Genomic DNA, 55,763 nt, shown 5'->3' on the forward strand with positions numbered 1-55,763 from the left:
GCAGCGCCGGTCGCATCCCGAGGCCAGCTTGAGCGGCGCCATCGGGCCCGCGGTCAGGCGACGGCGTACCGCCGCCCGCGGCCCGGAGGACGGCGCGATCCCGGACGGAAGATCCGGCCGGTCGCCGTGGCCGGGCGTGAAGCCACGGGCCGCCGGCCGGTCGATCGGTGTGATCGGCAGCAGGGTACGCCGGTCGCGCGGCACGTGCGGGGCGTGCCGCTCGCCGGCCAGGATCCCGCGCAGCCGGTCCGCGATGGACCCGTAGTCGTCGAAGCCGAGCACCGCATCGGCCTCGGGCAGCGCCTCGGCGAGCTCGTTGCCGTAGCGCTCGGCCATGCAGCCGACCGCCACGACGGCGCGCGCCGAGCCGGCATCCTTCAGGTCGGCGGCGGCCATGATCGTGTCGATCGAATCCTTCTTCGCCGCCTCGATGAAGCCGCAGGTGTTCACCATCACGGCCTCGGCGTCGTCGGCGGAGTCCACCAACCGGAAGCCGCCGGTCTCCAGCCGTGCCGCCAGTTCCTCGGAGTCGACCTCGTTGCGCGCGCAGCCCAGCGACACCAGGTGGACGGTCGTGGGTTCGGGCACGCGGGCGCTCCTCGCTGCGGGATCGGTTGCGGGGTCGGCGCCCAACTGTACGCCGATCCGCGCCGCGCCCGGGTCAGTTACTGGACATGCTCTCGATCAACCACTTGTCCCGGCCCGCGGGTTTGACCAGCTCGAACTCGACGGTCATCGACGAGCCCGGCCGGGTCGGCGCAGCCGCAGGCCGACGTCAGCCCTCGGCCAGAGTGGCCAGCACCTCGTCCAGTTCGTCGGGTTTGACCAGTACGTCGCGCGGCTTGGAGCCCTCCGACGGCCCGACGATGCCCCGGGTCTCCAGGATGTCCATCAGCCGGCCGGCCTTGGCGAACCCGACCCGCAGCTTGCGTTGCAGCATCGAGGTCGACCCGAGCTGCAGGGTGACCACCAGCTTGGTGGCCTCCAGCACGAGCTCCAGGTCGTCGCCGATGTCCTCGGCGACCTCCTTCTTCGCCTCGGTCGCGGCGGCCACGTCCTCCCGGTACTGCGGGCTGAGCTGCTCGCTGACGTGCTTCACCACCCCGCGTACCTCGGCCTCGCTGACCCAGGCGCCCTGCACGCGGATCGCCCGCGAGGCCCCCATCGGCACGAACAACGCGTCTCCCTGCCCGACCAGCTTCTCCGCGCCGGGCTGGTCCAGGATGACGCGCGAGTCGGTCATCGACGAGGTGGCGAAGGCCAGCCGGGACGGCACATTGGCCTTGATCAGGCCGGTCACCACGTCGGTCGACGGTCGCTGTGTCGCGAGCACCAGGTGGATACCGGCGGCGCGGGCGAGCTGGGTGATCCGGACGATCGAGTCCTCGACATCGCGCGGGGCGACCATCATCAGGTCGGCCAGCTCGTCGACCACGACGAGCAGGTACGGGTAGGGCTCCAGCCGTCGCTCGGAGCCCTCGGGCAGCTTGACCTGACCCGCGCGTACCGCCTTGTTGAAGTCGTCGACGTGCTTGAAGCCGAACGCGGCGAGATCGTCGTAGCGGGTGTCCATCTCCTTGACCACCCACTGCAGCGCCTCGGCGGCCTTCTTCGGATTGGTGATGATCGGCGTGACCAGGTGCGGGATCCCCTCATAGGCGGTGAGCTCCACCCGCTTCGGGTCGACCATCAGCATCCGCACCTCGTCGGGCGTGGCCCGCATCAGCAGCGAGGTGATCATGGAGTTGACGAAGCTCGACTTGCCCGAACCGGTCGCGCCGGCCACCAGCAGGTGCGGCATCTTCGCCAGGTTGGCGATCACGAAGCCGCCCTCGACGTCCTTGCCCAGGCCCATCGTCATCGGGTGATGATCATTGCGGGCCTTCGGCGAGCGGAGCACGTCACCGAGCGAGACGATCTCCTTGTCGGTGTTCGGGATCTCGATGCCGATCGCCGACTTCCCCGGGATCGGCGACAGGATCCGCACGTCGGCGCTGGCGACGGAGTAGGAGATGTTCTTGCTCAGCGCGGTGACCTTCTCGACCTTCACCGCGGGGCCGAGTTCCACCTCGTAGCGGGTCACGGTCGGCCCGCGGGTGTAGCCGGTGACCGTGGCGTCGATGTTGAACTGGTCCAGCACGCCGGTCAGCCGTTGCACCACGTCGTCGGATGCCTTGGTCCGCTCCTTGTGCACGCTGCCGGGCTTCAACCGGCCGGGGTCCGGCAGGACGTACTGCACATCGCCGGAGAGCACCTGTTGCTCGGCACGGGCCGGCGCCGGCGAGTGCTCCGGCGGGGCGGGCTCGGGCCGCGGCTCGCTGCGCGTGTCCGCGGGCCGGGCCCCGGGCTTCGGCCGCGGCGGCTCGTCCGGCTCCAGCTCGGCATAGTCGAACACCCGGTCGTGGTCCTCGACGGGCAGTACGTCCTCCGGCTCGTCCGTCGGCGGGTCGAGGTGCACGGTGGCGACCTGCGGCTGACGCGGACGGCTCGGTGCGGGCGGCAGGTCCGCGCTCTCGGCCTCGTCGTGGTCCTCCTGCTCGTCGCCCGCCACCTGTCGGCCGCCGACGATCGGGGTGTCATAGGCCTCGTCCACGCCGTATTCCGGCTCGTCCTCATCGGTCCCGGCCGGCCGGCGCTGCGGGATCGCCTCGCGCAAGGCCTGCAGCCGGGCGGGAATCTCTTGGATGGCGACGCCGACGACCACGACCAGACCGAAGACCGCCAGCAGCACCAGCAGCGGCGTCGCCACCCAGGTGGTCAGCAGGTCGGCCAGCATCGACGAGGAGATGTAGCCGAGCACGCCGCCCGCCTCGCGCATCGCGGCCGGCTCGCTGGGCGGCGGGATGTTGCGGGAGACGCTGATCAGCCCGAGCACGCCGAAGGCCAGCGCGCCCCAGCCGATCAGTTGCCGGCCGAGCGGCCCGTTGCGGTCGGGGTGGCGCAGGGTACGCCAGGCCATCACCGCGAACAGGACGGGCGCGGCGTAGGCCATGAACTGACCGATCACCGTGGTGGTGCCGGTCACGATGGCGGGCCCGACCGGCTCGGGCAGGCCGAACCACAGCGCGGCCGCCAGCACGATCGCGCAGCCGAGCAGGAACAGTCCGATCCCGTCGCGGCGCAGCTCCGGGTCGAGATCGCGGGCGCTGCCGCCGATCGCCCGGGCGCCGGATCCGGTGGCGAGCGCGATGCCGCGCCACACCTGCACGGTGGCGTACCCGATCGTGCCGAAGAACCCGCGGCCCTGCTTCTTCTTCGCCGGCCGCCGCTTGGCCGCGGCGCCGCTGCGCGCAGCCGGCCGGCGGGTCGGAGCGCCCTTGGCCGGCGTGCGGGTACGCGGACTGCTTCCACCGGTGCGGGTGGACGTGGACTTCTTGCTTCCGGACGACCGCGATCTGGCGCTGCTCGAGGCTGCCGACCGCGGTGGGGAAGACGCGCGGGTCGCCATGCGGGCGAGACTAGTCAACTCCTCGTCCGCTGGCGCGCCACCACGCCGGGCGGGCGAGCAGGATCCCGCTCCGGGCCGCTCAGTCGATCCGGCCGCGCAGCTCCCACAGGTGATCGACCGGCCCGATGCCCGACCCGAGCGCAAACCCGCCGGCGATCGCGCCGGTGACGTAGCGCTTGGCCGCCCCGACCGCCTCCGGCATCTCCTTGCCCAGCGCGAACTGGCAGGCCAGTGCCGATGCCAGCGTGCAGCCGGTGCCGTGGGTGTGCCGGTTGCTCAGGCGCGGGCCGGGGTAGCTGCGGACCGGTTCGGCACCGCGGTAGAGCCGGTCGATCGGCTCGCCCTCGGCGTGGCCGCCCTTGATCAGCGTCCAGGTCTGGCCGAATCCGGCCAGGGCCGCCGCGAGCTCGTCGGGCGGGGTCTGCACGGTCAGGCCGCTCAGCAGCGCCGCCTCACCCAGATTCGGGGTGATCACATCGGCCCGCGCGAACAGCCGCTCGCGCAGGGCGACCACCGCGTCGGGGGCGATCAGCGGGTCTCCGTGCTTCGATGCGCAGACGGGGTCGACGACGACCGGGACCGGCGCGGGCAGCGTACCCAGCAGGTCGGCGACCAGGCCGACCAGTTCGCCGTCGGCGAGCATGCCGGTCTTGATCGCGTCGACACCGATGTCGTCGACGACGCTGCGGAACTGCGCGGTGACCAGGTCCGCGGGCACCGGCCAGAAGTCCTGCACCCCGACGGAGTTCTGCGCGGTCAGCGCGGCCAGCACGCTCATCCCGTGTACGCCGTGCGCGAGCATCGTCTTCAGGTCGGCCTGGATGCCGGCTCCCCCGCCGGAGTCCGAGCCCGCGATCGTCAGCACCCGGGCCGTGGGCAGCTCACCGCCGGAAGTGCTCATAGCCGCTCGCCTCCTCCCACGGCGCGCCGTCCACGAGCACGCCGGGCCCGTCCGGCCCGGCGTCGCGGACCCGGCCGATGACGAGCCAGCCCTCCGGGACCCGACCCTCGTCGAAGGTGGCGGCCAGCGCATGGTCCTCGCCCCCGGTGAGCATCAGGGCCAGCGGATCGCTCCCGGTGGCGGCGGCCACGGCCCGCAGCGGGTCGGGAACCTCGAAGGCGCCGGTATCGACATCGCAGGTCACGTCCGATGCGTCGGCGATGTGACCGAGATCGGCCAGCAGGCCGTCCGAGACGTCGATCAGCGCACCCGCGCCGGCGGCGGCGGCCTCCGCGCCGGCGCCGTAGGGCACCTGCGGCACCTTCTGCGCCTCCACCACGGCGCCCGGCGATCGGAACCCGCGGCTGAGCACCACCAGCCCCGCGGCCGCCCAGCCGACCCGGCCGCGGAGGGCGATCACCTGACCGGGGCGGGCCCCGGAGCGCAACACGGGGCCGCCGGCGGCCGGCGTACCCAGCGCGGTGACGGCGATGGTGACCTCACCGGAGCGGGTCATGTCGCCGCCGACGAGTACCGCTCCCGCGGCCGCCGCCTCCTCGGCCAGGCCCTGGGAGCACTGCCGGGCCCAGCTCGCGGGCAGCTCGGGCGGCGCCGAGAATGCCACCAGCAGGGCGACCGGTCGCGCGCCCATCGCCTCGATGTCGGCCAGGTTCACGGCGGCCGCCTTGCGCCCGACCTCGTGCGCCCACGACCAGTCGCGGCGAAAGTGCACGCCCTCGACCATCGTGTCGGTGCTGCACACGACGGGTCCGGAGAAGTCGATCACCGCGCCGTCGTCGCCCGGGCCGACGCGCACCGCGTCTTCGTCGCCCGGTCCGACGCGCACTGCCTCTTGGGTCGGCAACCCGGCGAGCACCTGGTCGATCAGCCCGAATTCCCCGATCTCGGCGATGGTCGGTCCTGCGCTGTCGGAGCTCACCGGCCACACGGTAGCGTGGCGGCAGCCCGGCGGGTCCGGGCGCGTTGAGACATGGAGGTTCCGATGGTGGTGCAGGCCTACGTTCTGGTCCAGACGGCGGTTGGCAAGGCGGCCGAGGTCGCGGAGGCGATCCGGCAGATCTCCGGTGTCACCCAGGCCGACGACGTGACGGGCCCGTACGACGTGATCGTCCGCGTCGAGGCGCCCAATGTCGACGACCTCGGTTCGCTCGTGGTGGCCAAGGTCCAGGTGGTGCCCGGGATCACCCGCACGGTGACCTGCCCGGTCGTCAACATCTGACCCGCTACCGGTGCGGGACCGCACACCGATGAATCCACACGGGCGGCACCGCACGGGCGGTGGCGCCCTACCGACCGTGCTGTCGGCCCTGGCCGCGCTGCCGATCCTGGCCGGATGCGCCGGACCGGTGGACATCGCCGAGCCACAACCGAAAGCGGCCGCGGCGCAGGCCTGCGCGAAGATGATCGCGGACCTGCCGCCGACCGTCGGCGGCCAGGACCGTCGCGAGGCGCGGCCCGGCCGGACCGGTGCGGCCTGGGGAAACCCGGCGATCGTGCTGACCTGCGGTGGCGAACTGCCGGCCGGGGCCGGCCCCGACGCTCAGTGTTTCGAGGTGAACCAGGTCGGCTGGTACGCCGAGGAGTCCGAGCAGGGGTGGACGTTCACCACCCTCGGGCGGCTCACCCCGGTCCAGGTGACGGTGCCCCCGGAGTACGCGCCGGAGGCCAATGTGCTGGTCGATCTCGCCCGGCCGATCACCGACCATGTGCCCCAGGAGCGCCCCTGCGTCTGACGTCTCAGCGCAGGCCGGCCGGGCGCCCGAGCGCCTGGGACACCAAGGTGTCGATCTGCTCGGCGAAGTCGATGTCTCCGGCCTCGAACACCTTCGGGAACATCGAGGTGGGGGTGAAGCCGGGCAGCGTGTTGATCTCGTTGATCATCACCCGGCCCTCGCGGGTGAGGAACGAGTCCACGCGCGCCAGTCCCTCGCAACCGAGCAGTTCGAACACCCGCAGGGCCTGCTGTTGCAGACGTTCGGTGACGTCATCGGGCACCTCGGCCGGAACCTGGATGGAGACCTCGTCGCCCGGGGTGTACTTGGACTCGTAGTCGTAGAAGCCGTCCTTGCCGTGCATGATCACCTCGCCGACCACCGAGACCCGCGGCGGACCGTCGGGCCCCTGCAGCACCCCGCACTCGAGCTCGCGGGCGTCGACGAAACCCTCCTCGATGATCACCTTCGGATCGTGCCGCCGGGCCTCCTCGATCGCGGCCGGCAGCTCCCCGGCGGTCGCGACCCGGCTGATCCCCCGGCTCGAGCCGGCGCGAGCGGGCTTGACGAACACCGGAAGGGTGAGCGCGCCGACGGCATCCAGCGCCGCGGCCCGGTCGGTGGTCCATTCCTCGGGCGTGATCACCACGAACGGTCCCACGGGTACGCCGGCCGCCTTCAACATCAACTTCATCAGATGCTTGTCCATGCAGACGGCGCTCGCGGCGACTCCCGATCCGGTGTAGCGCAGCCCGGCGGTCTCGCAGACCCCCTGGACGGTCCCGTCCTCGCCGCCCGGCCCGTGCATGATGATCATCGCCACGTCCAGCGGCTCACTGCCCGAGCCGTCGGTCATCGCCAGCACCGGCCCGTTGGCTGTCGGCACCAGGGCAACCTCCGGCCCCGTGCCGTCGAGCTCGGGCAGCCTGCCGTCGACGATCCGCAGCCGCTCGATGTCGGCGGGAGCAACCCGGGTCCAACGGCCGTCGGTCGCGACCCCGATCCCGGTCACCTGGTAGCGGTCGGTGTCGATCGCCCGGACAACCCCGGCGGCGCCCAGGCAGGAGACGCCGTGCTCGCTGCTCGCGCCGCCGAAGATCAGCCCTACCCGGATCGGTCGGTCGGGTCGCTGCTGGTTCGTCACGAGGGCGACCCTAGCCGATGCCGAAGCCGCGTTCTGGCGTCATCGCTCGGGCTTGACGCTGCGCGCCATCAGCGCGTCGATGACCTCGTCCGCGGTCAGTTCGCCCTCGACGACGGGCGCCACCCGCGACACGATCGGCAGTTCGACACCGAGTTCATCGGCCAGCGCGGCCAGCGAACCCGAGGTGGGAATGCCCTCGATCACGCCGGAGCTGGCGGCGAGCGCGTCAGCCACCGACATGCCGCGGCCGAGCCGCTCGCCGAAGCTGCGGTTGCGCGACAGCGGCGAGTAACAGGTGGCGACCAGATCACCGACCCCGGCCAGGCCGGCGAAGGTGTGCGGATCCGCGCCGAGCGCCTCACCGAGCCGGGTGGCCTCGGCCAGTCCGCGCGTCATCGTCGTACCGACCAGGTTGTCGCCGAGGCCTCGGCCGATGATCATCCCGACCGCCATCGCGATCGGGTTCTTGGCGGCACCGGCCAGCTCGCAGCCGACCACATCGTTGTTGGTGTAAGGGCGGAACGACGGGCTGCGCAGGGCATGCTGCACCCGCAGCGTGATCTCGGGATCGAAACCGGCGACGACCGCCCCGGTGGGCAGGCGGGCCGCAATCTCCCGGGCCAGGTTCGGGCCGGCGATCACGGCGAGGCGTTCGGCCGCCACCCCGGACTCGATGATCACCTCGCTCATCCGGGCGCCGGTGCCGGCCTCCAGGCCCTTCGCCGCGGAGACGATGACCGCCTCGGTCGGCAGCGACCACCGGGCGAGGCTGGACCGCAGAGCCTGGGCCGGTACCGCGAGCACGACCAGGTCGGCGGACTCGCAGGCGTCGTCGGCGGAGGTGGTCGCCCGCACCCGGTCGGGCAGCGTGATGCCCGGCAGGTAACGCTCGTTGGTGTGCCGCTGGTTGATCTCGGCGACCTGGTCGGGCCGCCGCCCCTGCAGCACCACCGTGTGCCCGGCATCGCTGAGCACGATCGCGAGCGCGGTTCCGAAGGCGCCGGCACCGAGGACTGCGGCGCGGGTCATCTGCCGGCCGCCCTGGGGCCCACCCGCCGGCCGAGCCGCAGGTCCCACCGACCGGCCGGCGGCTCGGTCTCGCGCAACTGCGCCACCAGGCCGGTGATCGCGTCGGTGATCCGCTCGGTGGCGGTGATCAGGGTGCCGGCGTCCAACGGGCGTTCCCGAAGATCGTCGAGCGGGACCGGGTCGCCGGCGATCAGGCGCATCGTCCTGCGCGGCCACAGCCGCGGCCAGGTCAGGCGCTTGCCGGGCAGCACCTCCTGGGCTCCCCACTGGCCGACGGGAATCACGGGCGCCCCGGTCTCGAGCGCCAGGCGCGCCGCCCCGGTGCGGCCGGTCATCGGCCAGCCCTCCGGATCGGCGGTGATGGTGCCTTCGGGATAGATCGTCACCGACTTCCCCTCGCCGAGCGCGGCCGCCGCCTCCGCCAGCGCGGTGCCCCCGTCGGCGGCCCCCCGCTGCACGCGGATCTGGCCGCAGGCGCGGGCGATCGCGCCCAGCACCGGGGTCCGGAAGATCGCGTCCTTGGCGAGGAAGCGTGGCCAGCGACCGGACCACGCCAGGTAGTGGCCATAGGCGAGCGGATCGAAGTTGGAGATGTGGTTGACCACGAAGATCGCCGGCCCCGAGCGCGGGATCTTGTCCTGCGCACGCCAGTCGCGCCGGGTGATCCGGCGCAGCAGCGCGGCGAGAATGCCGACCGTCCGGCGCAGGCCTGGCTCGGCCGGCTCGGTGTTCACGCGATCCAGCGGGGCGGCGGCCGGGTCCGGCCCGACCGGTGAGCGATGCGGCATGTTCTCCTTCGGCTGCGGTCGGCTCCACTGTAGGAGATCCGGTTCTTCGCCACATGGCAAGATCGTCCGGTGCCCAGTGCGACCGACAATCACCCGTTCGGCGCGGTCGTCGCGTTGAAGGCCCTCGGCCGGGCGAAGACGAGGATCGGTGGCGATCCACGGCTGCGGGAACGGCTCGCGATGGCAATGTTGCTGGACACGGTCGGCGCCCTCCAGCGCGTCGCCGAACGGATCGTCGTCGTCGGGGTCGGCCTCGCACCGGTCACCGCCGAGGTACCCGTCGAAGTGGTCGAGGATCCGGGCCAGGATCTGAATGCCGCCCTGATCGTCGGCGCGGATCGCCTGCTCAGGCAGGGATCGGGCAATGTCCTGGCCTGTGTCGCCGACCTGCCGGCCCTGCGGCCGAGCAGCGTCGCCGCATTCGTCGGCGCCGCGCCGGACCGGTCCCGGACGTTCCTTCGCGATGCCGCGGGTACGGGCTCGACCATGCTGTTCGGGCGGGCGTTGCGTACCGGAAACGATCTTCAACCGGGCTTCGAGGGCGCCTCGGCGCTGCGGCATCTGCGATCCGGCGCGCTCGATCCGGGGGGTGCGTGGCCGGATGCGCGGCTGGATGTCGACACGATCGCCGACCTCCGCCGGGCCGCCGAGCTCGGACTGGGGCCGGCGACCCGCCCCCTGTTGGAGATGATCACCGGAACCGGCTGACGGCGTCGATCCGCCGGGCAGACGCCGGTCCGAGGATGATCGATGTCTCGGAGATGCCGGCGGCGGCCCGGATCATCCGGGCCGCCGCGGCGGAGATGGTGCTGCGATCAGGAACGACGCGCGCTCTTGCGCGCGGGCGCCTTCCGGGTCGCGGTGGCGCGCGTGGTCGCGCGGGCGGCGCTGGTCTTCTTGGCCGGAGTCGCCTTCTTCGCAGTCGCCTTCTTGGCGGTCGTCTTGCTCGCGGTCGTCTTCTTGGCGGTGGCGCGGGCCGTGGTCGCCTTCTTGGCGGTCGCCTTGCTGACGGTCTTCTTGGCCGGGGTGGCCTTCTTCGTCGCCGTCTTGCTCGCGCTCGCCTTGCTCGCGGTCGCCTTGCTCGCGGTCGTCTTGCTCGCGGTCGTCTTGCTCGCGGCCGTCTTGCTCGCGGTTGCCTTCGCCGTGGACCTGGTGGCGGTCGCCGTCTTCGCCGCGGTCGCGCGCGGGGCCTTCTTCTCCCCCGACACATAGGCCTTCAGCTCGGTGCCCGCCCGGAACCGCGGAACGTTGGTCGCCTTGGCGCGCTTGCGCTCGCCGGTCCGCGGGTTGCGCACCATCCGGGAGGGACGGCGCACCTTCTCGAACACGCCGAAGCCGGTGATCGATACGCGGCCATCCTTGGCCGTCGAGAAGATGATCGTCTCGACGACGGCATTGAGCGCGCGCCCCGCCTCGGCCTTGTTGCCGTCGAATTGCGGCGCCAGTGCTTCGATCAGTTCAGCCTTGTTCACGGTTTCCTCTTAGTCCTAAGGCACCCTGCTGGTCAGGGTTGCGGAGCATTCGGCCCGAATGCTGGCACTCACGCTAAACAGTGCAATCGCACATGACAAATACCGACATGCCGAGTCGCGATCATGTCGGCGGGGTCAGCGGTGATGATCGCCGGCGCCGCGGCCTCAGGAACCGCTGGCCACCGGCAGCGTGCTCGGCTTGAACGGCAGGCGTCTTCCTTCGTAGGCAGTGATGTCGGACTCGTTGCGCAGGGTCAGCGCGACATCGTCCAGTCCCTCCATCAGCCGCCACCGGGTGTAGTCGTCGATCTCGAAGTCGATCGTCCACCCGGCGACCGTGATCGTCCGGTGCTCAAGATCAACAGTGATCTCGAGCGACGGGTCGCCCGCCACCAGCTCCTGGAGCTTGTGCACATCGGATTCGTCGATCACCGCGATCACGAGCCCCGCCTTGCCCGAGTTGTTGCGGAAGATGTCGCCGAAGCGGGATCCGATCACCACCCGGAAGCCGTGGTCCATCAGGGCCCACACCGCGTGTTCGCGCGAGGAGCCCGTGCCGAAGTCCGGGCCCGGGATCAGGATCGTCGCACCTTCGTGGGCCGGGTCGTTCAGCACGAACGACGGGTCGTTGCGCCAGGCCGAGAACAGACCGTCGGCGAATCCGGTACGCGTGACCCGCTTGAGGTACACGGCCGGGATGATCTGGTCGGTGTCGACATTGCTGCGGCGCAGCGGCACAGCGGTCCCGGTGTGCGTGGTGATTGCTTCCATGATCAATTCCTCGCGATTCTTCAGACGAGCGACGGTTGGGCAAGATCGGCGGGCGAGGCGAGCCGGCCGACCACCGCGGTCGCCGCCGCAACGGCCGGCGAGACCAGATGGGTCCGGCCGCCCTTGCCCTGCCGGCCCTCGAAATTGCGATTCGAGGTGGAGGCGGCCCGCTCACCGGGCGCGAGCTGGTCCGGATTCATCCCCAGACACATGGAACATCCGGCAGCCCGCCACTCCGCACCGGCAGCGAGGAAGATCTTGTCCAGGCCCTCGGCCTCGGCCTGCAGCCGGACCCGGGCGGAGCCGGGAACGACCAGCATGCGCACCCCGTCGGCGACGCGGTGCCCGTCGATCACCTGCGCGGCCAGCCGCAGATCCTCCATCCGCCCGTTGGTGCACGAGCCGACGAAGACGGTGTCGACACCGATCTCGCGCATCGGCGTACCCGCGGCCAGGCCCATGTACTCCAGCGCACGCTCGGCGGCGTGGCGCTCCACCTCGTCGGTGAAGCTCGTGGGATCGGGCACGGCCTCGCCGAGTGCGACGCCCTGGCCGGGATTGGTGCCCCAGGTGACGAACGGCGAGAGATCGCTGACGTCGAGATCGACCTCGACGTCGAAGGAGGCGTCATCATCGGTACGAAGCGTTCGCCAGTAGGCCTTTGCGGCCTCCCACTGCTTGCCCTCGGGGGCATGCGGGCGACCCTCGAGATAGGCGAAGGTCGTCTCGTCCGGGGCGATCATGCCGGCCTTCGCCCCCCATTCGATGCTCATGTTGCAGATCGTCATCCGGCCCTCCATCGAGAGCCGCTCGATCACCGGGCCGCGATACTCCACCACATAGCCCGCGCCGCCGCCGGTCCCGACCTTGGCGATCAACGCCAACACGACGTCCTTGGCGGTCACCCCTTCGGCCAGCTCCCCGGTGACGTTGACCGCCATCGTCTTCGGACGCGCCTGCGGCAGGGTCTGGGTGGCCAACACATGCTCGACCTCCGAGGTCCCGATACCGAACGCCAGCGCGCCGAACGCCCCGTGGGTGGAGGTGTGCGAATCACCGCAGACCACGGTCATCCCCGGCTGGGTCAGCCCGAGCCAGGGCCCGATGATGTGCACGACGCCCTGGTCGGGGTCGCCCAGGCTGTGGATCCGGACGCCGAACTCGGCGGCATTGCGGCGCAGGGTGTCGACCTGGGTACGCGAGGTCGGGTCGGCGATCGGCTTGTCGATGTCCAGCGTCGGAGTGTTGTGATCCTCCGTGGCCAGGGTGAGATCGGGTCGGCGTACCGTCCGGCCGGCCTGCCGCAGGCCGTCGAAGGCCTGCGGGCTGGTCACCTCGTGCACGAGATGGAGGTCGATGAAGAGCAGATCGGGCTCCCCCGGCGCGGACCGCACCACATGGTCCTCCCACAGCTTGTCGCTCAGCGTCTTGCCCATCGCTTCCTCTCCTCGTCCCCGATCCTGCGGCACCCGGTGCCGTTCCGGCTCATCGCAATCCTGCTCGTCCGTCGGTGCCGCCAGTTGCATTCCAGCATCCGAGACGGCAGTATCATCACATGGACAACACTAGCGGCGTCGGCGTTCTCGACAAAGCGGCCGTCGTCTTGACGGCTCTGGAGGGTGGGCCGACCACCCTCGCCGGGCTGGTCAGCGCGACAGGGCTGGCCCGCCCCACCGCGCACCGCCTCGCGGTGGCGCTGGAGCACCACCGGCTCGTCGGCCGCGACCTGCAGGGCCGGTTCGTCCTCGGGCCGCGGCTGGCCGAACTGGCCTCGGCGGCCGGTGAGGATCGTCTGCTGGCCACCGCCGGGCCGGTGCTCGCGCGATTGCGCGACATCACGGGCGAGTCGGCCCAATTGTTCCGCCGACAGAACGAGTTCCGGGTGTGCGTGGCCGCCGCCGAGCGAAGCTCCGGGCTGCGCGACACCGTGCCGATCGGTTCCCAGCTCACCATGCAGGCGGGCTCGGCCGCCCAGGTACTGCTTGCCTGGGAGGAGCCCGAGCGGATGCAGCGCGGGCTGCGCGATGCCCGCTTCTCCGCGGCCGCACTGTCCAATGTCCGGCGGCGCGGCTGGGCCCAGTCGGTTGCCGAGCGCGAGTCCGGGGTGGCCTCGGTCTCGGCGCCGGTACGCTCCCCCAGCGGCAAGGTGATCGCCGCGGTCAGCGTGTCGGGCCCGGTCGAGCGACTGACCCGTCAGCCCGGCCGGATGCACGCGCCGGCGGTGATCGCGGCCGCCGACCGGCTCAGCGAGGTGTTGCGCCGGTCCGGCGAATGATCATCCGCCGAGGAAGGCGAGCGGGATGAGCGCCATGCCGAGCAGCGTGATCACGACGATGCCGATCACGTTCAGCCACAGGCCGCCCTTCACCATCTGCCCCACGGTCACATAACCGGAGCCGTAGGCGATGGCATTCGGCGGCGTCGCGACCGGCAGCATGAATGCACAGGTGGCCGCGAGCGCGACCAGCACGGTGAGCATCAGCAGCGGCTGGTCGAGGCCGATGGCGAGCCCGGCCACCAACGGCAGCACCGAGGCCGCGGTCGCCGTGTTCGAGGTCAGCTCGGTCAGGAAGATGACACCGGCGACCAGGACGGCGACGAGCGCGATCGTCGGCAGGAAGCCGAGTCCCTGGGCACGCTCACCGACCCAGGCCGTGAGGCCGCTGTCGGTGAACTGGGACGACAGCGCCAGGCCCCCGCCGAAGAGCAGCAGCACGCCCCACGGCAACTGCACGGCGCTGTGCCAGTCCAGCAACCGGACCCCCTTCGCCGCACCGGCCGGGAGGATGAACAACAGCACGCCGACGGCCATCGCGATGCCGGCATCCGACAGCGGCGGGCTGTCGAAGAGCAGCGGCAATGCAACCCAGGCGATCACGGCGAGCACGAAGATCGCCAGGACCCGCTTCTCCCCCGACGCCATCGGACCGAGCTTGCGCAGTTCCTCACTCATCAGCTCCCGGCCGCCGGGGATCTCGGAGATCTCGGGCCGGAACAACACCTTGGTCAACAACAACCAGGTCACCACGAGCATGATCAGCGCGATCGGCAGGCCGACCAGCATCCACTGCCCGAAGCCGATCTGGATGTCGTAGTTGCTGGACAAGAAGCCGACCAGGAAGGCATTCGGCGGCGTGCCGATGATGGTCGCGAGGGAGCCGATCGACGCGGCGTAGGCGATACCGAGCATCAGCGCGGTGCCGAAATTGGAGCGGACGACCTCCTCCTTGACCGCCGGTGAGGTCGGATCCGGATCCTCGACGGCCGACGACCCCTGGCTTTCCTCCCGACCGGCACCCCGGTCGACCCGCCGCGCGAGCCCCGTCGCGAGCATCAGCACGGAGACCCCGATCGGCAGCATCATCACCGCGGTCGCGGTGTTCGACACCCACATGGACAAGAAGCCGGTGGCGAGCATGAAGCCGGCGACGACCATCGGCGGCCTGGTGCCCATCAGGCGCACGGTCGTCAGCGCGATCCGCCGGTGCAGGTTCCAGCGCTGCATGGCCAGGGCGAGCAGGAAACCGCCCATGAACAAGAAGATGATGTTGTTGCCGTAGGACGCGCCGACATCGTCGAACTTGACCTCGGTGAACGCGGGGAAGATCACCAGCGGCACCAGCGCGGTCGCCGGGATCGGGATCGCCTCGGTCATCCACCACACCGCCATCAGCGCGGCGGTCGCGGCCGTCAGCCGGCCGGCATGTCCGAGATCGGCCGGCAGCACGAAGTAGATCAACACGGCAACGCCCACGCCGATCCCGAGGCCGATCCAGCGGATGCGCCGACGCTGGTCGGCCGGCTCCTGCTCGCCCGGGGATCGCCCCTGCCGTTCGGTCTCGGTGAACTCGGTCTGTTCCCCGTAGCGGTCGGTGTGTTCGGACACGATGCGCTCCCCTCGGCGACGTCGGCGTGGGTGAGGCACCACCCTAGTGCCGTGCGCCGCGGCGCGAACCAGCAGGGATTGCGGGTGCGGGACGGAGCCGCGCGACCCCGAAGACGCCACCAGGGCCCCAGCGGTTCGCTGGGGCCCTGGTGATCTGGTAGCCCCGACGGGATTCGAACCCGCGCTACCGCCTTGAGAGGGCGGCGTGCTAGGCCGCTACACAACGGGGCCAGATGTCGCTCGAGGCGACCGACAGAGCGTACCGGACGCGGTCTCCCGCCGCCAATTCGCGCTGTTCGCTGGGGTACTAGGACTCGAACCTAGACTAACTGAACCAGAATCAGTCGGGCTGCCAATTACCCCATACCCCATCTGCCTGACATCACTGCCGAGGCAGGCGATCACCGGCCCCTGGGGGTCCGGCAACGACGGCTAACGTTACTCGATTCCGCGCGGAGCGGCCAAATCGCTGCGGACCGGTACGCCGAGTACCCGCGCGGCGAGCACCGCGAGCGCCGCGAAGACGGCATAGCCCACCAGACCGAGCAGCGCCTCGGCCGGCGCCATCGCGGTCATGGTTCGCGCGGCGGGCAGCGTGGCGGTGAGCGCGGCCAGCCCGAGCGCGGCGAGATTGTTCAGCACGTGGGCGGCGATCGCCGCCTCGAGCCCACCGGTCAGCCAGACCAGGATCCCCATCACGACACCGAAACCGAACCGGTTGGCGAACAGCCACGGGTCCTGGGCGCCGTGCAGGGCCGCGAAGATCAGCGCCGGGCCCACCACGCCCAGCCAGGGCCCGGACACCAACGCCCCGAGGGTCTGGGCGAGGAACCCGCGGAAGACGAGCTCCTCGGCGGCGGCCTGCAGCGGGGAGGTGGCGACGATGATCACCGCGAACCAGGCGAAGTCGGCCGGCGGTGCCGGCTGCGGGCGCGCCAGCAGGGTCACGGCCACGACCGGTGCGAGGACCACGGCGGCCAGGACGGTCGCGGCGACCAGCCAGCGCCCGCGTACCCGGCCGCGGACCGAGACCAGCCAGCCCGGCCGCACGCGCAGCACGGTGACGGCCAGCAGGACCGGGATCAGCGCGGTGGCCGCGATCGCGACATTGGTGGAGAACAGGCCGAGCGGCGTCTCGAAGGCGAGCCCGGCGGCCAGGGCCGCCGCAAGCTCCCCGGGGCGCCCGGCGGCCAGCCAGCCCAGCGCCAGGATCCCCTGTGCCAGCAGCGAGACCACCAGCACGAACCCGGCGACGGTGAACAGGGCACAGAAGATCAACAGCCGCGCCGGATGGGCGCCGGTGCGCAGCAGTTGGGGGTACGCCGCGGCGGGCGCCACCGGGCGGGCTACCGGCTCAGCCGGCGGATTCGGCATCGGCGGCGAGCCCGTCCAACGCCCGGTCGATCCGGGCCAGCGCCGAGTCACGACCGAGCAGCTCCAGCGACTCGAACAGCGGCGGGGAGATCCGGGAACCGGTGACGGCCGTGCGTACCGGCCCGAAGGCGTGCCGCGGCTTGAGCCCCAGACCGTCGACGAGCGCGGTGCGCAGCGCCTCCTCGATCGACGCATGATCGAAATCGGGCAGCCCGGCCAGCGCGTCGCGCGCCGCCTGCAGGGTGTCGGCATCGCCGGGCTTGAGCACCGCGTCGGTGCCGCTGGTGATCTGATCGTCGGCGCGGAACAGGAAGCCCGCCATGCCGACGGCCTCGGACAGCGTGTTGATCCGCTCCGCGATCAGCGGCACGACGCCGGCCAGCAGTCGGGCCTGGTCGTCGGTCGGCGGGTCGGCGATCAGGCCGGCCTCGGCGAGGAAGGGCGTCACGGCGGCGGCAAGTTGATCATGGTCGAGCATCCGGATGTGCGCGGCATTGATCGCGAGCGCCTTCTTCGGGTCGAACCGGGCCGCATTGGCGTTGACCCGACGGATGTCGAAGGCCTCGATCATCTCGCGCATGGTGAACACATCGCGGTCGTCGGCGATCGCCCAACCGAGCAACGCCAGATAGTTGAGCAGCCCCTCGGGCAGATAGCCCGCCTCCCGATAGTCGGCCAGGCCGCCGCCAGGATCGCGCTTGGACAGCTTCTTGTTGCCCTCCCCCATCACGAACGGCAGATGCCCGAAGCGCGGCACCGCGCCGTCGGTCACGCCGACCTCGCCCAGCGCGCGATACATCACCAACTGGCGCGGGGTGGAGGACAACAGGTCCTCCCCGCGCAGCACATGGGTGATCTTCATCAGCGCGTCGTCGACCGGATTGACCAGCGTGTAGAGCGGGTGGCCGTTGGCCCGGACGATCGCATAGTCCGGCACGTGCTCGGAGGAGAACGACACGGGCCCGCGGACCAGATCGTCGAAGCCGAGCTCGCCGTCGGGCACCCGCATCCGGATCACCGGCGAGCGGCCCTCGGCCCGGTACGCGGCGCGCTGGTCCTCGGTCAGGTCGCGGCAGTGCCCGTCGTAGCCGGACGGCGCGCCCTTGGGTCGCGCCTTCGCGCGCTCCTCGATCTCGGCCGGGGTGCAGAAACATTCGTACGCCTGTCCGCCCGCGAGCAGTTTCGCGACGACATCGCGATAGATCTCGCCGCGCTCGGACTGCAGATAGGGCGCGTAGGGGCCGTCGACCTCGGGCCCCTCGTCCCAGTCGATGCCGAGCCAGCGCAGCGCCTCGATGGTGCCACGCATCGACTCCGCGGTGGAACGCTCGGTGTCGGTGTCCTCGATCCGCAGCACCAGCGTGCCGCCGTGGTGGCGCGCGAAGGCCCAGTTGAACAGTGCGCTGCGGACGTTGCCCACGTGCAGGTTGCCGGTCGGCGAGGGCGGGAAGCGGACGCGCACCTGCTGCGGGGCGAGGTCGCCGAGGACCGGATCGCTCATTTCGCTTCCTTCTCCTGCTCGTCCGGCTGTTCGGTCTTCTTCTGCCCGCTGCTGATCGCGCTCTCGCCGGGTTCGCCGACCGTATTGGTCAGGGTGCCGATCCCCTCGATGTGGACGCTGACGGTCTGTCCCGGGCGCATCTCGCCGACCCCGGCGGGCGTACCGGTCAGGATCACATCGCCGGGCAACAAGGTGGTGTAAGAGGAGATGTAGGCAACCAGGTCGGCGATCGGGTGGACCAGGTCGCGGGTGTTGCCGGCCTGGCGCTGCTCGCCGTCGATCGAGGTCGAGAGCTCCAGCTCGCCCGCCTCCTCGATCGTCAGGTGGGTGACGATCCACGGGCCGAGCGGGCAGGAGGTGTCGAAGCCCTTGGCCCGGGCCCACTGCCCGTCGGTGCGTTGCAGGTCGCGCAGCGTGGCGTCGTTGGCGACGGTGTAGCCGAAGATCAGGTCCTGGGCGCGATCGGCCGGCACCTGCGAGCCGATCCGGCCGATCACCACGGCCAGCTCGCCCTCGAAGTGCAGTTCCTTCGCCGCCGCCGGGGCGATGATCCGGTCGTCCGGGCCGATCACGGCGGTGTTCGGCTTGAAGAAGGTCAACGGGGTGGCGGGCACCTCGTTGCCCATCTCCTTGGCGTGGTCGGCGTAGTTGCGGCCGACGCCGATCACCTTCGAGCGCGGGATCACGGGGGCGAGCAGGCGTACCGCGTCGAGCGCCAGCCGCTCGCCGGTCAACTGGACCGGCATGGCCAGCGGATCGCCGTTCAGGACGGCCACGGTGTCGGGGTGTTCGCCGTTGTCGCGGGCCAGTTCGACCAGCCCGTAGCGTGGCTCACCGCCGGTGGAGAATCGTGCAACGCGCATTTCCTCAGCCTAGCCAGCCGTGCCGCCGCGCCGCGAACGCAGAGCCCGCCGGGCATACTGCCCGGGTGAGCACCGAGCAGTCGTCCTTCGCCGTCGTCGACCTGATCCGGGCCAAGCGCGACGGTACGCCACTGAACGATGACCAGATCCGCTGGCTGATCCGCGCCTACACCGACGGCGCGGTCGCCGAGGAACAGATGTCGGCACTGGCGATGGCGATCTTCTTCAACGGCCTGACCCCGGCCGAACTCGCCACCTGGACCCGGGCCATGATCGACACCGGCGAGCGGATGGACTTCTCCGGGCTGTCCCGGCCGACGGCGGACAAGCACTCCACCGGCGGCGTCGGCGACAAGATCACTTTGCCACTCGCGCCACTGGTGGCCGCCTGCGGCGTCGCCGTTCCGCAGTTGTCGGGTCGCGGGCTCGGTCACACGGGCGGCACCCTGGACAAGCTGGAGGCGATCGGGGGCTGGCGGGCGTCGCTGTCGAATGCGGAGCTGTTCGCCCAGCTCGAGGACGTCGGTGCGGTGATCAGCGCCGCGGGCGCGGGCCTGGCACCCGCGGACAAGAAGCTGTACGCGCTGCGCGATGTCACCGGCACCGTCGAGTCGATCCCGCTGATCGCGAGTTCGATCATGAGCAAGAAGATCGCCGAGGGCACGGGCGCGCTGGTGCTGGACGTCAAGGTCGGCTCGGGCGCGTTCATGAAGGACGAGGCGAGCGCGCGTGAGCTGGCGTCCACGATGGTCGAGTTGGGCCGCGCAGCCGACGTGAACACCGTCGCCCTGCTGACGGACATGGCCACCCCGCTGGGACGTTCCGTGGGCAATGCGCTGGAGGTCGCCGAATCGGTCGAGGTGCTGGCCGGGGGCGGCCCGGCGGACGTGGTCGAGCTGACGCTCGCGCTGGCTCGGGAGATGCTGGCGGCGGCCGGCGTGGCGGCCGATCCGGAGCACGCCCTCGCCTCCGGCGCGGCGATGGATGTCTGGCGGTCCATGATCAGCGCACAGGGCGGCGACCCGGATGCGGCGCTGCCGCGGGCGCGCGAGACCGAGCAGGTACGCGCGGACCGCGACGGCGTCGTCACCGGCCTGGACGCTCTCGGCGTCGGCGTGGCGGCCTGGCGGCTCGGCGCCGGGCGTACCCGCAAGGAGGACCCGGTCCAGGCCGGCGCGGGGATCGAGATCCACGCCCGGCCCGGCGACCGCGTCGCCGCGGGCGATCCCGTGCTCACCCTGCACACCGACACCCCGGAACGATTCGCGCCCGCGTTGGCCGACCTTTCCGGCGCGATCGCGATCGGCGACGCCGCACCGCACCCGCGGCCGGTGGTGATCGACCGGATCGGCTGACCAGGCGTAGGAGGGTGAACGTTGGTGACGACGTCGCGAAGGCGCGACGCCGGTGGTCGACCTCCTGCCCCGCTGTGTGGGCGGTGGTAGGTGTGGTGGATGTGGCAGGCTCCGCGCGGGTCAGGAACGCCGCAGCCGTGGCGCCCTTCTCGTCGGCGAGTGGCTCGGTGCGGGCGAGCCGGGAGAACCCATCGACGACCGTGGGTTCCGCCCGGGTCGGCGGCTCCCTCGCCAGGCACGGGCAGCCATGACCGTCATCAGCAGGCCGCACGTGGTCAGGCCCGCGGCTACCAGGTAGATGGGCCTGGGACCAGCGGTCGAGTCGGCGATCAGCCCGCCGATCAGACCGGCGCAGGCGGCTGCGACCTGGTATCCGGAGGCGTTGACGGCCATCGCCAGCGTCGGCGCGTCGCCGGCGGCCATCATCACGCGAGCCTGCATGCCGGGGATGATCGCGAAGCCGAGGAGGCCGATCACCACAACCGCCGCCACGGTGAGCGTCGTGGAGGTCGCGACGAACCAGGTGCCGACAAGGGTTGCGGCCAGCAGGCCGAGGAGAACGGGTTGGAACAGTCGCGGGTTGCGGTCGTAGAGCGCGCCGCCGACGAGGTTGCCGATCGTCGCGCCGACGCCATAGGCAAGGAGCAGGAGCGGCAGCCGGGTGCTGGGATGTCCGCCCAGATCCGTGAGCAGCGGGGCAAGGTAGCTGAACACCATGAGCACCCCGACGTTGCCGACCGCGGTGATGGCCAGCGCCGCCAGCACCGGGGCACGTCGAAGCACCCGCAGCTCCGAGACCGCCGAGGTCCGACCCTCCTCACCTGGCGACGTGAGCTGCCAGAACACCAGACCGAGCCCGAGCAGGCACGCCACGGCAATCGCAGCGAAGGTGGCGCGCCAGCCCCACTGACTGCCGATCTGGGTGCCGATGGGCGCCCCGAGGATCATGGCCAGGTTCATCCCGAACGCCAGCCGGGCAACCATGGTCCCGGCTCGCTCAGGTGGCGAGGAGGTCACCGCGATCACGATTGCCTGAGCGAAGAAGGTCGAGGTCACCAGCGCGGTGACCACCCGAGCCGCCAGCAGGAGGGAGAACTCGGGAGCCAGGGCGGAGGCCGCGTTCCCCACCCCGGCGACGGCCAGCAGGACCAGCATCAGCCGCTTCCGATCGACCCCGGCAGTCACCGCGGTGAGCAGCGGGCCACCGATGATCATGCCGACGGCGTACGCGGTGACCAACAACCCCGCGGTGCCGACGGTGACCCCGAGGTCGGAGGCGACCTCGGGCAGGATCCCGGCCACCACGAACTCCCCGGTGGTGATGCTGAAGACGCAAAACATGAGGATGACGAGCCGAAGCATGCCCCGCACGCTAAACTCTCACGTCGACGTGAGAGTCAAGTCGACACCGAAGGAATCCGGGTGAAGATCGGAGAGCTGGCAGACCGGACCGGGGTCAGCGTGCGAGCGTTGCGCTACTACGAGGAAAAGGGCGTACTGACCCCCGAACGCACTCCCAGCGGGTACCGGATCTTCGCCGAGGCAGACATCCGCACGGTGGCACACATCCAGACGCTCCTCGCCGCGGGTCTCGGCATGGATCTCATCGGCGAGATCCTGTCCTGCTTGTCCGGCGAGTCCCTGCTGCTGGACGGCTGCCGCGAACGACTCGAAGCAGAGCGCCGCCGGATCACCGGCGACATCGATCAACTCGCCCACACCCGGTCACTGCTCGACGACCTGCTCGCAACCACGCGAGCCCTGTCACGAACGCCCTGACCCGCAACAACTAGGCCGCGCCGGTGTGCCGGTCGAACCAGTTGGGTGTCCGGACGACCAGCGAGCCCATCCCGAGGCCGCCGTGGAAGAACAGCAGCGGCGAGCCCGGCGCCGGGGTAGTCGGAATCTTGGACTTCGCGCTCCCCCAGGACGAGGACAGCCGATCGAGGTTCGCGGCCCACCCCTCGGGCACGATGACCTTGATCGAACCGGCGCCGGGCAGCGATTCGATCATGATCACCTCGGCCAGCGGCCGGGCCTCCAGACAGTTCAGGATCACCGAGCCGAGGCCGCCGTCGATGCGCAGGAAGGGCGGCAACTCCCACGCGCCCTCACGGCGTACCGTCGACCAACCACCGTCGAGGCGCAACGGGTCCTGCTCGCTCATCCCCGGCGCGTGCGGCACGCCGTCCGGCAGGGTGGCGGCGCGAGGGGCGAGCGCGGTGCCGGCCCGACCCGCCCGCGACGGTGGTTCGACCGGCAGGTCGGCGACCAGCGGATCGAGGTCGCCGAAGGTCTTGGCGGCCAGTGCCGCCTCGATCCGCTCCTCCAGCTCGTCGAGATCGATCCGCCCCTCCGCGGCTGCGTCGCGCAGGATCGCCACGACTGCCTCACGTTCGGCGTGCCCGATCCGCATCCCACCGGCCCCACTCATGGGCGCAGCCTAGTCAACCTTGGCACCACCCGGCCGCCCGCTATCCGGTGCAGACGGTTCGAGCTGCGGCCGATGAGCCATGCGGCCTTCCGCAGGCTCAGCCGCGGCCCCGGATGAGCCCGAACCGGTAGGCATCGGTGAGCGCCTCCCAGGAGGCGTCGATGATGTTGGCGCCGACGCCGACCGTGGTCCACACGTGCTCGCCGTCGGTGGTGTCGATCAGCACGCGGGTGACCGCATCCGTGCCGTGCCCGGAATCGAGGATCCGGACCTTGTAGTCGATCAACTCATAGCCGGCGATCTGCGGGTACGCCTTGATCAGCGCGTCGCGCAGCGCCTGGTCGAGGGCGTTCACCGGGCCGTTGCCCTCCCCCACCACCAGGTGGGTCTCGCCCTCGGCGGACAGCTTCACCGTCGCCTCGGTGACGGTCGCATGATCAGAACTGGCCTGGGAGTGCACCCGCCAGTGCTCGATCGCGAACGGGTCGCCGGGCAGCGAGCCGGTGCCGCCGGTGTGATCGCGCAGCAGCAGCTCGAAGCTCGCATCCGCCGCCTCGTAGGAATAGCCGCGCGCCTCGCGCTCCTTCACCGCATCGGTCACCCGGGCGGCAAGATCACGATCGGACAGGTCGAAGCCCAGCTCCTCACCCTTGATCTGGATGTTCGCGCGGCCGGCCATGTCGGAGACCAGCATCCGCATGTCGTTGCCGACCAGCCCGGGATCGATGTGCTGGTAGAGATTCGGGTCGACCTTGATCGCGCTGGCGTGCAAACCGGCCTTGTGGGCGAAGGCCGAGGCGCCGACATAGGGCTGGCGGCCCGAGCCGGCGACATTGGTCACCGCCGCGATGGCGTGCGAGATCCGCGTCGCCTCGGCGAGCCGCCCCTCGGGCAGCAGGTCCCAGCCGTACTTCAGCTCCAGGTTCGCGATCACCGGGATCAGGTCGGCATTGCCGGTCCGCTCGCCGTAGCCGTTGATCGTGCCCTGCACGTGCATGGCGCCCGCGTCGACCGCGGCCAGGGTGTTGGCCACCGCGCAGCCGGTGTCGTTGTGGGCATGGATGCCGAGCGGTACGCCGAGCCCGGCCACCTGTTCCACGATCTCGCCCACCCAGGGCGGGAGCATCCCGCCGTTGGTGTCGCAGAGCACGACCACCTCGGCCCCGGCCCGGGCCGCGGTGCGTACCACCTCGGTGGCATAGCCCGGGTCGAGGCGGAAGCCGTCGAAGAAGTGCTCGCAGTCGAGGAAGACCCGGCGGCCCTCCTCGACCAGGTGGGAGACGGTGTCGGTGATCATCGCGAGGTTCTCCTCGCGGGTCGTGCGCAGCGCGCGCTCGACGTGACCGACGTGGCTCTTGGCGACCAGGCAGACCGTCGAGGCGAGCGAGTCGCGCAGCGCGGCGACCAGCGGGTCGTCGGCGGCCCGGCCGTTGGGGCGGCGGGTGGCGCCGAACGCGACCAGCGTCGCGTTCTTCAGTTTCAGGTCGTCGGCGGCGGCGGCGAAGAACGCGGTGTCGTTCGGATTCGCGCCGGGCCAGCCGCCCTCGATCCAGCCCACGCCCAGCTCGTCCAGGTAGCCCGCGATTCGCAGCTTGTCCGCGACGGTGAGGCGCATCGCCTCCTGCTGCGCGCCGTCGCGCAGGGTCGTGTCGTAGACGTGGAAGGTGCCGGGCTGACGCGGCGCCGTCGCCTGGCCGTTCAGGCTGGGGGCTGTGGTCATGATCGTCCTCGTTGCTGGGTGCACTCGCCGGGCAAAGAAAAAACCTCCCGTGGGAACGAGAGGTTGCGCGTCCGACGATCCGCTGGTCAGACGCGCTGCGCAATGATGATGCTCAGGCGATGCACCCCGCCATTGTGTGGCGCGGATTGCCGGACGCGGAACCCCTGTCTCGACATACGGTACGCAGGGCCCCGGCGAGCGGGCCGCGATCATCCCCGGCCCGTGCACCTGAGGGGGCGCATCGCGTACCGCTCGGAGCGGTCAGTCCCCGCCCGGTTCGGCGCGGCCGAGCGATTGGTAGAACTCCTCGTCCGCCGGATCGGCCCGCACGCCCAGCGCGCTCGCCCACAGGTAGGTCAGCGTGCGGTTGGCCTCGGTGAGGTCGTAGTCGCGGTCCTCGGTGACGTGCCAGGTGTAGAAGCTGTGCGTCGTCATCGCGATCAGCGCGCTCGCCACCACCTCCGGGTCGAGCGTGGGCTTCAGCGCGCCGCACGCCTGCTGCCGCTTGATCATGCCGAGCACGCGCCGCTCCGCGGTGTGCCGCAGGTGGATCCGCAGGGCGTGCACCTCATCGTCGAATGTCGTCACCTGCTCCAGCAGCCCGATCAGCCGGCGGTGTTCCTTGTAGACCCGGTAGAACCGCAGGTTGCCGCGCTCGATGCGCTGCACCCGGGTCAGCGATCTCTCCGCCGGCCCGTGCTCGTAGATGCCGGGCATCAGGTCCAGGCACAGCACGCGGAAGATGTCGGTCTTGGAGTCGAAGTAGGTGTAGAACGTGCCGTGGGCGACCCGGGCCTCCTCGGCGACATCCATCACCCGGGCGTTCAGGAAGCCGTCGCGCTCGAACACGATGCGGGCCGCGCGCAGCAGCCGCTCGCGGGTCCGCCGCGCCTTCGGGGTGAGCTGTTCGAGGCGCGCGGCCGCGTGACGACCGGCCGGGTCCTGTCCGATCCCCGACTCCTCGCTCACCGGCACCCCCTCCCTCTGCTGTGCGCTGCCGAGCCGAGCCGCTCCGAGCTGGTCCGATCCGAGCCGAGCGGGGCCGGCGACGGGCGATGGAACGGCAGTATTGACACGCACGTCAGTTCTAGCCGAGGTTGGCTGCGATGTCACTCAATGATGATGAACCGGCCTCGCTCTACCGCGCGCTGTTCCGCCCCGAATCGGTGGCGATCGTCGGGGCCTCGGGCCGCGGCGTCGGCGTCACCGCCCGCCCCCTGCGCTTCCTGCGCCAGCACCGGTTCGCCGGGCGCATCCACCCGGTGAATCCGCGCTACGACGAGATCGACGGCATCCCCTGCTTCCCCGACCTGGCCTCGATCCCCGACGGAGTCGACACCGTCTTGTCGCTCGTCCCCGCCGCGCAGACCGCGCAGATCGTGCAGGAGGCGGCCGCCGTCGGCGCGCGGGTCGTCGTCGTCTTCGCCTCGGGTTTCGCCGAGGTCGGCGAGGAGGGGCGGCGGATGCAGGCCGAGCTCGACGCGATCGCGCGGCGCACCGGCGTACGCATCGTGGGCCCGAACTGCCAGGGCCTGATCCACGTGCGCAACCAGTTCTTCGGCACCTTCACCAACGCGGCCGATCGCGAGATGCACGGCACCAGCGGCGTCGCCTATGTCGGCCAGAGCGGTGCCGTCGGCGGCTCGATGCTCGACCTCGCCGCCGAGATGGGGCTGAGCCTGACCGCCTGGGCCTCGACCGGGAACCAGGCGAACCTCGACCTGGTCGAGGTCGCGGAGGCGATGATCACCGACGACCAGATCAAGGTCGTGCTGATGTATGCCGAAGGGATCGCCGACGGGGCGCGCTTCGTCCGCCTCGCCCGCCGCGCCGCGCAGGCGGGCAAGCGGCTGGTGCTGTTGCGCTCGGGGCGATCCAGCACCGGCAAGTTGGCCGCCGCCTCGCACACCGGCGCGATGCTCGGCGACGACCTTGCGCTGGTCGCGGCGGCCGAACGCTACGGCGTGATCCTGGTCGGCGACGTCAACGAACTGCTCAGCGTCGGCGCGGCGCTGGCCGCCCCGGCGCCGCTGCGCGGCAATCGCCTCGGCGTCATCACGGCCTCCGGTGGCGCGGGCATCCTGCTCACCGACCACGCCGAGGACAACGGCCTCGAGGTGCCGCCGCTGGGCGAGGGGACGACCACGCAGCTCGCGGCGCTGGTGCCGGCGTTCGGGGCGGTCGCCAACCCGGTCGACATCACCGCGCAGGCGTTCAGTACGCCGACCGCCATGCAGGATCTCGCCGAGATCTGCCGGCTCACCGCCGCGGACGAGGCAGTCGACAGCGTCGCGTTCATCCTGACCATGGTGATCGGCCAACGCGCGCTGGACGTCGCGCAGATGCTCGCCGCACTCGCCCGCGACGGCCTCGACAAACCGCTGTGGATCGTCTGGTTGGCCAGCCGCGAGCAGACCGCGGACGCTCGGGCGGTGCTGCGCGAGGCCGGGATCCCGGTCTTCGCCTCCGTCGGCGACCTGGCGCGTACCCTCGCGCGCGTCGTGCCCGGCCCGACCCGCGCCGTCGCCGATGTCGCCGACGACCCCGAGGCGGCCGCCGCGCTGCTGGCCGACACCCCGGACCGGCTGGACAAGATCTTCTCCGCGCTCGCGGTCGACCGGGCGAGCCCGGTGTTGGCCGCACGGGGCGCCGACGTCGCCGCGATCGTTTCCGGCCGGCCGGGCCCGTTCGCGATGAAGATCAACGCGCCCAGCCTGACGCACAAGTCCGACATCGGCGGCGTACGCCTCGACGTCGCCCCCGAGCAGGCCGAGACCGTCTTCGCCGAGCTGGCCGCGATCGCCGACCAGCACGGGATCGCCGACTTCGCCGGCGTCGACATCGAGCCGATGGCGCGCCCGGGCCTCGAGCTGATCGTCGGCGCGACCTCCAGCGGCGACGGCTATCCGGCGATCGTGTCCGTCGGCCTCGGCGGCACCGCGACCGAGGTATTGGCCGACGTGGCGGCCACCGCGGCGCCGATCGACGCCGCGCAGGCGACCGACCTGCTCCGCCGCCTGAAGTCCTGGCCGCTGCTGGACGGTTTCCGGGGGCGGCCGCCGGCCGACGTCGCCGCCGTGACGCACGCGGTCAGCGCCGTGAGCAGGATGGCCGCCGCGGCGAGCGGGCACCGGTTCGAGTTCGAGATCAACCCGCTCATCGTGCATGCGGCGGGCGAGGGCGCGACGGCGGCCGACGTGCTCGTGCACACCGCGCCCGCGCCCGACGGGCGTGACTCCTGACCACCGAGCGGACAGCCAACCGAGAGGGCAGCCATGGGACAGATCGACCTGGACAAGACCGACGGCATCGCGCTGATCACCGTCAACTCCCCCGACGTGAAGAACGCGCTCACCGCGGACATGGGCCGGCAGTTGCAGGACGTCTGCGACGAGATCGACGCCGACGCCTCGATCGGCGCCGCCGTGATCCGCGGCGCGAACGGCACGTTCTCCTCGGGCGCGGACCGGCGGGCCTGGGACCCCAACCGCGTCCAACTGGAGGACAAGACCTACAAGGACACCGGTGCCGTCTACGGCGGTTTCCGGCGCGTCGGTGATCTGTTGGTCCCGACGATCGCGGCCGTCCGCGGCGCGGCCGTCGGCGCCGGGATGAACCTCGTGCTCGCCACCGACCTGCGCATCGTCGCGACGAACGCCCGCCTGATCTCCGGTTTCCTCAAGATCAACCTGCACCCCGGTGGCGGCTACTTCACCATCTCCCACCGCGCCGCGGGCCGGGAGGCGACCGCGGCGATGGGCCTGTTCCAGGAGGAGATCGACGGTGCCCGGGCCGCCGAGATCGGCCTCGCCTGGCAGGCCGTCGACGACGAGCTGGTCGAGCAGCGGGCGATGGAGCTCGCGGCCCGGCCGGCGAAGGATCCCGAGCTGTCGCGCGAGGCGACCCGCTCGTTCCGGGTCGAGACCGCCAACGATGCGCTCGACTGGGACGCCGCCCTGCAGTTCGAGCGGGCGATCCAGATGTGGTCGCAGTACCGCCGCAACAGCTACTGACCCGCCACCCGAGAAGGAGTCTCCCCCGATGCAGTTCGCCCCGACCGAGCTCAGCGCGAGCGAGCAACAACTGCGCGACGACGTGCGCGAGTTCCTCGACGCCGAGCTCCCCGATGATCACGTGCCCGGCCTGGGCATGGCCGCCGGACACGACCCCGAGTTCTCCAGGAAGCTCGCCGCGCGCGGCTGGCTCGGGATGGCCATCCCGCGTGAGTACGGCGGCCACGACCGGACCGCCGTCGACCGGTTCATCGTGACCGAGGAACTGCTCGCGCGCGGCGCGCCGCTCGGTGCGCACTTCGCGGCGGATCGGCAATCGGCCCCCACCATCCTGCGCTTCGGGTCCGAGGAGCAGCGCCGGCGGTTCATCCCCAAGATCGTCGCGGGCGAGTTGTGGTTCTCGCTCGGCATGAGCGAGCCGGACTCCGGCTCCGACCTGTCCTCGGTGCGTACCGCCGCCAAGAAGGTCGACGGCGGCTGGCTGCTGAACGGCACCAAGATCTGGACCAGCAACGCCCACCGCAACCACTACTTCGCCGTGCTGTGCCGCACCTCCCCGCTCGGCGAGGACCGGCACCAGGGGCTCAGCCAGCTCCTGGTCGACCTGCACGACGAGAACGTCGAGATCCGGCCGATCCCGTTCCTCGACGGCACCCACCACTTCAACGAGGTGCACCTCGACGACGTCTTCGTGCCCGACGACATGGTGCTCGGCGAGCCCGGCTCCGGGTGGCAGCAGGTGACCTCGGAGCTGGCGTACGAGCGATCCGGGCCGGACCGGTTCATGAGCACGTTCGGGCTGCTGAAGTACTTCGTCGACACCTACCGCGACGACCTGGACGCCCAGCAGGCGCGGATCGTCGGCGAGGTCACCGCCCGCTACTGGACGATCCGGCAGCTCTCCCTCGCGGTCGCGCGGATCATCGACGCGGGCGGCGCGCCCGCCGTCGAATCCGCGCTGGTGAAGGACATCGGCACGAAGTTCGAGCAGGACGTGATCGAGCTGATCCGCGACGGCGTGGACGGCGAGGTCGACCCCGACGGCGAGACGCTGCTGGAGACCCTGCTCGCCAGGGCCATCGTCAGCGGGCCGGCGTTCACCCTCCGCGGGGGTACCACCGAGATCCTCCGCTCCGTCGCGTCGAAGGGACTGCGAGCATGAGCAACGAGATCGACGAGATCCGCTCCGCGCTGCGCGCGATGCTCGGCGACACCTCCACGCCGGAGCATGTGGTCGCGGCCGAGGGCGCCGGCTGGAACGAGGGCGCGTGGCGGGTGCTGCGCGAGACCGGGTTCGCCGGCATCGGCGTACCCGAGTCCGCGGGCGGCTCCGACGGCACCCTGACCGAGGCGGCGGTCGTGCTGGCCGAGCTCGGTCGCGCCAGCGCGTCGGTGCCCTACGCCGAGCACGCGCTGATCGCCGGCTGGTTGGCGGCGCGGGCCGGCAAGCAGCTCGACGCGCAGGTCGCGACCGCCGCGGTGGCGCCCGGGCTGAGCGTGGCCGCCGACGAGACCCTTCGGGGAACCGTGCAGCGGGTGCCGTGGGCGCGCAGCGCCGACCGGATCGTGGTGATCATTCCCGACGACGACGGGGCGTCGGTCGCGGTGCTGGCAGGCGACTCCGTCGCCATCACCCCGGGGCGCAACTTCGCCGACGAGGCCCGCGACCGGGTGGATCTCGGCGGTGTCGCGCCGGTCGAGTCGTGGCGGATCGACGCCGAGGAGTTGGAGCAGGTACGCCTGCGCACCGCGTTCGCGCGCGCCGCCCTGATCGCCGGCGCCCTGGCCCGGGTGCTGGAACTGACCGTGCGCTACACCGGCGAGCGGGTGCAGTTCGGCCGGCCGATCGGTCGCTTCCAGGCGGTCCAGCGGCACGTCGTGAAGACCGCCGAGCAGACCAGCCTGACGACGATGGCCGTCGAGGCTGCCGCCCACGGCGAGCGCGAGGAGCTCGACCTGCCGGCCGCGGCCTCGGCCAAGATCGTCGCGAGCCAGGCGGCCACCATCTCCAGCGCGCACAGCCACCAGGCGCACGGCGCGATCGGGATGACCAAGGAGTACGAGCTCGGCCAGCTCAGCCGCCGGCTGTGGTCCTGGCGCGACGAGGGCGGCACGGCGCAGCACTGGTCGCGCCGGCTCGGCACCGCCGTGGCCGCCGCCGGCACCGACGCCGTGTGGCCGCTGATCTCTTCCGGGACCGACGCGGCCGCCCGCTCGCGCGCCTGACCCGCCGACGCCGGGCGGGTCCGCCGGGTTCGTCGGGTCCGCCGGGGCCGGTCGCGCCGGGGCCGGGCGAGACGGGCTCGACCCACGGGCCGGGGCGGCTCGGATAGGTTGCCCCCATGAGCCTGATCTTCGATGTGCATCCCACCTCGGACCCGATGCCCGCGCGCCGGCGCGAGGAGATTCTCGCCAACCCCGGGTTCGGCCAGCACTTCACCGATCACATGGCCGTGGCCACGTGGACCGCGGCGGACGGCTGGCACGACTCCGCGGTGGTGCCCTACGGGCCGATCCGCCTGGACCCGGCCGCGGCGGTGCTGCACTATGCGCAGGAGATCTTCGAGGGCCTCAAGGCGTACCGCCACGACGACGGGTCGATCTGGCTGTTCCGGCCGGACCAGAACGCCGCCCGGATGCAGCGCTCGGCCCGCCGGCTGGCGCTGCCCGAGCTGCCCGCCGAGGACTTCTTGTCCAGCATCACCACCCTCGTCGGCACCGACGCGGACTGGGTGCCCTCGGGCGGGGAGACCAGCCTGTACCTGCGCCCGTTCATGTTCGCCTCCGAGCCGTTCCTCGGGGTACGCCCCGCGCAGCGGGTCAGCTACGTGCTGATCGCGAGCCCGGCCGGCGCGTACTTCGCCCAGGGCGTGAAGCCCGTCAGCATCTGGATCACCGAGTCCTACAGCCGCGCCGGCCGCGGCGGCACGGGCGCGGCCAAGTGCGGCGGCAACTACGCCTCCAGCCTGCTCGCCCAGAGCGAGGCCGCCGAGCAGGGCTGTGAACAGGTGCTGTTCCCCGACTCCGCCGAGGGCAAGTGGGTCGAGGAGCTGGGCGGGATGAACGTCTACCTCGTCACCAACGCCGGCGAGCTGGTCACGCCCGAGCTGACCGGCAGCATCCTGGAGGGCGTCACGCGCGATTCGATCCTCAAACTTGCCGCCGACGAGGGCCTCACCCCCGTCGAGCGCAAGGTGTCGGTCGATGAGCTGCTGCGCGGGATCGCCGACGGCGCGATCCGCGAGGTCTTCGCGTGCGGCACCGCGGCGGTGGTCACGCCGATCGGGGCGTTCAAGGACGTCGACGGCGAGTACCCGGTCGGCGACGGTGCGGTCGGCGAGGTCACGCAGAAGGTACGCCAGGAGCTGCTCGACATCCAGTACGGGCGGTCCGAGGACCGCTACGGCTGGATGACCAAGATCGCCTGACCGGGGTCAGGCGACGGACTCGGCGATGGCGTCGCCGATCTGCGCGGTGGAGCGCCGCTCCCCCGGCTTGCGCGCGGCGAGGTCGGCGATCACGGCCTTGTTCACCCGCTCGGCCTCGGCGGCGTGGCCGAGGTGTTCCAGCAGCAGCGCGCCGGACAGGATCGCGGCGGTCGGGTCGGCGAGCTGTTGGCCGGCGATGTCGGGCGCGGAGCCGTGCACCGGCTCGAACATCGACGGGTGGGTCCGGTCCGGGTTGATGTTGCCGCTGGCGGCGAGCCCGATGCCGCCGGTGACGGCCGCGGCCAGGTCGGTGATGATGTCGCCGAACAGGTTGTCGGTGACGATCACGTCGAAGCGCGCCGGATCGGTGGCCAGGAAGATCGTCGCCGCGTCGACGTGCAGGTAGTCGGTCTCGACGCCGCCGAACTCCTGCCCGACCTCCTCGAACACCCGGCGCCACAGCTTGCCCGCGTTGACCAGCACGTTGTGCTTGTGCACCAGCGTCAGCTTGCCGCGCCGCGCCGCGGCCCGGGCGTATGCATCGCGCACCACTCGCTCGACGCCGAAGGCGGTGTTCACGCTCACCTCGGTGCCGATCTCGTGCGGCGTACCCTCGCGGACCACGCCGCCGTTGCCGCAGTACAGCCCCTCGGTGCCCTCCCGGATGACCACGAAATCGACGTCACCGGGGTCGGCGAGCGGGCTCACGCTGCCGGGATAGAGCTTGCTCGGCCGCAGGTTCACGTAGTGATCGAATGCGAACCTGATCTTGAGCAACAGCCCGCGTTCGAGCAGCCCGCTCGGCACGTCGGTGGCGCCGGGCGCCGCGCCAACCGCGCCGAGCAGGATCGCGTCCGCCGCGTCCAGCTCGGCGAGCACCGAGTCCGGCAGCACCTCGCCGGTACGCTGCCAGCGCGCCGCGCCCAGGTCGTAGTCCACCCGGTCGAACGCGCCGGGGCTGACCGCCTCGATCACCTTGATCGCCTCGGCCGTCACCTCCGGGCCGATGCCGTCGCCGCCGACCACCGCCAATGTCGCCTTCGCCATGGCGTCACCCTAGCCGCCCAGGCTCACATGGTGAGAACGGCGTACCACCATCCGGTCGGTCAGGCGCGCTGCTGGATCCGGACCAGGTTGCCGGTCGGGTCCCGGAAGGCGCAGTCGCGCACGCCGTACTCCTGGTCGGTCGGCTCGTGCACCACGTCGGCGCCGGCTGCTTCGAGCCGGGCGAAGGTGGCGTCCACATCGGCCGCGGCGAGGTTCACCGCGAACCACGCGCCCTTGCTGACGAGCGCGAGGATCGCCTTGGCGTCCTCCTCGGGAAGGCCGGGTCCCACCGGCTGCAGAACGATCGCGGTGTCGGGCTGATCGGCCGGGCCGACCGTGATCCAGCGCGTGTTCTCCCAGCCGACGTCGACGCGTACCTCGAAGCCGAGCAGGTCACGGTAGAACGCGATCGCGGCGTCCGGGTCGGTCTGCGGAAGGAAGCTTGAATAAATGCTGATGTCCATGCCGGAGACGCTAGTTCGGCGCGGCCGCGGCGGCTTCTCGATTCCTGATCGATTGATCATGGGCCGAGCGGGTCGGCGTCGGACGGGTGACGCGCCGGGTCACGCACGGCAACAACCCGGGCGGCACGTCCGGCGCGGCGCGATAGACGCTCGGCGGTACGCCGACCAGCTCGCGAAAGCGCGTACTGAACGTGCCGAGGGAGGAGAACCCGACGGCGAAGCACGCATCGGTCACGCTGACATCGCCTCGCCGTAGCAGCGCCATCGCCCGTTCGACGCGGCGGGTGATCAGGTACGCATAGGGCGACTCGCCGTACGCGGCACGGAACAGCCGGCTGAAGTGACCGGGCGACATGTGCGCGCCGGCGGCGAGCGCGTCGACATCGAGCGGCTGGGCGAAGTGCCGGTCGATCCGGTCGCGCGCCCGGCGCAGCGCGACCAGATCGGCGACCGCTGGCGAGCTCACCCGGGCATCCTGCCACGGTTCGCGCTCAACGGCGCGCGGCTTCGGCGATCGTGCCGGAACGGGGCCGCTAGGGCTTCACGTAGAAATAGCCGGCGACGCAGTGCCACGTGCCCTGTCGGTAGGTCCCGCCGGTGGACGGATTGACCTTGATCTCACCCAGCCGCCATTCCTTCTTGGTGCACCGGTAGCGGACCTTCGACAACGACACCCCGGCCTGACAGGCAAACCGCGCGCGGGGCTCCTTGATCTTGCTGCACACGCCGTTACCGGTCCGCGGCGGCTCGGGCGCCGGCCGCGCGGCGGCGGGCTCTGCGGCGGCCGCGAGGGCGCCGAGTCCCAGGAGTGTGGCAGCCGCCGTCAGTCCGACCGTTCGCCGCAGTTCCGAGATCATGTCAACTCCTTCGTCGATTCCTTCGTCGGTGTCGACCGAACGGGACATCCGTCCGGTCCCGCTCTGCACGAGTCCGGCATCGCCCGCACGGGTTCCGATTGCACGGTGTCGAGACCCGCCACGTCTCGGTTCCTGCCCTCAGCGGCGGGCGGCGATCAGCACCGAGGTGTCGTCGGCGACCAGCACGTCGACCGCGGCGACCCGCGGATCGGTCAGCCACTCCTGTCGCACCACGTCGAGGCGGCCATCGACCATCGGCGGCCATTCCGGCGCCGGCTGCAGGTCGTCGAGCACGATCAGCCCACACGCGTCGACCAGCTCGATCAGTTGTTCCCGGTCGGCCTGCTTGGCCGAGGCCGCATCGACGAACAGCAGCGAGAACGGCGCATGATCGGCGAGCTCGGTCCAGTCGGTCTGCAGCACGTCGATGTCATCGTCGGCGAAGGTCGAGGTGGCGATCTGCGCCAGCGTCGGATCCAGCTCGGCCGTCACCACCCTGGTGCCCTTCGGGGCGCCGCTGCGCAGCCATGCCGCGCCCACCCCGCACCCGGTCCCGCATTCGGCGATCGTGCCGGACCGGGTCGCCGCCAGGGTCGCCAGCAGCCGCCCGGTCTCGGTGCGCGTCGCATGCACGTAGCCCTGGTGCAGCGAGGCCCGCAACGCCCGGCGGACGAGCTCGGGAACTTCCGGGTCATAGCTCACGACGCGAGTCAATCATCCGGCGCGGCGCGGCGGCCCGGGTCCGTGATGTGGGCACCCCCGGGCCGAGGACGTGGCGGCCCGGCGGGCGGGCATGATGGGCGGCATGAGCGAGCAGGGGTCGACGGGCAATGTCGCTGGTCAGCACGGTACGCCGGATCCGCAGTGGCACCACGTCGGAGCGCACAGCCACCTGGCCCAGCGCCGCGACGAGCGGCGGCGGAGGACCCGGCGCAACCTGATCACGCTCGGGGTGATCATGGCGCTGGCGGCGGGCGCGATCATCGCGGTGCTGACCATGGCCGGGCGCTGGGGCGTACCGGGATTCTCCTACACCAACGATCTCGGTTCGCGGTGCACGAACAAGATCCTCGGCCACACGTGCGACCAGGTCAGCGTCGCCGAGATCAACGCGCGGGCCGAGACCACCTTGCCCGAGCAGACCGAGGTGCTGCAGAGCAGCTATTCCGAGGCCCAGGACTGGGGGTTGTCAGCGGTCGTGGTGGTGCCGGCCGCCGACGCCGCGTCGACCGACGCGATGCTCACCGAACGCTTCGGCAAGTGCGACGGCGATCTGCCGGCCGACGCGCTGCCCGCCGACGAGTACACCGATACCTGTCGCCGCTCGGCCACCCAGTCCTTCGGTGCCGACGGCGATCCCGTCCGAAGCATGCACCATGTCTTCAGCGGGGTACGCCCGGACGGCGCGCTGGTGATCAGCCTCGAGGTCTGGACGACGTGAGCGGGGCCCGGACGACCGGTGGGCTCCGGGCCCCGTGATCGGCTTCGCTCAGCGAGCGGCGGTGCCCTCGACGTAGTCGTCGTCGTGGCTCTTCACCCAGGCCATCAGGTCGCGCAGCTCCTTGCCGGTCTTCTCGATCGGATGCGACTCCGACTCCGCGCGCATCCGCTTGAACTCCGGCGCGCCGGCATCCTGGTCGTCGATGAACTTCTGGGCGAATGTGCCGTTGCGGACATCGTCGAGGACCGCCTTCATGTTTTCCCGCACGCGCGCGTCGATCACCCGCGGCCCGGAGACGTAGTCGCCGAACTCGGCGGTGTCGGAGACGCTCCAGCGCTGCTTGGCGATGCCGCCCTCATACATCAGGTCGACGATCAGCTTCAGCTCGTGCAGGCACTCGAAGTAGGCGACCTCCGGCTGGTAACCGGCCTCGACCAGGGTCTCGAATCCGGCCATGATCAACTGCGAGGCGCCGCCGCAGAGCACTGCCTGCTCGCCGAAGAGATCGGTCTCGGTCTCCTCGGTGAAGGTGGTCTTGATGCCGCCGGCCCGCAGGCCACCGATCGCCTTGGCGTAGGCGAGTGCCAGCGGCCAGGCGTTGCCGGTCGCGTCCTGCTCGACGGCCACCAGCACGGGTACGCCGCGGCCGTCGGTGTACTCGCGCCGAACCAGGTGACCCGGACCCTTCGGCGCCACCATCGCCACATCCACATTGGCGGGCGGCTTGATGTAGCCGAAGCGGATGTTGAAGCCGTGGCTGAAGAAGAGCGCGTCACCCTCGGAGAGGTTCGGCTCGATCGCCTCGGCATACACCGTGCGCTGGATGTGATCGGGCACCAGCACCATGATCACGTCGACCTCGGCGCAGGCCTCGGCCGGCGTCAGCACCCGCAGGCCCTGCTCCTCGGCCTTGGCCCGGCTCCGGCTGCCCTCGGGCAGCCCGACGCGGACGTCGATGCCCGAGTCGCGCAGCGACAGCGCGTGGGCGTGACCCTGGCTGCCGAAGCCGAGAATCGCCACGCTGCGGTCCGCGATCACGGACAGGTCGGCGTCGTTGTCGTAGAACATTTCTGCAGCCACGGTGGGTGCGCTCCTTCGGTATTTCCTGAACTAGTTGCTGAAACTTGTGGTGTCGCCGAGGCGACCCTACGCGCTCGCCGGGCGCAGCCGTTCGCTGCGTCCGGTCCGGTCGGTGATCGAACGCGCGCCGCGGCCGAGGGCCACCAGTCCGGACTGCACCAGCTCGCGGATGCCGTGCGGTTCGAGCATCCGCAGCAGCGCGTCCAGCTTCTCCGGGGACCCGGTGGCCTCGATGGTGATCGTGTCGATGGTCACGTCGACCGCCTTGGCACGGAAGAGCTGCACGACCTCGAGGATCTGCCCGCGCGCCTCCGGGGTGGCCCTGACCTTGACCAGGATCAGCTCCCGGCGTACCGCCCCGGACTCCAGCTCGACGATCTTGAGCACCTCGACGAGCTTGTTGAGCTGCTTGGTGAGCTGCTCCAGCACGCGGTCGTCGACGCTGGTGGCGACGGTGATCCGGGAGATCGCCGGGTCCTCGGTCTGGCCGACCGCGAGCGAGTCGATGTTGAACCCGCGCCGGGAGAACAGCGCGGAGATCCTGGCAAGGACGCCGGGCTGGTTCAGCACCAGCACGCTCAGTGTCCGGCTGTTCGGTGCACTCGTCGGTTCAGTCACAGTGCCTCGTCCTCCCACTCCGGCGCCATGTCCCTGGCGATCTTGATGGCGTCGTTGCTGGTGCCGGCTGCGACCATCGGCCAGACCATCGCGTCCTTGTGCACCACGAACTCCACGACCACCGGACGGTCGTTGATCGACATCGCCTGGTTGATCACCTCGTCGACCTGCTCGGGCGCCACGGCGCGCAGCCCGACGCAGCCGAGCGCCTCGGCCAGCTTGACGAAGTCCGGGATCTGGTTGGTCTTCAGATCCGTATTGGAGTAGCGACCTTCGTAGAACAGGGTCTGCCACTGCCGGACCATGCCGAGCGACTGGTTGTTGATCACGGCGATCTTGATCGGAATCCCTTCGACCGCACAGGTGGCCAGCTCCTGGTTGGTCATCTGGAAGCAGCCGTCGCCGTCGATCCCCCAGACCACCGCATCCGGCTGCCCGGCCTTGGCCCCCATCGCGGCGGGCACGCAGTAGCCCATGGTGCCGAGTCCACCGGAGTTCAGCCAACGGCCGGGAAGCTCGTGGGGCAGGAAATGCGCCGCCCACATCTGGTGCTGGCCCACACCGGTCGCGAAATAGGCCTCCGGCCCGGCCAGCTCCCCGATCCGCTGGATCACCTGCTGCGGCGACAGCGTGCCGTCGGCCGGCTCGTCCCAGCCGGTCGGATAGCGCTCCTTCATCCCGCGCAGCCGCTCCTGCCACGGCGCCAGGTCGGGCAGCTCGGTCCCGGCCAGCTCGTCGATCAACTGGCGCATCATCACCTTGACGTCGCCGACGATCGGGACGTCGGCGACCCGGTTCTTGGAGATCTCGGCCGGATCGATGTCGGCGTGCACCACCTTGGCCTCGGTGGCGAAGGTGGCCAGGTCGCCGGTGACCCGGTCATCGAAGCGCGCCCCGAGGGAGATCAGCAGGTCGCTGCGCTGCAGCGCGCCGACCGCGGGCACCGCACCGTGCATACCCGGCATACCGAAGTTCAGCGGGTGGCTGTCCGGCAGGGCGCCGCGGGCCATCAGGGTGGTCACCACCGGGATGCCGGTCAGCTCGACCAGCTCGGCCAGCTCGGCATAGGCCGCGGCCTTGACCACCCCGCCGCCGACATAGAGCACCGGGCGCGAGGACTCGCGGACCAGCCGGGCGGCCTCGCGCACCTGCTTGGCATGGGGCTGCGTGACCGGCCGGTAGCCGGGCAGATCCAGCTCCTCGGGCCAGGCGAATTCCGCCTCGGCCTGCAGCGCGTCCTTGGAGATGTCGACCAGCACCGGGCCGGGCCGGCCGGTGGCGGCCAGGTGGAACGCCGCGGCGATGGCGTGCGGGATCTCCACCGGATCGGTGACGAGGAAGTTGTGCTTGGTGATCGGCATCGTGATGCCGCGGATGTCGGCCTCCTGGAAGGCATCGGTGCCGATGGCGGCGCTGTTCACCTGGCCGGTGATCGCGACGATCGGCACGGAGTCCATGTAGGCATCGGCCAGCGGGGTGACGAGGTTGGTCGCGCCCGGCCCGGAGGTGGCCATGCACACCCCGACCTTGCCGGTCGCCATGGCGTACCCCTGGGCGGCGTGGCCGGCGCCCTGTTCGTGCCGGACCAGGATGTGCCGGACGGCCTCGGAGTCGTACAGGGGGTCATAGGCCGGCAGGATCGCGCCGCCGGGAATGCCGAAGACGGTGTCCGCGCCGACGAGTTCGAGCGCCCGTACCAGGGCCTGGGAGCCGGTGAGCCGCGTCGGGCGGGGCCGGGCGGGGCGTTCGGGCTTCGGAGCTGCTTCGCTCGCTCGGGTGTCGGACATCGTGGGCCTTTCTGACCGTTTCGCTGTTCGCTCGGGGTGCTGCGGTGCCGGCACCCTCCTCGGTGATCATCAGGTGCTTCGCCGGGACTCGTGATCCCAACAAAAAACCCCGCTGCCGGTGGGCATACGGGGTGGCGCGTCGGAGAGCTGGTGGTCTCAGCCGACACGCCTGACGATTACGAGGAGGATGCTGCGCACGAGGACACTCAACCGCGGCATCCCCCTCGTGTCAATCATCGGGACGGATTTTCCACATGTCGAGACGCGCGCGTCGTCATGCGGTCAGCCACAGACGGCTCCCCGGCTGGCGGACTGCACCGTGGCGGCGTACTTGCGCAGCACACCGCGGCGCGCTCGCTCCGGCGGCTCGGGAGCGGTCCAGGCCGCGCGGCGCCGGTCCAGCTCCTCCTCGGAGACGTCGACGGTGAGCGATCCGTTCGCGACATCGAGGGTGATGGCATCACCGTCGCGCAGCAGCGCGATCGGGCCCCCGTCGGCGGCCTCCGGCGCGATGTGCCCGACACACAGGCCGGTCGTGCCGCCGGAGAACCGGCCGTCGGTGATCAACATGACGTCCTTGCCGAGCCCGGCGCCCTTGATCGCGCCGGTGATCGCCAACATCTCGCGCATCCCCGGGCCGCCCTTCGGGCCCTCGTACCTGATCACCACGACGTCGCCGGCCGCGATCGTGCCGTCTTCCAACGCATCCATCGCCGCGCGCTCGCCATCGAAGACCCGCGCCGTGCCGTTGATCACCGACTCGTCGAAGCCGGCGCTCTTCACCACCGCTCCCTCGGGCGCGAGATTGCCCGTCAGGATGGTGATTCCACCGGAGGGATGGATCGGCGCATCCATCGCCCGGATGATCGTCCCGTCGATGTCCGGCGGGGCGATGTCGGCCAGGTTCTCGGCCACCGTCCTGCCCGTGACGGTCAGGCAGTCGCCGTTGATCAGGTCGGCGTCCAGCAGGGCCTTCATCACGACGGGTACGCCGCCGACCCGGTCGACATCGGACATCACATAGCGGCCGAACGGCTTCAGGTCGCCCAGGTGCGGGACCCGGCGGCCGATCCGGGCGAAGTCGTCGATGGTCAGCTCGACGCCCGCCTCGGTGGCGATCGCCAGCAGGTGCAGGACGGCATTGGTCGAGCCGCCGAAGGCCATCGTCACGGCGATCGCGTTCTCGAAGGCCGGCTTGGTCAAGATGTCGCGCGCGGTGATCCCGCGGCGGAGCAGCTCGACGACGGCCTCGCCCGACCGGCGGGCGATGCCGTCGCGGCGCCGATCGACCGCGGGCGGCGCCGCCGAACCCGGCAGCGCCATGCCGAGCGCCTCGGCGGCGCTGGCCATCGTGTTGGCCGTGTACATGCCGCCGCAGGCGCCCTCGCCCGGGCAGATCGCCTTCTCCACCTCGGTGACCTGCTCGCGCGTGATCAGGCCCTTGACGCAGGCACCGACCGCCTCGAAGGCGTCGATGATCGTCACGTCCTTGTCGCCGAGGCGACCGGGCAGGATCGATCCGGCGTAGACGAAGACCGAGGCGAGGTCGAGGCGGGCCGCGGCCATCAGCATGCCGGGCAGCGATTTGTCGCAGCCGGCGAGCAGCACGCTGCCGTCCATCCGCTCGGCCGCCATCACCGTCTCCACCGAATCGGCGATCACCTCGCGGCTGACCAGCGAGTAGTGCATCCCCTCGTGGCCCATCGAGATGCCGTCGGAGACGCTGATCGTCCCGAACTCCAGCGGATAGCCGCCCGCGGCGTGGACGCCGTCCTTGACCGCCTTGGCGAGCCGGTCCAGGGAGAGGTTGCAGGGCGTGATCTCGTTCCAGCTCGATGCCACCCCGACCTGCGGCTTGGCGAAGTCGTCGTCGTCCATCCCGACCGCCCGCAACATGCCGCGCGCGGCGGTCGCCTCGAGCCCGTCGGTGACGGTACGGGAGCGGGGCTTCGGGTCCACGCCGGCGGCGTTGCCTGGGGAATCGACGGCTGCGTCGGGCAGATCAACGGACATGGCACCACCCTAGACCCGTGCGTGACGATCCGGCTCCCGCGCCCGCAGGGTGACCCCGCATCCGGGCGGGTCAGGCCGTGAGCTCGGCGTGCACGATGTCGAGATCGTCGCCGGCGGCGAGATCGCGGTCGAACAGGCCGCGCAGGCCGGGGCGCTCGGCATAGCGCGGGATCAGGTGCACGTGGGTGTGGAAGATCTCCTGACCGGCGACCGGACCGGCCGAGGAGAAGATGTTCATCCCGGCGGGCTGCAGTCGGTCGCGCAGCAGCCGTGCCGTGGCATCGACGGCCGGTGCGATCTCCCCCAGCCCGGCATCGCCGGCCAGCAGGTCCGGCGCGTGCTCCCGGGGCACCACCAGGGTGTGTCCGCGATGGAAGGGGTTGATGTCGAGGAAGGCGATCGCCGCGTCGTCGGCATACACCTGCCGCGAAGGGATCTCCCCCGCGATGATCTTGCAGAACAGGCAGTCGGGATCGTGGGTGGCCATGCCCCATTCGACCACAACGCCGCCGGAGCCGACCCGCGGGAGTCAGTTCACGACGCAGGAGTCAGTTCACGACATTGAGCAGCGGCTCGCCGGCGGCGAAGGCACGCAACTGGGTACCGATCAGCCGCCCGATCCGGGGCGGGAACGATGACGCGGCCCCGCCGACGTGAGGGGTGAGCAGCACGCCATCGGTACGCCACAGCGGGTGCTCGCTCGGCAGCGGCTCGGGATCGACGACATCGAGCGCGGCCCGCAGCCGCCCCGATGCGGTCTCTGCCGCCAGGGCCGCGGTGTCGACCAGCGGCCCGCGTGAGACATTCACCAGCAGGGCCCCGTCGGGCATCCGGGCCAGCCGGGCGGCGTCGAAGAGCCGATCGGTCTGCGGGGTGTGCGGGGCGATCAGGAACACCACATCGGCGTCGGGCAACAGCTCGTCCAGCTCGTCGACACCGTGTACGCCCGGGCGCGCGCGGCTGGCCACCCGGGTGATCGACGCGGTCTCGAACCCGGCGAGCCGGGCCTCGATCGCCTTGCCGATGCGACCGTGGCCGACGATCAGGATCCGCTGATCGGCGATCGAGCGGCCCCACTGCGGATCCCAGGTCCCGCTCGCCTGGTCCCGGGCGTACTCACCGATCCGCCGCCCGCTGGCCAGAGCCAGCGCGATGGCCAGCTCGGCGGTCGCCGTGTCGTGCACCCCGGCCGCATTGCACAAGGTGACACCCTCGGGAATCAGGGGCGCGATGTTCTCATAACCCGCGGTCTGGGCCTGCACCACGCGCAGCGACGCCATCTCGCCGACCCGGTCGAGCGCCGTCGTGCCCAACATGTAGGGCAGCACGTAGAACTCGACGTCGCCGATGCTGTCCGGCCAGCCGCGGGCGGGCCCGCGGAAGAGGTCGATCTCGACCCCGTCGGGCAGCGGTCCGGCCAGCCGCTCGGCCTCCTCGATCGAGGCATACGGCAGCCAGGCCCTCATGCCTTGCTCCCGATCCGCACCTCGACCCCGGCGTCGGCCAGCGCGCGCTTCACCTCGTCGATCGAGAGAACCCCGTAGTGGAAGACGCTCGCGGCCAGCACGGCGTCGGCGCCGGCCCGTGCCGCCGCGACGAAGTCCTCGACCCGGCCGGCACCGCCGGAGGCGATCACCGGAATGTCCACCACCTCGCGGACGGCCGCGATCAGCTCGGTGTCGAAGCCGTCGGTGGTGCCATCGGCGTCCATCGAGTTCAACAAGATCTCCCCCGCGCCGCGTTCCGCGGCCTCACGCGCCCAGGCGATCGCATCCCTGCCCGCGGACCGCCGCCCGCCGTGGGTGGTCACACCGAATCCCGACGGCTGACCGGGCTCGCGCCGAGCGTCGACCGACAACACCAGCACCTGATCACCGAATCGCTGGCCGACCTCGCCGATCAGGTCGGGCCGCGCCAGCGCGGCGGTGTTGATGCCCACCTTGTCGGCACCGCTGCGCAACAACTGATCGACATCGTCGACGCTGCGCACGCCGCCACCGACCGTGAGCGGGATGAAGACCCGCTCGGCGGTCGCCCGCACCGTCTCGCGGGTGGTCGCCCGCTCCTGCGCGGAGGCCGAGATGTCGAGGAAGACGATCTCGTCCGCGCCCGCGGCCCCGTAGCCGGCGGCCAGGTCCACCGGATCCCCCGCGTCGGCCAGGTTCGCGAAGTTCACGCCCTTGACCACCCGGCCGTCGTGGACGTCGAGACACGCGATCACGCGAAGAGCCAACGCCATGGACGTGAGTCTACGTCGGCCTACACTGCGCGCATGAGTCTGACCGATGAGGCCGTCGCGAAGATCAGGCAGATGATCGCTTCCGGCGAGCTCGGCTCCGGTGATCGCCTGCCTCCGGAGAAGGAGCTGAGCGAACAGTTGGGGCTGTCGCGCGGTTCGCTGCGCGAGGCGGTGAAGGCGCTCGAGATGATCAACGTGTTGAGCGTGCGACGCGGTGACGGCACCTATGTGACCAGCCTGCAGCCCGCGATGCTGCGCGATGCGGTCTCGTTCATGGTCGAGTTGCAGCGCGATTCGTCGATCCTCGATCTGATGGCGGTACGCCGGGTGCTGGAGGCGTCGGCGGCCGCGCTGGCGGCGCCCCGGATCACCGAGGCGCAGGTTGCCGAACTGCGGGCCAATGTCGACGACGTGGACCCCGACGATGTCGAGGACGTGGTGGGCCACGACATGGCGTTCCATCACCTGATCGCGGAGGTCGGCGGCAACGGCTACCTGACCGGCCTGCTCGATGGTCTGGCGTCCTCGACCGTGCGGGCCCGGTTGTGGCGCGGGATCACCCAGAAGCGGTCGGTCGAGCGGACGCTGAACGAGCACCGCAGCATCGTCGATGCCCTCGCGATCGGCGACCCGCGGCTCGCCGAGTCGGCGATGATCGTGCACATCGGTGGGGTGGAGAACTGGATCCGGCGCGCCGTGCTCGACGAATCCGGCGCGGTGGCCGAGCCGTCCGGCGACGGGGAGTGAGCCCCGCCCGCCGCCGGATCGGTCGGATCCACCCGTAGAGCCGGGCTCACTCGTAGAGATTGGCCGCGATCTCCGGATCGTCGATGTTGTTCTTGTCGTACCAGTAGAACCCGGTGTCGACGAACGGTTCGACGGCCTCACCGCGGATCGCCTTCGCCGCGATCTCGACCGTCTTCTGGCCGATCCCGACCGGATTCTGGGTCACCGCACCGGCCATCACGCCGCTGCGGATCGCATCCGTCTGGGCCTTGCCGGAATCGAATCCGACGACCGTCAGGCCGCTCACGCCGGTCTCCTTGACGGCGTTCACGACGCCGATCGCCGAGCCCTCGTTGGTGCCGTAGATGCCCTTCAGGTCCGGGTTGGCGCTGATGATCGCCTTCGCCAGGTCGGTCGACTTCAACTGATCACCGCCGCCGTACTGGATGTCGACGATCTCCACGTCCGGCGCATTCTGCTTCATCCACTCGACGAACCCGTCGCGCCGGTCGCGTCCGCTGGTCGAGGTCTGGTCGTGCGCGATGACGGCGACCTTGCCCTTGCCGCCGATCAGCCCGGCCATGTTCTCCGCCGCGGCCGCGGCCGCCGCCGAGTTGTCGGTGGCGACGGTGCTGACGGGGATCTCCGAGTCGACTCCGGAGTCGAAGGCGACCACCGGGATCTTGCGGTCCTGGGCCTGCTGCAGCAGCGGCGCCGCCGCCTGGCTGTCGAGCGCCGCGACGGCGAGCGCCTGCGGATTGTTGGCCATCGCCGCATTGAGCTGGTCGACCTGCTGGGCGACATTGGTCTCGGTGTCCGGGCCCTCGAAGGTGATCCGGACGCCCTCCTTGGTGGCCTGCTCCTCGGCACCCGACTTCACGGCCTGCCAGAACTGGTGCTGGAAACCCTTCGACACGATCGCGACATAGGGCTGCTCACCCCCGGCCTGCCCGCCGGGCGCCGCGCTCTGGCCATTGCACGCCGCCAGGCCCAGCGCCACCACGGCCGCCGCCGCGGCCAGCAGTGTCGTCCGGCCTCGTCCTGCCATTCGTCCCATGATTCTCTCCTGACTCCTCTTCGAGTGCTGCGATTGGTCGAGTGCTGCGATTGGTCGAGTGCTGCGATTGGTCGAGTGCTCCGCTTGCTGGTTGGCTCACGCGTCGCCGGCCCGCCGACGACGGAGCATGTCGAGATAGACCGCCAGCAAGATGACGATGCCGACGGCGACGCGCTGCCATTCCTGGGGAATGGCCATGATCCGCAGGCCGTTGGTCAGCACGGCCATGATCAGCGCGCCGATCACGGTGCCGATCACCGAGCCCTTGCCGCCCTGCAGCGAGGTCCCACCGATGATCACCGCGGCGATCGCCTCCAGCTCGTAGCCCATTCCGAGTCCCGGCTGCGCGGACGAGAGCCTCGACGCCATCACCACCCCGGCCAGTCCGGTGAAGCCCCCGGCGAAGGCATAGATCGCGATCTTCCACAGCCGGGTGTTGATACCGGACAATGCGGTGGCGTCCTCGTTCGAGCCGATCGCGTACACATAGCGACCGAAGACGGTACGGCTCAGCACCAGATGGGCCAGCAGGGCCGCGGCGAAGAAGATCAGCACCGCATTGGGCAGATTGGGGATCACCTCGCCCATCGCGATCCGGTAGAAGTCCGGGGTGCGGGTGAAGTAGATCGGCTGGGTGCCGGAGATCACCAGGGCGAGCCCCTGGGCGACCATCATCATCGCGAGCGTGGCGATGAACGGCGGGACCCGGAGCAGCGAGATGATCACACCATTGATCAGTCCCATCAGTACGCCGGCCGCGATCCCGCCGAGCACGCCGACCAGCAGCGGCAGGCCGAGATAGGTGAGCAGGACGCCGGTCATCACCGAGCACAGCGTCATCCCGGTGCCGATCGACAGGTCGATCCCGGCGGAGATGATCACGAAGGTGGTGCCGAGCGCCAGCAGGCCGGTCACGGCGGCGGACAACAAGATGCCGCTGAGATTGCCCAGGCTGAGGAACTGGGGGCTGGCCACCGCGAAGAAGATCACCAGGATCAGCAGACTGGCGAAGGCCAGCAACTGCTGCACCGAGGATCGCCACCCACCCGGGCCGCGGGCCACCTTCGGCGGCTCGTTCGCCGTCGTCGACTGCGTTGTCGTCACTGGGTCACCTCCGTGGTGTCGGCGAGGAGCTCCGCCTCGCTGCGCGTCGCCAGTCTCATGATCTGCTCCTGGTCCGCCTCGGCCTGGCCGAGCTCTCCGGCCACCCGGCCCTGGGCCATCACCACGACGCGGTGGGCGAGCCGCAACACCTCGGGCAACTCCGAGGAGATCACCAGGATCGCCTTGCCCTGCCGGGCCAGCTCGTCGAGCAGCCGGTGGATCTCCTCCTTGGCGCCGACGTCGATGCCCCGGGTCGGCTCGTCGAAGATCAACACATCGGAGTCCTTGAGCAGCCAGCGGGCGATGATCACCTTCTGCTGGTTGCCGCCCGACAGGTTGCGGACGATCTGGCGTACCGACGGGGTACGCACTCGCAGCCGCTCGACCCAGTCGGCGGCGGCCGCGGCCGCCAGCTTGTCCCGGACCCAGCCGAGGCGGCTCATCCGCGGCAACGAACCGATGTCGATGTTGGCGGTGACGCTGCTCTCCAGCAACAGGCCGTAGCGCTTGCGGTCCTCCGACAGGTAGCCCACCCCGAGCCGCGCGGCCGCCGCGGGATCGGGGATCCGGACGGGGCGGCCGGAGCGCAGTAGGCCGCCGGCGGTGATCTTGTCGACGCCGACGATCGCTCGCGCGACCTCGGTGCGGCCGGCGCCCATCAACCCGGCCAGGGCGACGATCTCCCCCGGCCGCACCGCGAGGCTGACGTCGCGGATGTGGCGGGTGCTCACGTTCACCAGCTCCAGCGCCGGCGTACCGGTCCGTACCGGTTCGGGCTCGCGCGGGGCCAGGTCGAGCTCGCGGCCCACCATCATCGTGATCACATCGTCCAGCCGCGTGCCCGCCGTCGGGACCGAGCCGACCAGGCCGCCGTCGCGCAGCACCGTGATCCGGTCGGTGATCCGCTGCAACTCCTCCATCCGGTGCGAGATGTAGATCGCCCCGGTGCGCGGCCCGACGAAGTCGCCGATGATGGTCAACAACGCGTCGACCTCGGCGTCGTTCAGCGCGGCCGTCGGCTCGTCCAGGATCAGCACCCGGGCATCCACCGACAGCGCCTTGGCGATCTCGGTCATCTGTTGCCCGGCGACGCTGAGATCGCGCACCCGGGCGCGCGGCTCGAGCCGGATGCCCAACCGCTCGAGCAGCTCGCCGGCCCGCCGATTGAGCGCCGACTCGCTGAGCCAGCCGGCCACCCGCGGTTCGCGGCCGATGAAGATGTTCTGGGCGACCGTCAGGTCGGGCATCAGGTTGAATTCCTGGTGGATGATGCTGATCCCGAGATCGCGCGCATGCCGCGGACCGGCGATCCGCACCGGTCGGCCGTCGACCTCGATGTGCCCGAGTCCGGGGCGTAGGTACCGGCGAGCAGCTTCATCAGCGTCGACTTGCCGGCGCCGTTCTCCCCGACCAGGCCGAGCACCTCACCGTGGTCGAGTGCCAGGTCGACATCGTGCAGTGCCCGCACGCCCGGGAAGGACTTGCCGATCCCGCGTACCCGCAGCAGCGTTCCGTCACTCATCTCGGTCACCGATCCCGCGATAGGTACGCCGGGCCGTCCCGGCCCAGATCGCGGCCTGTTCGGTCACCGACAGCTCGCCGATCAGCTCGGCGAGCACCTGCCAGGTCGGGAGGTAGCCGCCGGCCGGCAGGCTCATCGGCCAGTCGCCGCCATACATCAGCCGGTCCGGACCGAATGCATCGAGGGCGATCTCGATCGCCGGCCGCAGGGTGGCCACGTCGTAGCGGGCTCCCGGGATGCGCAGCCCGGACAGCTTTGCCACGGCCCGGGGCGCGGCCGCGACCGCGCGCATCTCGCGCGCCCAGGTCGCGAAGTCGTCGCTGCCCGGCCCGGCGGCCAGCGGCGGCTTGCCGAGGTGGTCGATCACGACGGTCAGCTCGGGCAGGTCGGCGGCCAGCCGGGCGGCGGAGGCGAGATCACGCGGAAAGGCGTCCGGCACGTCGAGGGGCAGGCCGGCACCGGCGATCCGGCGCAGGGCCGAGCGGACCTCGGGCGCATCCAGCAGGCCGGCGCGCGGGTCGTCGTGGATCAACTGCCGGACGCCGACCAGCCGGCCGGCGTAGGTCTCGAGGTACTGCGCCGTCCGGGCCTCGTCGTCGATCGGCAGCCAGCCGACGACGCCGACGATCCAGTGCTGGGCGGCGCGCTGGCCGAGGAGGAAGTCGGTATCGGCCAGGGTGTCGTCGGCCTGCACCAGGATCGCCGACGCGACACCGACGGTGTCCAGCTCGGCCCGGGCCCGGTCCGCGCCGATCGGCCCGCGCAGCTCTTCCGGCGCCCCGCCCAGCCAGGCGTACCCCCCGCCGCGCGGGTCCCACAGGTGCAGGTGGGCGTCGATCACCTCGCCGGCCGGCGCGTTCGCGGTCGTCATCGAGCACCCGCCAGCTCGGCCCGCAACAGCCCCGCGGCGACCAGCTCGGGCCACAGCTCATCCGGCACGGTCGCGGCCATCCGGTCGACATTGCTGCGGGCCTGTTCGGGGCTCGCCGCGCCGACGATGACGCTGCCGATCGCCGGGTGGCGCAGCGGGAAGTGCAGAGCCGCGGTCGGCAGGTCCGTGCCGTGCCGCTCACAGACCTCGGCGATCCGGCGGGCGCGCTCGATCAGCTCGCGCGGCGCGGCACCGTACTCGTAGGGCGCATCCTCGGGCACCCGCGGGCTCGCCAACAGCCCCGAGTTGTACACGCTCACGGCGATCACCGCGACGCCGCGGCTCAGGCACAGCGGCAACAGCTCCTCGGCCGCCGGTTGTTCCAGCAGCGTGTAGCGACCGGACATCATGATCACGTCCAGATCGCCCGCGGCGACGAAGTCGATCAGCGTCCGGGTGCTCTTCGAACCCACGCCGACGGCGCGCACCTCGCCGTCCTCGCGGATGCCGGCCAGTGCCGGCAGCCCGACGCGCAGCCCGTCGGCCTCGTCGTTCTCGTCGGGGTCGTGCAGGAAGGCGAGGTCGATCTCGTCGATGCCCAGCCGCTCCCGGGAGGCATCGAGCGACCGGCAGATGCCGTCGCGGCTGGCGTCCCAGCGGCGCACCCGGCTGGCCGGCACGTCGAAGCCGTTGGCCAGGTCGTCGCCGACCGGACCGTCGACGGGGTCGAGCAGCCGACCGACCTTGGTGGACAGCAGGTACTCGGAGCGGGAGTGCTCGCCGAGCACGCGCCCGAATCGCCGCTCGGACAGGCCGAGCCCATAGTGCGGCGCGGTGTCGAACAGGCGTACCCCACCGTCCCAGGCGGTACGCAGGGTCGACTCGGCCGCCTCGTCGGTGACGGCCCGGAACAGATTGCCCAGGCCCGCGCCGCCGAGACCGAAGGCGGGCAGCGCCGGCAGCCTCTCAGCCGGCCCGGACACGGCTGTCCTCCGCGCGCCACTGCGGGCCGTCGGGGTAGGCGAAATTGCGCAGGCTCGACTCGTGCATCTCCGCCCCGGTGCCGGGGTCCGTCGGCGCGAGATAGCGGCCGTCGCGGATCACCACGGGGGTGACGAAATGCTCGTGCAGATGGTCGACGAACTCGATCCGACGCCCCTGCTGGCTGCCGCTCAGCGCGACATGGTCGAACATCGAGAAGTGTTGGACCGCCTCACACAGCCCGACCCCTCCCGCGTGCGGACACACGGGTACGCCGAACTTGGCGGCAAGCAGGAGGATGGCCAGGTTCTCGTTGACGCCCGCGACCCGGGCGGCGTCGAGCTGGAGCACCTGCAGCCCGCCGGCCTGCAGGTACTGCTTGAACATGATCCGGCTCTGGCACATCTCGCCGGTCGCGACCGGGGTCGGGGCCACCGCGCGGGCGATGGTCGCGTGGCCGAGCACGTCGTCGGGACTGGTCGGCTCCTCGATCCAGGCCAGCGGGCCGACCTTGGCCAAGGCCCGGATCCAGTCGATCGCCTCGTCCACGCCCCAACGCTGGTTGGCGTCGACGGCGATGCCGATGCCGGGCCCGACCGCCTCGCGGGCCAGGGCGAGCCGCCGGATGTCGTCGTCGAGGTCGGCACCGACCTTGAGCTTGATCAGGTCGAAGCCGGCCTCGACGGCCTCCCGGCACAGTCGCTGCATCTTGTCATCGGTGTAGCCCAGCCAGCCCGGGGTGGTGGTGTAGCCGGGGTAGCCCGCACGCAGCAGCTCCGCCTCGCGCTCGCGCCGTCCGGGCTCGGCGTCACGCAGCAGTTGCAACGCCTCCTCGGGGGTCAGCGCGTCGGTCAGGTAGCGGAAGTCGACCAGACCGACGAGCTCCTCGGGGCTCATCCGGGCCAGTAGCTGCCACAACGGCAGGCCCTCGCGTTTGGCGCGCAGATCCCACAGGGCATTCACCACGGCCCCGATGGCCATGTGCATGACGCCCTTCTCCGGCCCCAGCCAGCGCAACTGCGAATCGTGCACCAGCTCGGCCCAGGCGGCGCCGAGATCGGCCAGCAGCGGTTCGGCATCGCGGCCCAGGTAGCGCTCGCGCAGCGCCTCGATGGCACCGGCCACCACGTCATTGCCGCGCCCGATGGTGAAGACGAATCCGTGGCCGGAGCCACCGTCGTCCAGCCCGATCCGCAGGTAGGCCGCCGAGTAGTCCGGGTCCGGATTCATCGCATCGGAACCGTCGAGCAGCCGCGAGGTGGGGAAGCGGACGTCGATCACGTCGAAGTCGCTGATCAGAGCCACGTCGTGCCACCTCTCCTGCCGGATGCGGGGGTACGCTCCGGCGCGTACACCCGATGCCCGGCACAAACATCAGATGTATGGTGGCACACGATCGGCGATCCCGCCGCCGTGGGACGGCCGATGACTGCCAAACTGTTATCAACACCCGCTCGCACCGAGACCGGCACCGCACGTGCCCGGGACGGAGGATGATCATGAACCAATCGAGCACCCCGGGCCCCCTGCGCGGACTGGTGGCAGCGGTCACCGGCGGCGCGTCGGGCATCGGCGCCGCGATCGCCGATCGGCTCGCGGCACTCGGCGCGAGTGTGGCCGTGCTCGACGTGAACCCCGACGGCGCCGACGAGCGCTTCCTCGCCGTGGCCTGCGATGTCACCGACGATGGCTCGGTCCGTACCGCGGTCGAACGGGTGGGCAACGAGCTCGGCGGCCTCGACATCGTGATCAACAACGCGGGCATCGGCGCCCAGGGCACGGTTGCGGACAATCCCGACAGCGAGTGGCAACGGGTCTTCGACGTCAACGTCTTCGGCATGGCCCGGGTCAGCCGAGCCGCCCTGCCCTGGCTTCGGCGTTCCGAGCACGCGGCGATCGTCAACACCTGTTCCATCGCGGCGACGGCCGGGTTGCCGCAACGCGCCCTCTACAGCGCGTCGAAGGGAGCCGTCCTCTCGCTCACCCTGGCGATGGCCGCCGACCACGTACGCGAGGGAATCCGCGTGAACTGTGTCAATCCCGGCACCGTCGACACTCCGTGGATCGGCCGCCTGCTGGACAGCGCGGCCGACCCGGCCGCCGAGCGGGCCGCCCTGGACGCCCGCCAGCCGACCGGTCGCCTGGTCAGCGCACCCGAGGTGGCGGAGGCCGTCGCCTATCTGGCCTCCCCCGCCGCCGGCGCCACCACCGGGACCGCCCTCGCGGTCGACGGCGGGATGCAGGGCCTGCGCCTGCGACCGCAGTGAGCGCGCCGCCGGCCGGGACGCTACGCTCGCCCGATGCCGCTTGATCAACTCCCCGTGGACGCGCTCGCCGACGCAGCGCTGCAGCGCGCCACCGAGCTGGGCGCCCGGCATGCCGACGTGCGGATCGAGAGCTCGCGCAGCCTGCACCGCCGACTGCGCGACGGGCGTACCGAATCCGCGACGAATTCCGTGACCGCCGGGATCGGCGTCCGGGTGATCGTGGACGGGGCCTGGGGCTTCGCCGCGGACAGCAGCCTGGACACCGGCGCGGCGGCCCGCGTGGCCGAGCGGGCCGTGGCCATCGCCCGCGCATCGGCGCCGCTGTCCGTTCCGGTCGAGCTGGCAGCAGAGCCGGCCCACCCCGACGGCCGCTGGCGCTCCGCCTTCCGGCTCGACCCGTTGGACGTCTCCGACGACCTGATCACCGACCGGCTGGTCGAACTGTCCGGGGCGCTGCTGGGCGGCCGCGGTGTCGATCATGCCGACGCCTCGTTGCTGGCGGTGTCGGAGGAGAAGTTCTATGCCGACCTGGCCGGGACCCGCACCCGCCAGCACCGGGTGCGCACGGTGCCGTCGTTCACCGCGACGACGATCGGTGATCATGGCTTCGCCACCATGCGCACCCTGGCGCCGCCGGCGGGCCGCGGCTGGGAGTATCTGCTCGGCGACGGGTGGGACTTCGACGCGGAGATCGCCGAGCTGCCCGAACTGCTTGCCGAACATGCGGTCGCCCCGAGCGTCGAGCCGGGTCGCTACGACCTGGTGATCGACCCGACCAATCTGTGGCTCACCATCCACGAGTCCGTCGCGCATGCGACCGAGCTGGACCGCGCGCTCGGCTACGAGGCGGCCTACGCGGGCACCTCGTTCGCCACCCCGGACCAGCTCGGCACCCTGCGCTACGGCTCGCCGGTGATGAACGTGACCGGGGACCGCACCACCGAACACGGCCTGGCGAGCGTCGGCTGGGACGACGAGGGGGTCGCCGCAACCGAGTTCGACATCATCCGCGACGGCACGCTGGTCGGCTACCAGTTGAACCGGCAGATGGCGCCCCTGCTCGGGCTGCCCCGATCCAACGGCTGCGCCTATGCCGACTCCCCCGGGCACATCCCGCTGCAACGGATGCCGAATGTCTCGCTGCAGCCGGCAGCGGACGGCCCCGACACCGCCGGGCTGATCGCCGGCGTTTCCGACGGGATCTATGTGGTCGGCGACAACTCGTGGTCGATCGACATGCAGCGCTACAACTTCCAGTTCACCGGGCAGCGCTTCTTCCGGATCCGCAACGGGCGCCTCGCCGGACAGCTCCGCGACGTCGCGTACCAGGCGACCACCACCGAGTTCTGGCGCTCGCTGGAGGCGGTCGGCGGCCCGCAGACCTGGCTGTTGGCGGGCGCCGCCAACTGCGGCAAGGGCCAGCCCGGCCAGGTTGCCCCCGTCTCGCACGGCTCGCCGAGCGCGCTGTTCCGCGGGGTGAACGTCCTGAACACCGTGACGGAGGGTGGTGCAGCATGAGCGCCGCGCAGTGGGTCGAGGAAGCCCTCGCGGGGGCCGAGGGCGACGCCGTGCTGATCGTCGAAGACATCGGCCAGGTGAATCTGCGTTGGGCGAACAATGCGCTGACCACCAACGGGGTGCTGCACGAATCGCTGGCCACGGCCCACGCCTTTGTCAGCGGCACCCGGGGAGTGGCGGCCGGCTCGGCGAGCGGTCCGGTCGGCTCCGCGGCCGACTGCGCCGACCTGCTGGGCCGGGCGCGAGCCGCCGCGCTCGCCGGGGCGCCCGCCGACGATGCGACCGAGCTGGTCGACGGCGGGCGCGACGCCGACTTCGCCGAGCCGGCGCCGCTCACCGATGCCGCGGCCCTGGACGGCGTACCCGAGGCGCTGGCGTCGGCCTTCGCCCGGGCCGCGGAACGTGATCATCTGCTGTTCGGGTTCGCCGAGCTGATGGTCACCACGACCTGGCTCGGCGCCAGCACCGGCACCCGGCGCCGGCACGTCCAACGATCCGGGCGGATCGAGATCAATGCCAAGCAACCGGACATGATCGCGTCGGCCTGGACCGGCCGGCACGTTCGCGACTTCGCCGATGTCGATGTCGCCGCGATGCACCAGGAGTTGATCAGGCGCCTCGGCTGGTCGGCGAACCGGATCGACCTGCCCGCCGGCCGGTACGAGGCCGTGCTGCCGCCCTCGGCCGTCGCCGACCTGATGATCTACCTGTCGTGGAGTCTGTCGGCCCGCGATGCGGCGCAGGGGCGCAATGTGTTCGCCGCGGCGGACGGGCGCACCCGGGAGGGCGAGCGACTGGCCGCGCTGCCGGTATCGCTGGTCAGCGACCCCGCGTACCCGGGGCTGCAACGCGCGCCGTTCGCGATCGTGCACGCCACCTCGGGCGCCGAGCAGTCGATCTTCGACAACGGGGCGCCCGTGGGCCGCGTCGAGTGGCTGCGCGACGGCGTCCTGACCGCCCTGGCCCGGGACCGCGCCCTGGCCGCCGGTGAGGGTGCGGCGGCCGGGCCGTTCGCCTTCCCCACCGAGAACCTGATCATGGACGCCGGCGGGAGCGATGATCTTGAGGCGATGATCGCCCGCACCGAACGCGGACTGTTGCTGACCTGCCTGTGGTACATCCGCGAGGTGGACCCGGAGACCCTGCTGCTGACCGGGCTGACCCGCGACGGCGTCTACCTGATCGAGAACGGCGAGGTGGTCGGCATGGTGAACAACTTCCGGTTCAACGAGTCACCCGTCGCGCTGCTCGGCCGGATCAGCGAGGCCGGCCGCGCCGAGCCGGCGCTGCCCCGGGAGTGGCAGGACTGGTTCGCCGACGCCGTCGCGCCGCCGGTCCGCGTACCCGATTTCAACTTCTCCACGGTCTCCGACGCGCACTGACCGGCGAACCCGGCGGACCTGCGCGGGGCCCGGTCGGTCGACCGGGCCCCGCCGAACCGTCAACCCCGGTCAGGATGCCGCGAGGTGCGGAGCCGCCTGGGCGCCGACCTTCTTCGCCTTGCCCTGGTTGCCGGGCTTGATCTTGCCGGACTTGCCGGGGCTGGTCTCGCCGTTGACCATCGAGGTGTCGTAGGCGAAGACGATCGCCGCATGGGCCATGGCCTTGGTGTTGATCGCGATCGCCTCCGGGTTGATGTTGTCGATGTCGTCGGCGGCGGTGTGATAGTTCGGGTCGTACAGGAGGCCCGCGGTGCCACCGAACAGCTCGACCTCCTCGGGCGTCTTCACGCCGTCGGCGCCCGTGAACAGCCCCGAGGACGGTACGCCGTTGTCGATGAACGGCTGGTAGTCCGACCGCCCCGAGAACTCGGTGTCCACCCAGGGCTGGTCCACGCTGTCGTAGTAGTCGGTGAACACCTTCTCCACGGCGGCCGAACCCTCCGGCACGGGTACGGGCGCCGGGTAGGTCGACTGGTCTGCGTCATAGACGCCGATGATGTAGTTGGGCGAACCCACCATGTCGTAGTTCAGGTACAGCGCGATGTCGCCGAGCGCCTGCGGGTCGTTCTCCACCAGATCGTTGACATAGTGGCGCGCGCCCACCAGCCCGCGCTCCTCCGCGCCCCAGAAGGCGAACCTGATCTTGTTGTTGACCTTGTTGACCTTCGCCATCTGCACCGCGGTCTCGAGGTTCGCGGCCGCGCCCGAGCCGTTGTCGCTCATCCCGGGCCCCTCCTGCGCGCCGTCGAGATGCGAGCCGATCATCACCACATTGTCGTCGCGACCGGTCGTTGTCTCGGCCAACACGTTGAAGGTCTCGCGCTCCTCGA

General features: G+C 71.0%; 53 protein-coding genes, 2 tRNA genes and 1 pseudogene (2 of these 56 cut by a window edge). 16 read left to right on the forward strand and 40 right to left on the reverse strand.

Features of this window, described 5'->3' with window-relative positions; translation table 11 throughout:
- From rimO to ACXDC7_RS12115, 4 genes are all read right to left on the reverse strand, one after another.
- Positions 1–588, reverse strand: partial view of a 30S ribosomal protein S12 methylthiotransferase RimO gene (gene rimO / locus ACXDC7_RS12100; RefSeq protein ID WP_459222289.1) — the start only. Its footprint begins 840 nt before the window's first position; only the first 588 of its 1,428 coding nucleotides appear in the window; its start codon is at positions 586–588; the stop codon falls past the left edge of the window.
- A gap of 187 nt (positions 589–775) precedes the next feature.
- Positions 776–3,448 carry a DNA translocase FtsK 4TM domain-containing protein gene (locus ACXDC7_RS12105; protein WP_459222290.1) on the reverse strand — a complete coding sequence of 891 codons (2,673 nt, stop codon included), beginning with the start codon at positions 3,446–3,448 and terminating at the stop codon, positions 776–778.
- Positions 3,449–3,527: 79 nt separating this feature from the next.
- A complete protein-coding gene (gene thiD / locus ACXDC7_RS12110; RefSeq protein WP_459222291.1) occupies positions 3,528–4,349 on the reverse strand; it encodes a bifunctional hydroxymethylpyrimidine kinase/phosphomethylpyrimidine kinase in 822 nt (273 codons plus the stop codon).
- Complete coding sequence (locus ACXDC7_RS12115) at positions 4,330–5,328, reverse strand: thiamine-phosphate kinase (protein ID WP_459222292.1); 999 nt, start codon at positions 5,326–5,328, stop codon at positions 4,330–4,332. Before ACXDC7_RS12115 ends, thiD begins: the two co-directional genes overlap by 20 nt.
- 63 nt (positions 5,329–5,391) lie before the next feature.
- On the opposite strand from ACXDC7_RS12115, the gene ACXDC7_RS12120 reads away from it, so the two are divergent.
- Both ACXDC7_RS12120 and ACXDC7_RS12125 read left to right on the forward strand, forming a co-directional pair.
- Complete coding sequence (locus ACXDC7_RS12120) at positions 5,392–5,628, forward strand: Lrp/AsnC family transcriptional regulator (protein ID WP_179446650.1); 237 nt, start codon at positions 5,392–5,394, stop codon at positions 5,626–5,628.
- A 28-nt stretch (positions 5,629–5,656) separates the two neighbouring features.
- Positions 5,657–6,142, forward strand: coding sequence for a DUF3515 family protein (locus ACXDC7_RS12125; RefSeq protein WP_179446151.1), 486 nt, complete (start codon positions 5,657–5,659; stop codon positions 6,140–6,142).
- Between the two features lie 4 nt (positions 6,143–6,146).
- Here the strand turns inward: ACXDC7_RS12125 and ACXDC7_RS12130 are convergent, their stop codons facing one another.
- The 3 genes from ACXDC7_RS12130 to ACXDC7_RS12140 are packed head-to-tail and all read right to left on the reverse strand — an operon-like array spanning position 6,147 to position 9,082.
- Positions 6,147–7,265 carry a D-alanine--D-alanine ligase family protein gene (locus ACXDC7_RS12130; protein ID WP_459222293.1) on the reverse strand — a complete coding sequence of 373 codons (1,119 nt, stop codon included), beginning with the start codon at positions 7,263–7,265 and terminating at the stop codon, positions 6,147–6,149.
- A gap of 39 nt (positions 7,266–7,304) precedes the next feature.
- Positions 7,305–8,294, reverse strand: coding sequence for an NAD(P)H-dependent glycerol-3-phosphate dehydrogenase (locus ACXDC7_RS12135; protein ID WP_459222294.1), 990 nt, complete (start codon positions 8,292–8,294; stop codon positions 7,305–7,307).
- A complete protein-coding gene (locus ACXDC7_RS12140; protein ID WP_179446148.1) occupies positions 8,291–9,082 on the reverse strand; it encodes a lysophospholipid acyltransferase family protein in 792 nt (263 codons plus the stop codon). The genes ACXDC7_RS12135 and ACXDC7_RS12140 overlap by 4 nt, the downstream gene beginning before the upstream one ends.
- Before the next feature lie 69 nt (positions 9,083–9,151).
- Here ACXDC7_RS12140 and cofC point away from each other — a divergent pair, with 69 nt between their 5' ends.
- Positions 9,152–9,790 (forward strand): 2-phospho-L-lactate guanylyltransferase, encoded by a 639-nt coding sequence (cofC, locus tag ACXDC7_RS12145; RefSeq protein ID WP_459222295.1) that lies wholly within the window; start codon positions 9,152–9,154, stop codon positions 9,788–9,790.
- Between the two features lie 107 nt (positions 9,791–9,897).
- On the opposite strand, the gene ACXDC7_RS12150 is transcribed toward cofC, so the two are convergent.
- From ACXDC7_RS12150 to leuC, 3 genes are all read right to left on the reverse strand, one after another.
- The gene (locus ACXDC7_RS12150) at positions 9,898–10,554 is read right to left on the reverse strand and encodes an HU family DNA-binding protein (RefSeq protein WP_459222296.1); all 657 of its coding nucleotides are present in this window, start codon (positions 10,552–10,554) and stop codon (positions 9,898–9,900) included.
- A 165-nt stretch (positions 10,555–10,719) separates the two neighbouring features.
- Positions 10,720–11,325, reverse strand: coding sequence for a 3-isopropylmalate dehydratase small subunit (leuD, locus tag ACXDC7_RS12155; RefSeq protein WP_459222297.1), 606 nt, complete (start codon positions 11,323–11,325; stop codon positions 10,720–10,722).
- Between the two features lie 20 nt (positions 11,326–11,345).
- Positions 11,346–12,761, reverse strand: coding sequence for a 3-isopropylmalate dehydratase large subunit (leuC, locus tag ACXDC7_RS12160; RefSeq protein ID WP_179446144.1), 1,416 nt, complete (start codon positions 12,759–12,761; stop codon positions 11,346–11,348).
- A 119-nt stretch (positions 12,762–12,880) separates the two neighbouring features.
- Here leuC and ACXDC7_RS12165 point away from each other — a divergent pair, with 119 nt between their 5' ends.
- Positions 12,881–13,600, forward strand: a complete 720-nt coding sequence (locus ACXDC7_RS12165) for an IclR family transcriptional regulator (RefSeq protein WP_459222298.1) — start codon at positions 12,881–12,883, stop codon at positions 13,598–13,600.
- Here ACXDC7_RS12165 and ACXDC7_RS12170 read toward each other — a convergent pair whose 3' ends face one another.
- From ACXDC7_RS12170 to ACXDC7_RS12195, 6 genes are all read right to left on the reverse strand, one after another.
- Positions 13,601–15,211 carry an SLC13 family permease gene (locus ACXDC7_RS12170; RefSeq protein WP_459222299.1) on the reverse strand — a complete coding sequence of 537 codons (1,611 nt, stop codon included), beginning with the start codon at positions 15,209–15,211 and terminating at the stop codon, positions 13,601–13,603. It lies immediately after the preceding gene.
- A 155-nt stretch (positions 15,212–15,366) separates the two neighbouring features.
- A tRNA-Glu gene (locus ACXDC7_RS12175) sits at positions 15,367–15,442 on the reverse strand.
- A gap of 68 nt (positions 15,443–15,510) precedes the next feature.
- Positions 15,511–15,582 (reverse strand) — tRNA-Gln (locus ACXDC7_RS12180).
- A 67-nt stretch (positions 15,583–15,649) separates the two neighbouring features.
- Complete coding sequence (locus ACXDC7_RS12185) at positions 15,650–16,585, reverse strand: CPBP family intramembrane glutamic endopeptidase (RefSeq protein WP_459222300.1); 936 nt, start codon at positions 16,583–16,585, stop codon at positions 15,650–15,652.
- Positions 16,566–18,086 carry a glutamate--tRNA ligase gene (gltX, locus tag ACXDC7_RS12190; RefSeq protein WP_459222301.1) on the reverse strand — a complete coding sequence of 507 codons (1,521 nt, stop codon included), beginning with the start codon at positions 18,084–18,086 and terminating at the stop codon, positions 16,566–16,568. The genes ACXDC7_RS12185 and gltX overlap by 20 nt, the downstream gene beginning before the upstream one ends.
- Complete coding sequence (locus ACXDC7_RS12195; RefSeq protein ID WP_459222302.1) at positions 18,083–18,949, reverse strand: fumarylacetoacetate hydrolase family protein; 867 nt, start codon at positions 18,947–18,949, stop codon at positions 18,083–18,085. The genes gltX and ACXDC7_RS12195 overlap by 4 nt, the downstream gene beginning before the upstream one ends.
- A 65-nt stretch (positions 18,950–19,014) precedes the next feature.
- On the opposite strand from ACXDC7_RS12195, the gene ACXDC7_RS12200 reads away from it, so the two are divergent.
- Positions 19,015–20,304 carry a thymidine phosphorylase gene (locus tag ACXDC7_RS12200; RefSeq protein WP_459222303.1) on the forward strand — a complete coding sequence of 430 codons (1,290 nt, stop codon included), beginning with the start codon at positions 19,015–19,017 and terminating at the stop codon, positions 20,302–20,304.
- Between the two features lie 120 nt (positions 20,305–20,424).
- On the opposite strand, the gene ACXDC7_RS12205 is transcribed toward ACXDC7_RS12200, so the two are convergent.
- Positions 20,425–21,666: an MFS transporter gene (locus ACXDC7_RS12205; protein ID WP_459222304.1), complete on the reverse strand. Its 1,242-nt coding sequence runs from the start codon at positions 21,664–21,666 to the stop codon at positions 20,425–20,427.
- 60 nt (positions 21,667–21,726) lie between these two features.
- On the opposite strand from ACXDC7_RS12205, the gene ACXDC7_RS12210 reads away from it, so the two are divergent.
- Entirely contained in the window at positions 21,727–22,083 is a 357-nt protein-coding gene (locus tag ACXDC7_RS12210; RefSeq protein WP_459222305.1) for a MerR family transcriptional regulator, read from the forward strand.
- A gap of 10 nt (positions 22,084–22,093) precedes the next feature.
- Here ACXDC7_RS12210 and ACXDC7_RS12215 read toward each other — a convergent pair whose 3' ends face one another.
- From ACXDC7_RS12215 to ACXDC7_RS12225, 3 genes are all read right to left on the reverse strand, one after another.
- Entirely contained in the window at positions 22,094–22,738 is a 645-nt protein-coding gene (locus ACXDC7_RS12215) for a DUF1707 SHOCT-like domain-containing protein (protein WP_459222306.1), read from the reverse strand.
- A 97-nt stretch (positions 22,739–22,835) separates the two neighbouring features.
- Complete coding sequence (gene cimA, locus ACXDC7_RS12220) at positions 22,836–24,458, reverse strand: citramalate synthase (RefSeq protein WP_459222307.1); 1,623 nt, start codon at positions 24,456–24,458, stop codon at positions 22,836–22,838.
- A gap of 261 nt (positions 24,459–24,719) precedes the next feature.
- Entirely contained in the window at positions 24,720–25,427 is a 708-nt protein-coding gene (locus ACXDC7_RS12225) for a TetR/AcrR family transcriptional regulator (protein WP_459222308.1), read from the reverse strand.
- A gap of 137 nt (positions 25,428–25,564) precedes the next feature.
- On the opposite strand from ACXDC7_RS12225, the gene ACXDC7_RS12230 reads away from it, so the two are divergent.
- The 5 genes from ACXDC7_RS12230 (at position 25,565) to ACXDC7_RS12250 (ending at position 31,899) form a co-directional block, all read left to right on the forward strand.
- Positions 25,565–27,700: an acetate--CoA ligase family protein gene (locus ACXDC7_RS12230; protein ID WP_459222309.1), complete on the forward strand. Its 2,136-nt coding sequence runs from the start codon at positions 25,565–25,567 to the stop codon at positions 27,698–27,700.
- A 33-nt stretch (positions 27,701–27,733) separates the two neighbouring features.
- On the forward strand, positions 27,734–28,471 hold the full coding sequence (locus ACXDC7_RS12235) for an enoyl-CoA hydratase-related protein (RefSeq protein WP_459222310.1): 738 nt from the start codon (positions 27,734–27,736) through the stop codon (positions 28,469–28,471).
- Between the two features lie 28 nt (positions 28,472–28,499).
- Positions 28,500–29,633: an acyl-CoA dehydrogenase family protein gene (locus ACXDC7_RS12240; RefSeq protein ID WP_459222311.1), complete on the forward strand. Its 1,134-nt coding sequence runs from the start codon at positions 28,500–28,502 to the stop codon at positions 29,631–29,633.
- The gene (locus ACXDC7_RS12245) at positions 29,630–30,697 is read left to right on the forward strand and encodes an acyl-CoA dehydrogenase family protein (RefSeq protein ID WP_459222312.1); all 1,068 of its coding nucleotides are present in this window, start codon (positions 29,630–29,632) and stop codon (positions 30,695–30,697) included. The genes ACXDC7_RS12240 and ACXDC7_RS12245 overlap by 4 nt, the downstream gene beginning before the upstream one ends.
- Positions 30,698–30,813: 116 nt before the next feature.
- Positions 30,814–31,899 (forward strand): branched-chain amino acid aminotransferase, encoded by a 1,086-nt coding sequence (locus ACXDC7_RS12250; RefSeq protein WP_459222313.1) that lies wholly within the window; start codon positions 30,814–30,816, stop codon positions 31,897–31,899.
- Between the two features lie 6 nt (positions 31,900–31,905).
- Here the strand turns inward: ACXDC7_RS12250 and ACXDC7_RS12255 are convergent, their stop codons facing one another.
- From ACXDC7_RS12255 to ACXDC7_RS12275, 5 genes are all read right to left on the reverse strand, one after another.
- A complete protein-coding gene (locus ACXDC7_RS12255; RefSeq protein WP_459222314.1) occupies positions 31,906–32,946 on the reverse strand; it encodes a 3-isopropylmalate dehydrogenase in 1,041 nt (346 codons plus the stop codon).
- Positions 32,947–33,005: 59 nt separating this feature from the next.
- The gene (locus tag ACXDC7_RS12260; protein ID WP_459222315.1) at positions 33,006–33,410 is read right to left on the reverse strand and encodes a VOC family protein; all 405 of its coding nucleotides are present in this window, start codon (positions 33,408–33,410) and stop codon (positions 33,006–33,008) included.
- A 10-nt stretch (positions 33,411–33,420) separates the two neighbouring features.
- Positions 33,421–33,876 carry a helix-turn-helix transcriptional regulator gene (locus ACXDC7_RS12265; protein ID WP_459222316.1) on the reverse strand — a complete coding sequence of 152 codons (456 nt, stop codon included), beginning with the start codon at positions 33,874–33,876 and terminating at the stop codon, positions 33,421–33,423.
- Positions 33,877–33,943: 67 nt separating this feature from the next.
- The gene (locus ACXDC7_RS12270) at positions 33,944–34,267 is read right to left on the reverse strand and encodes a hypothetical protein (RefSeq protein ID WP_179446124.1); all 324 of its coding nucleotides are present in this window, start codon (positions 34,265–34,267) and stop codon (positions 33,944–33,946) included.
- A 138-nt stretch (positions 34,268–34,405) separates the two neighbouring features.
- Complete coding sequence (locus tag ACXDC7_RS12275) at positions 34,406–34,969, reverse strand: class I SAM-dependent methyltransferase (protein ID WP_179446122.1); 564 nt, start codon at positions 34,967–34,969, stop codon at positions 34,406–34,408.
- 103 nt (positions 34,970–35,072) lie between these two features.
- On the opposite strand from ACXDC7_RS12275, the gene ACXDC7_RS12280 reads away from it, so the two are divergent.
- Positions 35,073–35,708 (forward strand): hypothetical protein, encoded by a 636-nt coding sequence (locus ACXDC7_RS12280; RefSeq protein ID WP_179446121.1) that lies wholly within the window; start codon positions 35,073–35,075, stop codon positions 35,706–35,708.
- A gap of 48 nt (positions 35,709–35,756) precedes the next feature.
- Here ACXDC7_RS12280 and ilvC read toward each other — a convergent pair whose 3' ends face one another.
- The 7 genes from ilvC to hisF form a co-directional block, all read right to left on the reverse strand.
- Entirely contained in the window at positions 35,757–36,776 is a 1,020-nt protein-coding gene (gene ilvC, locus ACXDC7_RS12285) for a ketol-acid reductoisomerase (RefSeq protein WP_459222833.1), read from the reverse strand.
- A 78-nt stretch (positions 36,777–36,854) separates the two neighbouring features.
- The gene (gene ilvN, locus ACXDC7_RS12290; protein ID WP_179446119.1) at positions 36,855–37,406 is read right to left on the reverse strand and encodes an acetolactate synthase small subunit; all 552 of its coding nucleotides are present in this window, start codon (positions 37,404–37,406) and stop codon (positions 36,855–36,857) included.
- Positions 37,403–39,193 carry an acetolactate synthase large subunit gene (locus ACXDC7_RS12295; RefSeq protein WP_179446118.1) on the reverse strand — a complete coding sequence of 597 codons (1,791 nt, stop codon included), beginning with the start codon at positions 39,191–39,193 and terminating at the stop codon, positions 37,403–37,405. Before ACXDC7_RS12295 ends, ilvN begins: the two co-directional genes overlap by 4 nt.
- A gap of 282 nt (positions 39,194–39,475) precedes the next feature.
- Positions 39,476–41,206, reverse strand: a complete 1,731-nt coding sequence (gene ilvD / locus ACXDC7_RS12300) for a dihydroxy-acid dehydratase (protein WP_459222317.1) — start codon at positions 41,204–41,206, stop codon at positions 39,476–39,478.
- 70 nt (positions 41,207–41,276) lie between these two features.
- Complete coding sequence (locus tag ACXDC7_RS12305; protein WP_459222318.1) at positions 41,277–41,693, reverse strand: HIT domain-containing protein; 417 nt, start codon at positions 41,691–41,693, stop codon at positions 41,277–41,279.
- Between the two features lie 61 nt (positions 41,694–41,754).
- Positions 41,755–42,672 (reverse strand): 2-hydroxyacid dehydrogenase, encoded by a 918-nt coding sequence (locus tag ACXDC7_RS12310; protein WP_459222319.1) that lies wholly within the window; start codon positions 42,670–42,672, stop codon positions 41,755–41,757.
- Positions 42,669–43,445: an imidazole glycerol phosphate synthase subunit HisF gene (gene hisF / locus ACXDC7_RS12315; protein WP_179446113.1), complete on the reverse strand. Its 777-nt coding sequence runs from the start codon at positions 43,443–43,445 to the stop codon at positions 42,669–42,671. The genes ACXDC7_RS12310 and hisF overlap by 4 nt, the downstream gene beginning before the upstream one ends.
- 33 nt (positions 43,446–43,478) lie before the next feature.
- Here hisF and ACXDC7_RS12320 point away from each other — a divergent pair, with 33 nt between their 5' ends.
- Entirely contained in the window at positions 43,479–44,192 is a 714-nt protein-coding gene (locus ACXDC7_RS12320) for a FadR/GntR family transcriptional regulator (protein ID WP_179446112.1), read from the forward strand.
- A gap of 46 nt (positions 44,193–44,238) precedes the next feature.
- Here ACXDC7_RS12320 and ACXDC7_RS12325 read toward each other — a convergent pair whose 3' ends face one another.
- From ACXDC7_RS12325 to ACXDC7_RS12355, 7 genes and pseudogenes are all read right to left on the reverse strand, one after another.
- On the reverse strand, positions 44,239–45,228 hold the full coding sequence (locus tag ACXDC7_RS12325) for an ABC transporter substrate-binding protein (RefSeq protein ID WP_218843891.1): 990 nt from the start codon (positions 45,226–45,228) through the stop codon (positions 44,239–44,241).
- A gap of 96 nt (positions 45,229–45,324) precedes the next feature.
- Entirely contained in the window at positions 45,325–46,332 is a 1,008-nt protein-coding gene (locus ACXDC7_RS12330) for an ABC transporter permease (RefSeq protein ID WP_459222320.1), read from the reverse strand.
- Positions 46,329–47,408: a sugar ABC transporter ATP-binding protein gene (locus ACXDC7_RS12335; RefSeq protein ID WP_459222834.1), complete on the reverse strand. Its 1,080-nt coding sequence runs from the start codon at positions 47,406–47,408 to the stop codon at positions 46,329–46,331. Before ACXDC7_RS12335 ends, ACXDC7_RS12330 begins: the two co-directional genes overlap by 4 nt.
- Positions 47,403–47,854, reverse strand: a pseudogene (locus tag ACXDC7_RS12340) (ATP-binding cassette domain-containing protein); the annotation flags it as partial. The pseudogene ACXDC7_RS12340 and the gene ACXDC7_RS12335, both read right to left, overlap by 6 nt.
- Complete coding sequence (locus tag ACXDC7_RS12345) at positions 47,847–48,725, reverse strand: amidohydrolase family protein (protein WP_459222321.1); 879 nt, start codon at positions 48,723–48,725, stop codon at positions 47,847–47,849. The pseudogene ACXDC7_RS12340 and the gene ACXDC7_RS12345, both read right to left, overlap by 8 nt.
- Entirely contained in the window at positions 48,722–49,708 is a 987-nt protein-coding gene (locus ACXDC7_RS12350; RefSeq protein ID WP_459222322.1) for an aldo/keto reductase, read from the reverse strand. Before ACXDC7_RS12350 ends, ACXDC7_RS12345 begins: the two co-directional genes overlap by 4 nt.
- The gene (locus ACXDC7_RS12355; protein WP_459222323.1) at positions 49,692–51,011 is read right to left on the reverse strand and encodes an enolase C-terminal domain-like protein; all 1,320 of its coding nucleotides are present in this window, start codon (positions 51,009–51,011) and stop codon (positions 49,692–49,694) included. Before ACXDC7_RS12355 ends, ACXDC7_RS12350 begins: the two co-directional genes overlap by 17 nt.
- A 194-nt stretch (positions 51,012–51,205) precedes the next feature.
- On the opposite strand from ACXDC7_RS12355, the gene ACXDC7_RS12360 reads away from it, so the two are divergent.
- Genes ACXDC7_RS12360 through ACXDC7_RS12370 form a run of 3 tightly spaced genes read left to right on the forward strand, consistent with a single transcriptional unit; the run spans position 51,206 to position 54,873 of the window.
- Positions 51,206–51,973 carry an SDR family NAD(P)-dependent oxidoreductase gene (locus tag ACXDC7_RS12360; protein WP_459222324.1) on the forward strand — a complete coding sequence of 256 codons (768 nt, stop codon included), beginning with the start codon at positions 51,206–51,208 and terminating at the stop codon, positions 51,971–51,973.
- A gap of 33 nt (positions 51,974–52,006) precedes the next feature.
- Positions 52,007–53,491: a TldD/PmbA family protein gene (locus ACXDC7_RS12365; protein WP_179446107.1), complete on the forward strand. Its 1,485-nt coding sequence runs from the start codon at positions 52,007–52,009 to the stop codon at positions 53,489–53,491.
- Positions 53,488–54,873 carry a metallopeptidase TldD-related protein gene (locus tag ACXDC7_RS12370; RefSeq protein ID WP_459222325.1) on the forward strand — a complete coding sequence of 462 codons (1,386 nt, stop codon included), beginning with the start codon at positions 53,488–53,490 and terminating at the stop codon, positions 54,871–54,873. The genes ACXDC7_RS12365 and ACXDC7_RS12370 overlap by 4 nt, the downstream gene beginning before the upstream one ends.
- Before the next feature lie 69 nt (positions 54,874–54,942).
- On the opposite strand, the gene ACXDC7_RS12375 is transcribed toward ACXDC7_RS12370, so the two are convergent.
- A protein-coding gene (locus tag ACXDC7_RS12375; RefSeq protein WP_179446105.1) for a M20/M25/M40 family metallo-hydrolase crosses the window boundary here: on the reverse strand, positions 54,943–55,763 show its 3' portion. The gene runs 718 nt beyond the window's last position; the window shows 821 of its 1,539 coding nt (coding positions 719–1,539); the start codon falls outside the window, past its right edge; its stop codon occupies positions 54,943–54,945.

The sequence above is a fragment of the Naumannella huperziae genome, assembly GCF_054073625.1.

Coding starts and splice junctions, on each gene's coding strand:
- ACXDC7_RS12105 (WP_459222290.1), bottom strand. CDS start 3,448: ATGGCGACCCGCGCGTCTTCCCCACCGCGGTCGGCAGCCTCGAGCAGC.
- ACXDC7_RS12365 (WP_179446107.1), top strand. CDS start 52,007: ATGCCGCTTGATCAACTCCCCGTGGACGCGCTCGCCGACGCAGCGCTG.
- hisF (WP_179446113.1), bottom strand. CDS start 43,445: ATGGCGTTGGCTCTTCGCGTGATCGCGTGTCTCGACGTCCACGACGGC.
- ACXDC7_RS12270 (WP_179446124.1), bottom strand. CDS start 34,267: ATGATCTCGGAACTGCGGCGAACGGTCGGACTGACGGCGGCTGCCACA.
- ACXDC7_RS12360 (WP_459222324.1), top strand. CDS start 51,206: ATGAACCAATCGAGCACCCCGGGCCCCCTGCGCGGACTGGTGGCAGCG.
- ACXDC7_RS12310 (WP_459222319.1), bottom strand. CDS start 42,672: ATGAGGGCCTGGCTGCCGTATGCCTCGATCGAGGAGGCCGAGCGGCTG.
- ACXDC7_RS12230 (WP_459222309.1), top strand. CDS start 25,565: ATGTCACTCAATGATGATGAACCGGCCTCGCTCTACCGCGCGCTGTTC.
- ACXDC7_RS12335 (WP_459222834.1), bottom strand. CDS start 47,408: ATGACCGAGATCGCCAAGGCGCTGTCGGTGGATGCCCGGGTGCTGATC.
- ilvD (WP_459222317.1), bottom strand. CDS start 41,206: ATGTCCGTTGATCTGCCCGACGCAGCCGTCGATTCCCCAGGCAACGCC.
- ACXDC7_RS12320 (WP_179446112.1), top strand. CDS start 43,479: ATGAGTCTGACCGATGAGGCCGTCGCGAAGATCAGGCAGATGATCGCT.
- ACXDC7_RS12140 (WP_179446148.1), bottom strand. CDS start 9,082: ATGCCGCATCGCTCACCGGTCGGGCCGGACCCGGCCGCCGCCCCGCTG.
- ACXDC7_RS12280 (WP_179446121.1), top strand. CDS start 35,073: ATGAGCGAGCAGGGGTCGACGGGCAATGTCGCTGGTCAGCACGGTACG.
- ACXDC7_RS12295 (WP_179446118.1), bottom strand. CDS start 39,193: ATGTCCGACACCCGAGCGAGCGAAGCAGCTCCGAAGCCCGAACGCCCC.
- ACXDC7_RS12205 (WP_459222304.1), bottom strand. CDS start 21,666: ATGCTTCGGCTCGTCATCCTCATGTTTTGCGTCTTCAGCATCACCACC.
- ACXDC7_RS12305 (WP_459222318.1), bottom strand. CDS start 41,693: ATGGCCACCCACGATCCCGACTGCCTGTTCTGCAAGATCATCGCGGGG.
- ilvC (WP_459222833.1), bottom strand. CDS start 36,776: ATGTTCTACGACAACGACGCCGACCTGTCCGTGATCGCGGACCGCAGC.
- ACXDC7_RS12165 (WP_459222298.1), top strand. CDS start 12,881: ATGGACAACACTAGCGGCGTCGGCGTTCTCGACAAAGCGGCCGTCGTC.
- cimA (WP_459222307.1), bottom strand. CDS start 24,458: ATGACCACAGCCCCCAGCCTGAACGGCCAGGCGACGGCGCCGCGTCAG.
- ACXDC7_RS12250 (WP_459222313.1), top strand. CDS start 30,814: ATGAGCCTGATCTTCGATGTGCATCCCACCTCGGACCCGATGCCCGCG.
- ACXDC7_RS12195 (WP_459222302.1), bottom strand. CDS start 18,949: ATGCGCGTTGCACGATTCTCCACCGGCGGTGAGCCACGCTACGGGCTG.
- ACXDC7_RS12215 (WP_459222306.1), bottom strand. CDS start 22,738: ATGAGTGGGGCCGGTGGGATGCGGATCGGGCACGCCGAACGTGAGGCA.
- ACXDC7_RS12120 (WP_179446650.1), top strand. CDS start 5,392: ATGGTGGTGCAGGCCTACGTTCTGGTCCAGACGGCGGTTGGCAAGGCG.
- leuD (WP_459222297.1), bottom strand. CDS start 11,325: ATGGAAGCAATCACCACGCACACCGGGACCGCTGTGCCGCTGCGCCGC.
- gltX (WP_459222301.1), bottom strand. CDS start 18,086: ATGAGCGATCCGGTCCTCGGCGACCTCGCCCCGCAGCAGGTGCGCGTC.
- ACXDC7_RS12345 (WP_459222321.1), bottom strand. CDS start 48,725: ATGACGACCGCGAACGCGCCGGCCGGCGAGGTGATCGACGCCCACCTG.
- leuC (WP_179446144.1), bottom strand. CDS start 12,761: ATGGGCAAGACGCTGAGCGACAAGCTGTGGGAGGACCATGTGGTGCGG.
- ACXDC7_RS12370 (WP_459222325.1), top strand. CDS start 53,488: ATGAGCGCCGCGCAGTGGGTCGAGGAAGCCCTCGCGGGGGCCGAGGGC.
- ACXDC7_RS12325 (WP_218843891.1), bottom strand. CDS start 45,228: ATGGGACGAATGGCAGGACGAGGCCGGACGACACTGCTGGCCGCGGCG.
- ACXDC7_RS12125 (WP_179446151.1), top strand. CDS start 5,657: ATGAATCCACACGGGCGGCACCGCACGGGCGGTGGCGCCCTACCGACC.
- ACXDC7_RS12135 (WP_459222294.1), bottom strand. CDS start 8,294: ATGACCCGCGCCGCAGTCCTCGGTGCCGGCGCCTTCGGAACCGCGCTC.
- ACXDC7_RS12245 (WP_459222312.1), top strand. CDS start 29,630: ATGAGCAACGAGATCGACGAGATCCGCTCCGCGCTGCGCGCGATGCTC.
- ACXDC7_RS12240 (WP_459222311.1), top strand. CDS start 28,500: ATGCAGTTCGCCCCGACCGAGCTCAGCGCGAGCGAGCAACAACTGCGC.
- ACXDC7_RS12255 (WP_459222314.1), bottom strand. CDS start 32,946: ATGGCGAAGGCGACATTGGCGGTGGTCGGCGGCGACGGCATCGGCCCG.
- ACXDC7_RS12235 (WP_459222310.1), top strand. CDS start 27,734: ATGGGACAGATCGACCTGGACAAGACCGACGGCATCGCGCTGATCACC.
- ACXDC7_RS12185 (WP_459222300.1), bottom strand. CDS start 16,585: ATGCCGAATCCGCCGGCTGAGCCGGTAGCCCGCCCGGTGGCGCCCGCC.
- ACXDC7_RS12260 (WP_459222315.1), bottom strand. CDS start 33,410: ATGGACATCAGCATTTATTCAAGCTTCCTTCCGCAGACCGACCCGGAC.
- thiD (WP_459222291.1), bottom strand. CDS start 4,349: ATGAGCACTTCCGGCGGTGAGCTGCCCACGGCCCGGGTGCTGACGATC.